We start from the raw sequence: 57,671 nt of genomic DNA on the forward strand, positions 1-57,671 counted from the left end.
GCTCATTTATATTATCAGAAGCGATTTGCTTTGTCAACATCTTTTTTTAAGATGATTGATAAAGTTTACTTCCCGTGCCGCTCGTTAGCGACTTGTATTATATTACACGCTTCACTCTTTTTTGTCAATATCTTTTATGAATTTTTTATTTTAAAGATGTACATATGTATTTGGAACATCTCCTACAATAACATATTCAGCAATAGGGACTTGTGTATTTACTACTGAGCTTTTACTAATCATTGGAACAACTATTTTTACTTCTGTTTCTGCCGCTAAACTTATCATATGTTTGGTTTGATTAATTCCTGCTTGCTCAAAATTGTTAATAGTTTTAATCTTAACTACCCCTACCGGAATAACAGCTACATTAATATTTGGTCCTATACTAGCTAAAATTTGACTGCCTGTAATTTGTCCTAATGGAATTTCTATATTTTCTCTAGATAAGTCCTGTAAAGTTTTTTGAACATCTATTGTAATTTCAGCGGACAACCTATTAAATTCCATAGTATTGGGTTGAATAAATACGATTTTACCTTGATTATCAAGTTTTACATCTAGCAAATCTTTTGACTCTACCTTATTTTTCACTTTATCTTCAATAACTTTATTTATTGATTGTGTCGCAATTCCTATTGCCCTAGCTTCTGCAATTGCCAAAATACTAGGTTTTAAATGCGTTTCCATGACCCAAAATAAATAAAATAAAATAAGAATACTTCCTATACATATCCAAATAAATTTTTTTGTTTTTTTCTTTCGTTCTTGCACTATAAATCTCATCATATCACCTCACTATTAGCAAAAAACTGTTTTAGTATTTTATACATAAAAAATCATTTAATATTTATTAATGCTATGTATTTATAAAAAATAATATACCTACCAAATACAAATTTATGTTACAATATCATATACATGGATTTTCCAAGGAGGTTACTAATGGATAAAGATACAAATAAGCAATCAAGAAAAACTAAACAGTCAAATAAAAGCTCCTATCGAAAAATTGCATTAATTATAGTGATTATATTAGCTGTAATGATAACAGGAGTCGGACTTGGATTTCTTACTGCTACATTAAATACTAAGCCTGGTTTGGCAGCTGATATAACGCCTCCAGCGTCTTCACAAATTTATGATATTAATGGTAATTTAATTACCAATATACATGCAGTAGAAAATAGAGTTCCTGTAAAATTGGATAAAATTCCAAAAAACTTAAAAGATGCTTTTATTGCTGTAGAAGATGCCCGTTTTTATCAGCACTCTGGTATTGACCCTCGTGGTATCTTACGCGCAGTTTGGTCAAATATAACAAATCGCGGAGTATCTGAAGGAGGTAGCACAATTACACAACAATTAGCTAAAAATGCTTACCTCTCTCAAGAGCAAACATTAAAAAGAAAAATCCAAGAAGCATTCTTGGCATTGCAATTAGAAAAACAATATACAAAACAAGAAATTTTAGAATTATATTTAAATCAAATTTATTTTGGACAAGGTGCCTATGGGGTTCAAGCTGCATCCCAATTATATTTTGGGAAAAATGTTGAAGATTTAAGCTTATCCGAATGCGCAATGCTCGCTGGTATTCCAAAAAGTCCAAACTATTATTCTCCACTGAATAATTTCAAAGCTTCTACTGAAAGACAATCAACTGTACTTGATCAAATGGTAAAATATGAATATATTGATGAAGCCACAGCTCGTAAAGCAAGAGCAGCTGAAATAAAGTTAGCTAAACACACTGCTGAAAAAAAATCTACTTCCGCTTCATATTTTGTTGATTACGTTACTCAAGCTTTAATAGAAAAATATGGCGCAGATGCCGTTTATAAGAATGGTTTGAAAATTTATACTACACTTGATTTAGATATGCAGCATATTGCTGAAAGAACAATTGCTGAACAATTGCCAAAATATCAAACTGATGAAAACGGAATTGTTCAACCACAAGGTGCATTAGTTGCTATTGAACCACACACTGGCTACATAAAAGCTATGGTTGGCGGCAGAGGTGACGATCAATTCAATCGTGCTACAATGGCAATACGCCAGCCTGGATCTGCATTTAAACCTTTCGTATTTTTAGCTGCTATTGAAAGTAATTTATCTCCCTCTACAGTTATCGATGATTCTCCAATTACATTCGGAACTTGGTCTCCAGTAAATTACAATGGTAAGTTCAACGGAAAGGTTACATTAAGAGCTACTGCCGAACGTTCATTAAATGTTCCTACCGTAAAAATAGCGCAACAAATTGGTACAGATAAACCGCTTTACTATGCGCAAGAAATGGGTATTTCTACTCTTGTTCTTGATGGTCCGCAAAACGATCGCAACTTATCTATGGCATTAGGTGGCCTAACACGCGGAGTGACTCCTCTAGAGCTTGCTGCTGCTTATGGAGTTTTCGCAAACAATGGCGTATATGCTACACCAACTGCAATCATTAAAGTTGTTGATAGAAACGGTAAAATTCTTGAACAAAATACAGTTCAAGAAAAAACTGTGATTAGTGAAAAAAGTGCCTATATTCTAACAGATATGTTACGTGGCGTAATCACTAGAGGCACCGGTACTGGGGCAAATATCGGCAGAGACGCTGCCGGTAAAACAGGAACAACAAGCGATTATGTCGACGCTTGGTTTGTTGGCTACACTCCTGACCTAGTAACCTCAGTATGGATGGGTAATGATAGTAATGGAACTTTAGATGGGATTACTGGTGCAGATACACCAGCTACAATTTGGCGAGTTTTTATGAAGCAAGCCTTAGCAGGTACACCAGCTAAATCATTTATAAAACCTGACGGTTTAGTTATTGACGATACACCTTCTGTTCTTGATACAGATAAAGAAAAACTGAAAAAAGAAGAAGAAGAAAAAGATAAGTTAGATAAAGATAAATTAAAAGATAAAGATAAAACTACCAAAAAAGATGATGACCAAAAATCCGATAAAAAAACAACTAATAAAGAAAATGAGCCTTCAAACCCAACAACACCTCAGGATATTCCCGCTATTCCCGCCCCAGCTAAACCCTCTGTTCCACCACCAGTTCCAAATCGTTCATAAAAAATAAAATCAAAAAACACGCATAATTTATGCGTGTTTTTTGATTTTATTGCATATACATTAATTAGCAGGAGCAAGAACTGCTACAGCATTCATCATTTCCACAACCACAGAAGCATAAAAGTAAAATAATGATAATGATGATCCAGATAAAACCGCCGCCTGCTCCACCACAACCAAATCCGCCATATCTTGCCATAATAACAACCTCCTTAAACATTTTAACTGAGGGCAACTTTCTCATTGCCAGCCCTTCTAATTTAATATATGGAAAGCACCCTAAAAAGGTTACTTTAAATCTTCATCAAATAATTGTCTAATTTTTTTTGGCGTCTCCGCTGCAATTTTTACCGATCCCATTGTTTTATTTAACATCTCTGTTATACTACGAATTTTGCCTACAGTAGTATTCATTCCATCAATACGCCTCTCCAGTCTTTCATCATCAGATGTTAAGGTAAGAATGATAACCATAATTTGAAATCCTAAATTCGGGTTTGCAATCATTTTTTTTACGAATCTAAATGCTCCATTACTTTTTTTTAATTCACTATTGCTATCGTTTTTTAATTCTTCTACTTCTATTACTTCTGGCCTTATAACTTCATTATTTTCTGTTTTTAAGTTATTCTTTTTTTGTCTTATCCGCATCCTTATACCTCCTTATCATTCTTTACTCAATTTAATATATGAAAAATTTTTAAAATTGCTATTCTAGGGACACACATTTAAAATTTATTTGCATAGAGTGTCTTAGTAAACAATAAATTTAGGAGGTGAATTTAATGCTAGATAATTTAGGTAATGTAATGGATCTAGTCAAAAAAGTCCAAGAAGCACAGCAAAATTTGCAGAACGAAGAAATTTCTTCATCTAGTGGAGATGTAATGACCGTAGTCGTTAATGGTCAACAAGATATCGTAAGTATTGAAATCAATCCGAATTATTTGTCCCCTGAAAATAAATTGTTATTACAAGACTTATTATGTGCCACATTAAATCAGGCAATCACAAAATCACGTGATTTAAATCAATCTGCTATCAACAAACTAACCAATGACTTAAATCTTCCTCATATCCCTGGTTTATTTTAAGGGAGGATATTATGACTACTACGACCGATAAAACAACATTGCAAAGTATCATTAGATTAGTTGAAAACCTGTCTTCCACTTCAAATTATGATACGATCATCAGTATATTGTCCTTATTATGTTTATTTTCTATTTTAAATCATACTACGCCACAGCAGTCGAATCTATCTATGCCATCAATGAATCAACAATCCACAGTAAATCCATTACAAAAACTTCTAGGTGACCTACTTGGGGGAAATAAAACCGATAGCAATGCAGGTCTGAGCGGTGCGCTAAGTGCTTTAGGAGGATTGGGAGGCAGCTTAGGCGGCTTAGGAAATTTAAGCGGATTACTTAGTTCCCCTGATTTGTTAATGTCATTATTACCGTTACTTAATAATTCACAATTAAAATCAAAAATCAATCCATCAAGCATCGCTTCTGTGATGAGTATGATTAACAATCTAAGCAATAACCAGACCGAAAAAACTGACCCTATAAAAAATAAGCAAGAAGCACCTGCCAAAACTGTAGAAGTCACAGAAACACCTCCCCTCAACGAAGAAGAACTACAAGCAACTTCACCACCAGAAGCAGAAACTTCCGCGAAAAATATAGTCCTCCAAGGAAATGAAAAAAAGCCTCCAAGCCGTTTTTTAAATTGGAAGACCAATTTTTAAAAAAAGCTGTATTTGATAGAATATGAACGTTGTTTCATACTCTCAAATACAGCTTTTATTGTATAGTTACATCAATTGTACAACAGTAGCACCATCTCCACCTTCATTGCTATCTGCAATACTGATATCACGCACATTCCTATGCGCTTTTAGATAAGCACGGACTCCTTTTCTTAATGCACCAGTTCCCTTACCATGAATAACAATCACTTGAGCTAAACCGGCTAAAATTGCATCATCCAAATATTTGCTAAGAACCGCTTCCCCCTCATCTACCATCATCCCACGAATATCAATTTGCCTTTCAACATCATTAACTTTTAAAAATCTAATAGAATTTTGCTCATTTTTCTTTTTGCTTTGCTTTTCTTGCTGCACTGCGCGACAAGAAGTAATGGGCACCATCGTCTTCATCATCCCTAATTGGATCCCGACATCACGGCTGCCTAGCGAAATAATCGTTCCCTTTTGCCCCAGGGTTGTTACATATACCATATCTCCAACCTTTAATTGTTCGATTTTTACCGGTATCGGATATTCATTTGATAGGTTCACTGAAGAATTTTGAGTATTATTCTTCAGCCGTTGCCTACTTTTATCAAATACTTCTTGACGTTTTTTCGCACCTTGATCGTTGAACTGCTCTTTTAGATCTCGAATAATTTCTTCAGCTTCACGTCTCGTTTTACGTATTAAATTCGCACTATCTTCCTGCGCTTTGGTAAGGATTCGTTCCTTTTTCGCTGATAAATCCGCCCGCATTTTTTCTAATTTAGTTTCTAATTGTACAACATGTGCTTCACGTTCGGCAATTTCGGCATTGCGTTGTTCATATAATAATTTTTCTGTTTCTAATGTATTTAATATCTTTTCAAATTGTGCATGATCTGCATCAATCAATTGTCTTGCTCTTAATACTAAACTATCTGCCAAGCCAAGTCGCTTACTAATTGCAAAAGCATTACTTGTTCCCGGAATCCCAATAAGCAAACGATACGTCGGACGTAATGTTGCAATATCAAATTCTACGCTGGCATTTTCAATGTTGTCTTTTGAATACGCAAATGTTTTTAATTCACTATAATGCGTGGTAGCAATGACTTTTGTTCCGATCTTCATTAAATGTTCCAATATTGCCATCGCTAAGGCCGCACCTTCTTCGGGGTCTGTACCAGCTCCAATTTCATCAATAAGCAACAAATCGTCGGCTTCAATTTGATTTAGAATTTTTACTAAATGTGTCATATGCGCGGAAAAAGTACTCAAACTTTGCTCGATACTTTGTTCATCGCCAATATCAGCAAACACATTATGAAATACCGGTAACGTCGATCCACTTAAAGCTGGAATAAATAACCCCGATTGCGCCATTAAAGAAAATAATCCCATCGTCTTTATACTTACTGTTTTGCCACCTGTATTTGGTCCGGTAATTAACAATGTCTTAAATTCTTTACCCAGTTGAATATCAATAGCTACTACTTTATCAGCTGCAATTAAAGGATGACGTGCTTTTAATAATTCTACATAGCCCTCTTGATTCAAGATCGGCATCACAGCATCTAAAGCTTGCGCTAATTTTGCTTTAGCGAAAATAAAATCTACCTGACCCAATATTTCACAATTTTTTTGCAAAGCTTCAGCATTCTTCGCAATTTTCATTGTAATTGCTCTAAGAATTCTTTCAAGTTCACGCGTTTCTGCAACTTCCAGTTGTTTAAGATCATTGTTTAAGTGAACGATCTCCATTGGTTCAATAAATAAAGTCGCTCCACTCGAAGACTGATCATGAATAATCCCAGGGAAAAACTGACGATATTCTTGTTTTACAGGTACCACATAGCGATCCCCCCGCATTGTAATAATACTATCTTGAAAGTACTTTTGATAATCAAGATTTCTAAGTACCGCATCTAAACGCTCTTTTATCCGACTTTGAAATTGTTTAATTTCACGACGGATCCGTAACAGTTCTACACTTGCATCATCACGAATCCTTCCATTTTCATCAATGGCAACATTAATATCATTTTCCAAGTGCCCTACTATCTCAATATTGCCTGCAAGATTTGATAATATAAACAGTTCAAGCTCTAACTCTTTAAAAAAACGTTTCATTTTTCGCATGGCATACAAAGTACTACTAACCGATAATAAATCACAAGCGTCGAGAATAACTCCCAGCTTAGCCTTTTTCAACAATGCTCTAATATCACGAATTCCACCTAAAGGTAATGCTACACCCGTTTGTAAAACTTGCATCCCCTCTTGAGTTTCAGCTATCCATTCTTTTACTTCACTAAATTCATTGCTCGGCAGCAAAGCGGCAGCTTTTTCCTTTCCTAAAGATGAACTTGCTCGTTCTGCAAGCATTGCAATAATTTTATTATATTCTAATGTCTTTAAAACATTTCTATCCATCATGTCACCTGCTATCATCCACATTTATTGTAAAAATAAACTCTTAATACCCACGCATCATTATAACAAAATACATATAAATAAGTAAAGGACTGGGATTATGTAGCCCCAGCCCTTTACTTTTATAGTACTCCTCTAAAATAATGACCACGTGTAATGTTTTTCTCAATAGCGTCCATTTTATCCTCTTTAAATAAAGGATGCTCTTCGCCCAATTCAATAAATTCACGATATAAACGCGTAATTTTAGCCAACTTAGCTGTAGTCATATATTTTCCTTCAATTCGAAGCCGATGAATTCCAATAGCGGAAAGACGCGGAACATGAGGGAACATACTCAACTCTTTACCATTTAATACATGCATTCTACAATATTGATCTGTAACTAACGGAAATTTTTCATCTTTTCGATCACTTAAAAAATAGCTTTCTTTTAAACAAGGTTTGGTGCAGGAACCTTTATCTAAGTTCCCTAAAAAGCTGCCCATAGCGCAGTACTCAGAAACCATTAATGATAAATTTCCATGGACTAAACATTCTAATTCACATTTTGCCAAATCAGCAATTTGCTCAATTTGAGAAAAATTTAGTTCCGGAGATAAAGTAACGGTTTCCACTCCCCTAGAAGCTAGAAGCTCTATAGCTAAATTATTATATACATTCATATGATAATCTGCCTGCAATGGAACATTGAAATGGTTCTTTATCATATGCAAAGTTCCAATATTATTTACGGCTATCGCATCGGGAAGATTTTCTTTAAAACTTTCAATTAACGAAATAAAACCTTTCATCTGCCATTGCTTTAACAATTGCGGTGTATTGAAAACAATTTTTTTATTATACTCCTTTGCCAAAAGATAAGCCTTGTGATAATCACTATCTTTTAAGGCAAAATGTTGAAAATTATCGCCACCAAATAAAATAATATCGGCTCCATTTTCAATTGCAACTCTTACTTTTTCAATGGTGTCTACATTGACAACCAATTGTGGTTTTATTGCATGATTTCGTTTTTTATTTCGTAATATATTTTTTATCAAGTTATTATTTTCAACAACTGATTCCGGGCGAACAAACTTTATCATACGGGCTTTTTCAAGCTCTTCTACAGCCTTGCGTCTTGCCTCATTAATTTCGCTCATCGGCACCATAACTTCACCAATAATATTACAGGTCAATTTCCTTAAAGCAAATACTGTAGTTCCCATTCGATCAATTTGCTTTTTTATCGTTTCTTCAGTCAACGGCCTTTTCAGGGCCTTTTCCGCAACAAAAGCAGTCTCACCATTGCCAAAAAATCCTTCTTCATCTACGATTTCAATTTTTAAGGGAGAGCCTATACTTACTGTTACCTTTACGTCAATTGCATAACGCCTTAATGGCGCACCTTGATTAAAAAAACTACGCGCACGTTCCATTAACTGTGCATCAAATACTTTAAATGCCCGATCATGATCACGAACTGGTGATGAAATCGCAAATGAAGCTTTTTGATTTGGTAAAGCTGATGTTACTTCTTTTCCTTCTACATACATCGTCGTTACAGTTGCGCTTACTCGCCCGCCGACTTTTACCCAAAACTCAACAATATCATTTTGATTTAAAGTCTCTGCTAATTTTATCGTAACCAGCTTGGTTTTTGCATCATATTTCTCTACTCTTCCAGCTAGAACGCCTCGATTATTCGGTCTGCGGTCACTCATCATGAACTTACCTGGACGTTTTTTCATATATGCCTCAGTAAAATCACGATTGAAAATTTGTGCTAATTCTTTTTTCTCAACCAAATCAACAACAAAATCATTTTTATTCGCAAGATAAGAATCAACCGCCCGACGATACGTATCAACAACAACTGCAACATATTCTGGGCGCTTCATCCGGCCTTCAATTTTTAACGAATCTACACCAGCCTCGATCAGCTCTGGTAAAAGGTCGATCGTATTTAAATCTTTTGGACTTAATAAATATTCGCCAGCTTCTCCTCCAGCCAATACATTATTTCCATCTCCATCAACTAAAGTATAGGGCAATCGACATGGCTGTGCACACCGACCACGATTGCCACTTCTTCCCCCAATCATTCCACTCATTAAGCACTGTCCTGAATAACAAATACACAGTGCACCATGAATAAATACTTCTATTTCAATATCTATATTTTGGCAAATGTATTGAATATCTTCGATAGATAATTCACGCGATAGCACAACACGGGTAAATCCCAATTCTTTCAAAAAGCGTACACCCTCGATATTATGTACAGTCATTTGCGTGCTCGCATGTAAAGGTAAGTCAGGAACAATTTCACGCGCCAGCTTAGCGACCCCTAAATCTTGTACAATAATTGCATCGGCTCCTGCATGATATAAAAATCTCAAGTACTCCGCCAATTCCTCAAATTCACTATTATCAACGACTGTATTTACTGCAACATCTACTAAAACATCACGTCTATGTGCGAATTGAATTGCTTCTACCAATTCATCTTGTGTAAAATTAGCAGCATATGCTCTAGCACCAAACATTTTTCCTGCTAAATATACTGCATTTGCACCACTTTCCACAGCAGCAATTAATGCATCTTTACTCCCAACAGGAGCCAACAATTCCACCATTTATTTATCCCTCTCGTTTATCCATTGTATTTAATTATTATATCATATCAAATAAAATTATTATCTATTAAATCAGAAAAATTAAAGCTGCCCGCAAATATGCAGCAGCTTTTTCTTACATTTATTCTTTACTCTTTTTTAGCAACTCTTTTATTTCATGTATTTCCTCTATCATTCTATGCAACCGTTTCCACGTTTGTCCCATGGGACTTAGTGGATTATCCTCCAAATCTTTCATGTAAAGGGATACATCTCTTTTCGATACTGGTTCTAAATCATGATTTTTTATTATTGTGAAAACTCCACAGCTTTCCAGACGTGCCAATTTAATATCTTTTACTTCAGTCATATCCATTCCTAATTTATGTAGTTCCTGCCGTAAATCATCATAATTAAAACGCGTCTTATTAAAGTTTTCTTGAATAATCTTACCATTCCTAATTAATAAAACAGGAGTCCCTTCGACCAAACGCCGAAAAAAAGTACTTCTTAATGATAAATAAGATAATGCTTGTTGCAAAGCTAACAATGCTAGCAATCCACCAATGCCCGCAAAAAAATCTTGGTTTTTATCCATCGCCGTCGTAACAATAATATCACCTATTCCTACCATTATAACAAAATCGAATGGCGACAATTGCCCTACAGTACGATTCCCCATTAATCGTATAACAATCAAGGCAATTGAGCATAAAAGCAGAATGAGCCAAAAGATATTGACCATTTCCATAAACGCGCTCACACAAATCTCCCCCTTTATTTCTAGTATGTAAAAATAAAGGGGTTTTATACTTTCATTTATTCATTTTTTAGTATTTCAAGCATATCTTTATAATCTTCTTGTAATTTCATGTATTCATCCGTAATGTTGAGTGCTGCCAAAACCGCTATCTTTGTTGGTGCCAATAGTGGATTGGCTTTCGCAATTAAACGCATCTGCGCATCCAAAAAATCAGCTAACTTTTGTACTCGCTTAGCCTCTAAATCACCCTTTAATGCATAGGATTCCCCAAAAATTTTAACCTTTACTTTATGTTCATTCATCTATTTCACCTAAAATTCGCTACTTATTACATTCAGGTAATAAATTCTCCTTGTATTAACTTAATTCCTGCCAGCAAAAAATAAGAGAATGCAATACGGAAATAAAAATTTCTCTCACATTCTCTTACTTATACCTTAACTTCTTAGTTTAGCATTAAAAGCTTCTTCTAATGCTTTGATAATAGACTCAAAGTATGGATCAATTTCTGCATCAGTTAGAGTTTTCTCGGCAGATTGGAATTGTAACGAAAAGGCTAAACTCTTTTGTCCTTTACCAACTTGCTCACCCGTATACACATCAAATAAACAAATATTATTTAATAAATTCCCAGCATTTTTAACAATCACTTTTTCAACTTCACTAGCCGTTATATCATCGGCAACAACTAAAGCTAAGTCACGCGACATCGCTGGATATTTGGGTAATGACTGATAACGACATGTTAAAGCAGAGTATTTCATTAATTTTTCGATATCCATTTCAAACAAATAAGTTTTCTTTGTAATGTTCATTTGTGCTTGTACTTGCGGATGAACTTCGCCAACATATGCAATAATTTCTTTCCCCTTCATAAACAGTGCTGTCTTCCCTGGATGCATTGCATAATGTTCACCAGCTTGAACGGTGTATTTTTGAATTCCTAACCGTTCGAATAAAGCTTCAATCACACCTTTTGCATCATAAAAATCTACAGTATCTTTGCCTTGATTCCAAGCAATATCAGTACGCTTGCCTGTTAATGCACCACAAAGCATTAATTTTTCTATCGGTAGTTCTGTTAAAGGCAAAGCTTTTGGCGTAAAAACTGAGCCAATTTCAAATATTTTTAAATCTTCATTTTTCCTTGAAAGATTGCGTGCAATGGTCTCCAAAACACTGCTTACCGCTGTAGTTCTAAGCAATGGAAATTCATCAGTAATTGGATTCATTATTTCTACGGCCTGACGAAGTTGACTATCCACTGGAATATTCAATTTATCAAAGGTCTGTGGGTGAGTAAAGCTAAAAGAAATAATTTCATTCATTCCAGCGGCAACTAAAATATCCTTTACTCTATCGACAAAGCTTTGTTCTTCACTTTGTCCACCTTGCATCATTGATCCATCTGGCAATGTAGAAGCAATACGATTAAATCCATAAATACGCGAAATCTCTTCTGCAATATCTGACATACATCTTACATCATTGCGCCAAGAAGGAACAGTAACCGTAATTTCTTCACCTTTTACACTACTGATTTCAAACTCTAACCGTTTTAATATATCAACCATCACTTGACTAGAGATAGTTGTTCCTAAATGTTTATTCACCTGCGTTGAGGTAAACTTTACTTGACTTGGTAATTCAAAACCTGGATATGCATCCACAATTTCCGGACAAACAGTACAAGCTCCCATTTCTTCTAATAATTGAGCAGCTCTATCTAATGCCTTTACTGTATTGCTTACATCAACACCGCGTTCAAATCTTCCGGAAGCTTCAGAATGAAGTCCGCAAGCACGTGCAGTTCTGCGAATATTTGCCCCATTAAATGCGGCTGCCTCTAAAACTACAGTTTTAGTTGACTCCGTTACTTCAGAAGCAAGTCCACCCATAACACCGCCTAGACCTGCTGGCTGTACACTATCAGCAATAACTAGCATAGATGGATTTAATTCACGTTTCACATTATCTAATGTTGTCAATTTTTCTCCTTGATTTGCCTGACGAGCGATTAGAACATGTCCAGCTAACATATCATAATCATATGCATGCATTGGTTGCCCAAATTCAAGCATTACAAAGTTTGTAACATCAACAACATTATTGATCGAACGTACTCCTGCAGCTTCAATTCTTTCTTTTATCCAAGCTGGAGATTTCCCAACCTTTACATTTTGTAATACCCTCGCTGAAAATCTTGAACAAAGATTATTTGCTTCAATTTTTACAGAAATTAATTCATTTGCTTTTTTATCTCCATCTTCTTGTAATCGCAACATTGGTTTTTTTACAGAATTTCCAGTTAACACTGCAATTTCTCTTACTATTCCAAGAACACTAAAGCAATCTGCACGATTGGCTGTAAGCTCAAACTCTAAAATAACATCATTTAATCCCAAAACATCCTTTACTTGAATGCCAACCGATGTATCTTCTGGTAAAATATAAATTCCAGATTTAGCGTCATCAGATAAAGAATCTAAATCCAAATTTAACTCTGCTGCCGAGCAAAGCATCCCAAAAGATGCAACCCCGCGTAGTTTACCCTTAGAAATTTTCAATCCATTTGGTAATTTAGCGCCTATCATTGCAACTGGTACAATTTGTCCTTCACGAACATTAGTCGCTCCTGTTACAATAATAATCGTTTCTGCCTGACCAACATCTAAAGTACAAATCGATAACTTATCCGCATTAGGATGTTTTTCAATTTGTACAATTTTACCTGTAATAACCTTTTCTAATCCAGCACCCATATCTTTAATATTCTCTACAGGTACACCAGCCATTGTCAATTTATCAGCAATTTGCTCTGGAGTTTCTTTAAAATCTATATAATCTTTTAACCACTTTATTGAAACTTGCATACGCGAACCCCTTTCTCTACCTCAAAAATTAAAACTGACGTAAAAATCTCAAATCATTATCATAGAATAATCTCAAATCATCAATACCATATAAAAGCATTGCAATTCGTTCAACACCCATTCCAAATGCAAAACCACTTACTTCATTAGGATCATATCCACTCATTTCTAAAACACGGGGATGCACCATTCCAGACCCTAATATTTCTAACCATCCTGTCCCCTTACATACACGACAGCCCTTCCCTTGACACATTACGCAAGAAATATCAACTTCTGCACTTGGTTCCGTAAACGGAAAAAAGCTTGGTCTAAATCTAACACCGACATTTTCATTGAAAATCTGATGAATAAAAGTTTCTAACATTCCTTTTAAATCAGAGAAACTAATATTTTTGTCAACAACTAAACCTTCCACCTGGGTAAACATGGGTGAATGTGTTGCATCATAATCGCGACGATATACTTTTCCTGGAGCAATAATACGAATAGGACTATTCGGTTCATTCGCTTGCATTGTTCGCGCTTGAACAGGTGAAGTATGGGTTCTAAGTAAAATTTCCTCTGTAATATAAAACGAATCTTGCATATCACGTGCAGGATGATCTTTCGGTAAATTCAACGCTTCAAAGTTAAAATGATCTTGTTCTACTTCTGGTCCTTCAGCAACACTAAATCCCATTTGCATAAAAATGCTTTTGATACGATTTAACGTTAACGTAAGTGGATGTAAATGACCCACTTGATTTATTCTCCCCGGTAAAGTGACATCAATTTTTTCTGCTTTTAAACGCGCTGCTAATTCTATCGCTTTTAATTCATTGTTTTTATTGTTTAACATACTTTCTAGCTCAGCACGAACTTCATTGACCATTTGCCCTACTTTGGGACGATCTTCAGGGCTTAATGCACCCAATCCACGTAAGATCGTCGTTAAACTTCCTTTTTTCCCAAGGTACTCTACTCTTAATTCATTTAAAGCATTAAGATTTTCCGCTGCAGAAAATGCTTGTATAGCTTCTGCTTTTAAACTTTTCAACTGCTGTTCCATAAAAACCTCCTGAATATTTTATCCGATGGCTAACGGGATCATCTATCGAAATAAGCGATTCACACAAAATCAAAGATTTTGGTTCTCTGCTTATAATACTCCCGCTTCTTTAAGCTGAAGTAAAGACCTCGTAACCCCCTGGATTACTTATCTGATTTCAGTGGGAGTTAAAACTCCTACTGAAACAGCCTTGTTTATGCTTATAAAATAAAAAACTCCCACCCCTGTAAAGGGGCGAAAGTTTACTTTCGCGGTACCACCCTAATTGATACTCAAAACCTTAACGCGGCAAACGTTCCAACTACTTAAACAACACATGTTTATTTCACCAGAAAAACTCCAGAGCGAACTTTCAACGAATTGATATGATTATGCTTCCAGTCACGGCAATAATCTCCCTGAAAAATCAAAATCAGCTTACTTTCTCCTTCATCGTCTAAAATCATATTATCTTTCGGATTATAACACATTCAACAAAAAATCTCAACAATTCCTAGAAATTCTTTGCCTTAAACTTTCATAAATAATAATTGCAGCCGAAGTTGCTACATTTAACGATTCAGCATCGCCTTGCATTGGGATAAATACTTTTTCACTTGCACCTATTAACAATGTATCACTTACGCCATTTCCTTCATTACCAAAAATCATTGCCGTTGGTTTAGCAAAATCACATGAAAAATAAGTTTTAGCAGTTTTATCAAGTGCAGCTGCATAAGTTCTAATAGAATTCTTTTTCACAAACTGCAATAGATCCTCTGTCTCTACATCTTCAATAATAGGTACATGAAACAGTGCTCCCATTGCCGACCGCACTGTTTTTCCATTAAAAATATCAGCAGACCCCTTCGTTAAAATTACTCCGCTACACCCTGCAGCATCCGCAGTACGAATAATAGTCCCAACATTTCCAGGGTCTTGCACGCTATCCATAACTACGACAACCGGGTTTTCAGCTTTTTTTAATATATCTGATAAATTATACTGGTACTTCTTTACCACCAATAAAATCCCCTGTGAGCCTTTTGTTTCACAAACTTTATCATAAATACTTTGATTCACCCGATATAGGGCACAATTTCTCGTTTTCAATTCATCTACCAAGTGCAAAATTCTCTCGTTTTTCACAGAGTCTAAGTAAATGGCAAATTTAATTTCCCAATCAGATTTTAGTACCTCTTCAACTAATCTAGTCCCTTCCGCAATAAAAACTTGATGCATGTCTCTATACTTTTTCTGTTTTAAACTAGTAGCTAATTTAATATGTGCATTTTGCAAACTGGTAATTACTTCGCTCACTCTAGTTCCTCCAAGCCGTTAATGCTTTCATTGCTACCAACAACAACAACTATATCATTATTGATAATCACTTCATTAGGCAAAGGTGAAATAATCAAATCATCGCCCCGTTTAATTGCTACAACATTTATTCCATACTTTGCACGAATATTAGACTCTGCTAATGTTTGATTCTGAAAAGCTTTCGGTGCTGTAATCTCCACAATACTAAACTTTGGTGAAAGCTCAATATAATCCATCACACTTGTTGATGCTAAGTTATACGCTACACGCCGTGCCATATCTCGTTCGGGAGCAACAACCCTATCCGCTCCAATTTTTTCAAGCAATTTCCCATGTAAGCTATTACGAGCAGTAGCTACAATATAGGATGCGCCAATTTCTTTGAGCTGCAAAGTTGTCATGATATTTGATTGAACATCTTCACCAATAGCCACTACAACTACATCAAAATTAAGTATTCCAATCGCTCTTAAAGCAGCTTCATCTGTAGAATCGGCTTGGATAACATGAGTTACTTCATCACTAAAATCCTGCACTTTTTGTGGGTTCTTATCAATAGCCAAAACCTCATATCCCATTTTATGTAATGCCTTTGCCATGTTACTTCCAAACCGTCCTAAACCAATAATAGCAAATTGTCGATTATTTCGATTATTCTTAATTTTCATTTATCATTCACTCCTATCCAATTGTAATTTTTCCTTCAGGATATTGTATTTTACTCTTCTTATATTTTAAAGCCAACGCAAATGCTACTGTCATTGGACCAATCCTTCCAATAAACATTGTAAAAATAATCCATAGTTTACCATGCCATGTTAATTCGGATGTAATCCCTGTAGATAATCCCGTTGTTGAAAATGCAGATACAACTTCAAATAAAATATTAATAAACGGAAAAGATTCACTAATACTAAGCATCAATGTAACAAATACAATTAAAATAGCAGCTATAATAAAAATCGTAAAAGATTTATAGACAGTTATTGTTGGTATACGCCGATAAAATAATTCAGCTTCCGTTTTTCCACGAATTTGCGCCCAAACAGCTGATACAATCACTGCAAACGTCGTTGTCTTTATTCCACTTCCTGTCGAGCCTGGTGATGCACCAATAAACATTAAAATAATAATGGAAAATAATGTTCCATCCATCAATAAACTCGTATCAATTGTAGCATATCCAGCCGTTCTTGCCGTTACAGCTTGGAAGTAACTAGCTAACAATTTACCATAAAAAGTAAGTCCACCTAAAGTGGCATCATTATCATATTCCAAAATCAAAACCCAAAATGTACCAAATGAAATTAAAAAAGCAGTAGTATATAAAACAACCTTTGTCTGCAATGAAAACAATCTAAATTTCTTATTCTGCCAGATATCAGCTAAAACTCCAAAACCTACCCCACCAGCAATAATTAAAGAACTCAGCGTCATCGTAACTACAGCATCATCAACATAACGAGTAATATTACTGCCACTGCCACCAAAAACATCAAATCCAGCATTACAAAATGCAGAAGCAGCATGCCAATATCCAAAATAAATTCCTTCAATTCCAAAATCCTGATAAAATCTAGCAGCTAAAATTGTTCCACCAATAAGCTCAATCAATAATGATGCTTGACAAATATAAATCGTCAGGCGAACAATTCCTGATAAAGTTAATTGATTTAATGCTTCCTGCATAATCAAACGGTCTTTTAGCTGTATTTTGCGTCGCATAATAACAGCCGCTAATGTTGCTGTCGTCATAATCCCGAATGCACCAATTTGAATTAATGCAACAATAACTAATTGTCCAAATAAAGAAAAGAATGTCCCCGTATCTACGACAACTAAACCAGTTACACAAACAGCAGAAGTAGCCGTAAATAATGCATTAATAAACGACATCCCCCCTCCTTGTGCGTGCGATATTGGTAACATCAATAAAAATGTTCCTATGAATATCAATAAAGTAAAACCAATAATAAGAATTTGATATGGCGTTAATTGCCAACTAGATATATCTAAAAAATTCGCAAACTTTTTAGCATTCAATTTTTTCACTCCGTCTACAATCAATATTACCAGTTTATTACTACCAAATAATATGTTCTATTTAATTTAAAAACTTACTCCTAGTTAAATAATGATAATACATTTTAGGTTTATAAAATATATTATCATTATTTAACTAAAAAATACAGATAAACAACGCTGTTAAAAAAGGTTCTGATAAAAATCAGAACCTTTAACTTATTTAGTTCAATTGTTCTTTTGCTACTTCTACTAATTTAGTAAATGCAGCACTGTCATTTACAGCCAAATCAGCAAGCATCTTACGGTTAACAGCTACACCAGCTTTCGTTAAACCATTGATTAATTTGCTGTAGGAAATTCCATTAATACGAGCTGCCGCATTAATACGAGCGATCCATAATTGACGGAATTCACCTTTTTTCGCACGACGGTCACGACGCGCATAGTAAAGCGCTTTCATTACAGTTTCATTTGCTTTTTTAAACTGTTTGCTTTTTGCGCCTCTATAACCTTTAGCTAGTTTTAAAATCTTTTTATGACGTCTATGTGCAGTCACGCCTTTTTTAACTCTTGGCATGTTTCGTTCCTCCTAAATATCTATATTTTAAGCGTAAGGAAGCATTTTAGTTACGCGTTCGTAATCAGCTTTGCTTACAAGTGTTGCTTTCCGTAAATTACGTTTACGAGCCGGGGATTTCTTTTCTAAGATATGACTTTTAAAAGCCTTTGCACGTTTAAATTCACCGGAACCAGTTACTTTGAAACGTTTTGCTGCAGCTCTGCGTGTTTTAATTTTTGGCATTGCTATTCCTCCTTTAGTTATGTGCCTTTGGTGCTAAAATCATAATCATATTTTTACCTTCAAGCTTTGGATCACGTTCAACGGTTACTAATTCTTTCATTTCAGCAGCCATCTTAAGTAATATCTCTCTGCCAAGTTCCGGATGCGATAGCTCTCTACCACGGAACATAATGGTAACTTTTACTTTATCACCATCTTCGATAAAACGAAGTGCATTTTTTAGCTTGACGCTAAAATCATGCTGTTCAATATTCGGACGAAGTTTTACTTCTTTTACAGTAACAACTTTTTGTTTCTTCTTCGCCTCTTTGTCACGTTTTTGTTGCTCGTATCTGTATTTACCAAAATCCATAATACGACAAACTGGTGGTTTTGCTGTAGGTGCAACTTCAACTAAATCTAATTGTTGTTCACCTGCAATCCTTAATGCATCTCTAAGAGACATAATACCAAGCTGTTCACCAGTCGGACTCGTTACGCGAACTTCTCTTGCCCGAATCTCTTCATTAATTTTTGGATTCTCTTTACTAATTGAGATTCACCTCCTAAAAAAATTGTGTATACATACAAAATAAAAACGGGCAGCACACGCCACCCGTAAATTACAATAATAAATATTAATAATTCATCTTACCTTATTGACTAAGCGCCATAAGGTGAGAAGCGGATGGCTTCTACTTCACACGTATTTAACTCACTTAGCTATATTATCAGTTAAATGATATAATGTCAATACCTTTTATGCTTTTTTCTGAATTTTTTCTATTACTTCATTAATAAATTCTGTTTTAGATTGAACTATGCTATTTTTCTCCCCATGTTTGCGAACCGCAACTTGTCCCTCTTCCATTTCTTTATCACCAACAACAATAATATAAGGTGCTTTAGACATTTGTGCTTCACGAATTTTATAGCCAATTTTCTCATTGCGGTCATCAACCTCAGCTCGAATTCCTTTTGCAAACATTTCTCTTTCTAAAGCAACTGCATACTCTGCATGTTTATCAGCAATCGTTAGAATTTTTACTTGCACAGGTGCAATCCATACTGGGAACACACCAGCATAATGCTCAATTAAAATTCCAATAAAGCGTTCAATGCTGCCGTATACAACACGGTGAATCATAACTGGACGATGCTTTTGTCCATCCTCACCTACGTAAGTTAAATCAAATTTTTCAGGCAATAGCATGTCTAGTTGAATCGTCCCACATTGCCATGTACGACCAATGGAATCTTTTAAATGAAAGTCAATTTTAGGTCCATAAAATGCACCATCACCTTCGTTAACAATATACTCCATACCACGTTCATTTAATGCATCACGTAAAGCATTTGTAGCAGTTTCCCATACTTCATCACTACCCATTGAATTTTCTGGACGGGTACTTAATTCCGCATGATAAGATAATCCAAACGTACTATATACTTTATCAAATAAATCAATTACTTTTTGAATTTCATCTTTAATTTGCGATGGCAACATAAATATATGTGCATCATCTTGCGTAAAATTACGCACTCTCATTAATCCATGTAATGCCCCAGACAATTCATGACGATGTACGAGCCCAAGCTCTGCCGTACGAAGTGGCAAATCACGATAACTATGATGTTGTGTACGATATACCAAAATTCCACCTGGGCAATTCATTGGTTTTACCGCATAATCTTCACCATCAATTTGCGTAAAATACATGTTTTCTTTATAATGATCCCAATGTCCTGACTGTTCCCATAATTTACGATTTAAAATAATTGGAGTTTTAATTTCTTTATAGCCATACTCACGATGTAATTGGCGCCAGAAATTTTCTAATTCATTGCGAATAATCATTCCATTTGGATGAAAAAACGGAAAGCCCGGTCCTTCTTCTTGTAAACTAAATAGATCTAATTCACGCCCTAATTTACGATGATCACGTTTAGCAGCTTCTTCAAGCATGGTCAAATATGCATCAAGCTCTGCTTTCTTTTCAAAAGCCGTTCCGTAAATACGTTGTAACATTTTACGTTTTTCATCGCCACGCCAGTAAGCACCTGCAATACTTTGCAATTTAAAAGCTTTCACTTTTCCTGTTGAAAGCACATGCGGGCCAGCGCATAAATCAACAAATTCACCTTGTTGATACGTAGAAATTACAGCATCTTCTGGCAAATCATTAATAAGCTCTACTTTATATGTTTCACCTTTATCTGCAAACATTTTAATTGCATCTTTACGACTTAATTCCTTGCGCTCGATTGATAAATTTTCTTGTATGATTTTTTCCATTTCCTTTTGAATCTTCTCTAAATCTTCTGGCGAAAATGGTTTTTCAACATCAAAATCGTAATAAAATCCATTTTCAATTGCTGGACCAATTGCAAGCTGCACATTTTTATATAAACGTTGTACAGCTTGAGCCAAAATATGTGAAGCACTATGTCTAAGCGCATGTTTTCCTTCACTATCAGCAAAAGTTAACAATTCGACCTTTGCATCTTTCGTTAACTCTGTATCTAAACCAACTACAACATCATCTACTTTTGCCACTAATACGCTTTTCGCTAAACTGCGGCTTAAAGTTTGCGCAAATTCTAATAAAGTTGTGCCTTCTTTCACTTCACGTACAGCGCCATCTTTTAACATTAATTTTATCAAAATAACTACCTCCTAAAAATAAAAAAACCTCATCCCCATAAAGGGACGAGGTTATTATACTTCGCGATTCCACCCTGATTGATAGATAATAAAGTACCTATCCACCTTCATTTAGATAACGGGGTATTCCCCGGCTTAGCTTACTACTATTTCAGCCTACAGTTCAAAGGTAGTAATATCAACAATTGAATAAAATGCTCACAGCTTTCACATCTCTCTCTGAAAACAATTACATTGATACCATGTCCTCATCATTACTTTTACAATATAATTTTATTTTAATATTATAGCTCAATCAGATAAATAATGTCAATCTTTAATTCAATCTCGCTTTTAATGCTGCATGGAAAATATTCTGGATAATCTCTCCGGTTTCAACTTTTGCAATATTTTCAAAAGTCAGTTTAAATGAAACGGCATTGACCTTAACTTTTGGAATTAAGGGATGTCCCGTTTGTAAATATATATTTTCTGTAAATTTATGCTCGACTGCCACCTCGGAAAAATCATTTTTCGCCTCTTGCTTTTTTATATAATCATTAAAAATTCCTTCTATAGAGTCAACGCATAGTCCGGATTCATTATATAAAAAGGATTCCTTGGGTTCACCATGATAAGAAATCATTTGATCCCCTAACCCATGTTTTTCTTTTTCCGCCTTTGCCCACTCTTTATCAAATTCAATCTTAACTTCGCCAATCAACGGCTGCCATGTTGGTTTATCATTCACTCCTGTCATCTCATAAAGAACAATCCCTACATCTCTAGCAACATCTTTTACAATTTTTTCATAAACAGGCTGCGTGAAAATGACTCCCATAACTTGACCAGAAATATCTTGCAAAATATTAGCAAAATGAAATAATCGATTTCTATCTACGGATTTATCCATCTGCCTAGTTTGTATAATCACTTTATATACAATCCCATTTCCACCCTCAAACTCCCAGTATAAATCAATGGGATATGATGCCGTTCTACCTTCAACCTCATAATCTTTTTCAATTTTTAACGTTTTAACTTTTTCTTCATTTCGAATTAATTCTATAACTTCATCCATCATTGTTTCGGCTTTCTTCATTTCAGCACCATCCCTATTTTAATCATATAATCATTATTTATTTGACACTTACCGAAAAAAACCTTTTTATTATTTATATTATACTTAGTATATGCAATTCATTACAAAATATATTTGATGTATATATGGACAAACATTGTATAAACTATAAAAAGTGTTTCATATGTTTTTTTATCAAAGGAGGCAAAAAAGTGGAAAATAATTCAACAAATGCTCAAAATCAAGGGACAACTTCTCCTCTTACTACATCATATAATAGTGCACAAAGCAACACAAATCAGGTGAACTCGACTGCAAATCAAAATCAAGCACAAAATACTACGCAGGCATCAAGCAATAATCAACAAGCAAATATTACAGACACGATGAATCAACAATCCGGAATCCCTCAAGCTGTTGTTGGGCTTTTCTCTAGCTTAAATGCCGCTAGAGAATCCGCTGCCCAATTACGTCAAAGCGGCTTTACCATTGAAGAAATCAACATCATTTCCAAGGAAAAAACCAATGATAATGTTGTAAACAATATGGGCAGTGATGACTCTATTGCTGATGGAACTATGGCAGGCGGTGCTATTGGAGGTATTGGCGGATTATTATTGAGCGCTGGTGCCTTAACAATTCCAGGCATTGGGCCAATCATAGCCGCGGGTCCAATCGCTGCAACAATCGCAGGTGCTGTTGGTGGCGGAATCACAGGCGGATTAATTGATTGGGGCATTCCTAGTGATAAGAGTGAAGAGTACAATAATGAAGTTGCTTATGGCAAAACATTAGCAGTTATTAAAACAGATGCAAACAAAGTTCAACAAGCCATTCAGATTATGAATCAAAATGGTGCTATGAATGTTGAAACTCATAATGCAAAATAACCAGTCATTCAGTATAAAACTTTAAGCTTTCTATAAGAAATAAGCACCATTTTATACATTGTTATTTGTATAAAGGGTGCTTATTTCTCATGCTCTGCCACTTTCAAACCTTGATTTTTATTATAAAATGACTACAATAAATATTAAATATAACCTAAGGAGGAATATAGTATGGCGGAATCATCTTTATTAAATGTATTTGAAAAACTAGCTTGTAAGGAAGAAGCAATCAAAGGATTAATTTCTGCCGCCAGCTCCGGTGAAAAAAAGCACCTGATTTTTACAGCTTCAGGAATAATCCTTTGCAAGCAAAAATTAACGCAAGATCAACAAGGTTTATCAAATATTTTAATTGCTCATGACGTAATATTTAAAACAAACACAAATGACATATTAACCCTTCCGGAACTCTTTATTATGGTCGATGAAATAACTGCTTTTCATCCAATAAATGACCAAGAATTCCAATCTATTATAACTACATTACGGAAATAAATCAAAGGCTGAGATTACATTATTTTATGTAACCTCAGCCTTTTTCTATAGACTCTATAATTTGACGAAAAAGTGGCGCTGCTATGTTTCCACCAGACATTCCATCTTCGACAAAAACAACGACTGTATACTCAGGTTCATCAAATGGTGCAAACCCAACAAACCAAGCATGATTGATACTTTGCCCTTTTTCATTTACCTTGCCAGTTTCAGCAGATCCTGTTTTTCCCGCCGATCCACCTTCTTTAACATATGCAGCTTGCCCAGTACCATAACTCGTAACACCAAGCATCATATCTTTTAATATTTTTGCAGTTTTAGACGAAAATATTTTTTTACTTTCTTTTGTTTTAATCATCTTTATAGAATCACCATGACGATTATTTATCTCGATCACCAATTTAGGCGAAGGCATACTTCCATCATTTGCTATTGCTGATGTAAAACACGCCATCTGTAACGGTGTGACTTCACACTTTCCTTGTCCTATTGAAAAATTAGCAAGTTCACCTCGATGATATTGATCATTTGTAGGTAAATTTCCTAAAGTCTCATTAGGGAAATTTAAATCCGTCCGATTTCCGAAACCAAACTTCTGTGCAAATAATTTTAAATTTTCAAATCCTAGCTTCAGCCCAACTTGAATAAGTACTGGATTACTCGAGTATGCAATAGCCTCTTCAAATGTAAGCTTTCTTTTTCCACTTTTTTCATCCCAACCACGAAAAATAATTCCATCTACGTCAATAAAGCCATCATCATTAAAAACTTCCTTAGGTTTTACAATATCTTTTTCCAATGCGGCTGCAGCTACAACTAATTTAAATACAGACCCCGGCTGATAACTACTAACTGCACGATTTAATAATGGGGAATCTTCCGCAGAGAAGTAATCTTCAATTTTTCCAGGCATAAAATTGGGTCTAGATACCATGGATAAAATTTCACCTGTTTTAGGATTCATAACTACAACTGCGGCTTTATGCACTTTATTTTCATCTAATATCTCTTCTACCTTTTTTTGTATCCCATAATCAATCGTCAATCTAACATCATTATTCCCATATGGCTCCGGCAAATGCAATTTTTTATAGCTTAATCCAGGGATAAGTTCACTTCTTGCATCTATTAAGGCCGCTACGTACTCTTCATCTGCAACTTTTAAAATGTCATCATATAAATATTCAATTCCACTTACGCCTTTATTATCACTTTTATTAATATATCCAACTATATGATTTGCAATGTTTTCTCCATATCGAACTTTAGCTTTACTAATTATAAATCCATCTAAACCTAATTGATTAATTTTTTTTATTATATCTTCAGATAAGTTTTCTGCAATTACCTTTGGTTTTACAATGGATTTAATTTCTCTTTTTAATTCTTCACTGTCTCTGCTTAATATTTTAGATAGTTCTTCAACTTGCCCTTCCTTTTGATAATATTTTCCAGGAAATATCGTAAGATTATATTGCTCTATAGAATTGGTTAGTTTCTCTCCATTACGAGCTAAAATATCACCTCGTAATGATACCATTTTTACTTCTTGCACCCGTCCCAATAACCCCAAAGCTGCTAAATCATCACTAATGAAAATTTGCAAGTAAAATAATCGAGCCAATAAAATAATTCCTATAGCTGAAAGCAAAAGGAATAAATGATAAATGCGCGCAAAAGGAAAAGGCATACCATTCACCTCCATAAATAGTATGCCTTGATTTTACTAAAGCTATAATAAAGTTCTTATAAAAATTATACAATAATTCACAATGTCTCTTCTTGCTTCTCAAGCAAAAGAAATGAATTCTTAGAGATTGGATTGCGGAATCTACATTGAAAAAGTTTTTCCCCCTTCATTATTCTTCTATTAAAGAATAATGAAATGGTAAATTCGCGATTACCTCTTCTACTTCCTTAAAAGTATCAGGTGTTGCTCTAACGATTACAATTCCCTCTTTATTATTAATCGTACTAACTGTTCCTAAATATTCATAGCCTTCCATTATTCTATTGAAAAAGTTAATATATTTAGGATCTATCTTTATTTTGACTAGCTCTTTCATAATTCTCCTTACGCCTTAACATTGCATATGGCTCTACCGGTTCATTCATTTTTATTTTTATTATCTGTTGTGCATGTGGCGCTACTTCGATTGCCACATCTTCATCATTTAACATTATATCAATATTTTGTTTAAAAGTCTCCCCCTTAGGTTGAATAACTTCAATCTCCTGACCGATTTTCATGTTGTTACGTTGCTCAACAATTGCAAACCCTGTAGGTTCATCATAGCTAAGAACAAGTCCAATAAAATCGCTTGTCTGTATATAAGAGGACGAACCATAAATCTGATCTTTTTCTGTCGGCCTATGAAAATAAAATCCAGTTGTATATTCACGATGAGAAACCTTTTGCAATTCATCTAACCATTCATCTTTAATCTCAAATGCATCTGGATCTGCAAAATAACTATCAATCGCCAGGCGATAAGCTTTCACAACACTAGATGCATAATGAACACTTTTCATCCGACCTTCAATTTTTAAACTATCAACACCACTTTTTATCACCTGATCAATATATGGTAGCAAGCACATATCTTTTGAATTAAAAATATACGTACCACGTTCATCCTCAAATACAGGGATAAATTCACCCGGGCGCTTTTCTTCCACTAAACTATACTTCCAGCGGCAAGATTGCGCACAACTCCCACGATTTGCATCTCTTCCTGTAAAATAATTACTCATTAGGCAACGCCCTGAATAAGAAATACACATTGCACCATGTACAAACATTTCTAATTCAACATCACATTTTTCTCGAATTTCAGCAATCTCATTTATCGATAACTCTCGTGCTAATACCACTCGAGAAGCGCCCATATCTTTCCAAGCTTGAACAGAAGCCCAATTCGTATTATTCGCTTGAGTGCTAATATGAATTTGCAGATTAGGCGCAACTTGCTTCGCGATTCGAAACACTCCCAAATCTGCAACTAAAATAGCATCTACCCGAATAGACTCAAGGTATTTTAAGTATTCTGGTAATTTCCCCAAATCACTATTATGCGCATATATATTTACTGTCACATATACTTTTTTGCCCATTTCATGAGCAAACTCCACGCCTTCCTTTAATTCCTCTTCTGTAAAGTTTCCACCAAATGCACGTAGTCCAAAAGCCTTTCCGCCTAAAAAAACCGCATCTGCGCCATAAATTAATGCCATTTTCAATTTTTCTAAATTTCCTGCCGGAGCTAATAACTCAGGTTTCTTCACTATTTTTCCCCCTATGATAAGAAACAGCTAACCCATCTCCATCATGATGAATTTTTGTCTCAAACTCAGGATGTTCTGTAGCCATTTTTATATATTCTCGTAATCGATTCACAATTGTTTTATAACGTCTTGGTGGCTTCTCACTGCTTTCGACATAGCCTCTAAATAAAACATTATCTGCTATAATAACGCCATCTTTAGCAAGTAATGATAAAGCTTGTTTAAAATAGTATGGATACTGACCTTTCGCTGCATCAATAAAAATAACATCATAAAAATCAGTTAATGTATTAAGTATTTGCGCTGCATCCCCTTGCCGAATTTCAATTTTATCCTCATATGACGACTCCGAAAGAAAGCTACTCGCAACTTCAGCACGTTGTTCATCTAATTCTAAAGAAAGAATCTTTATCTCTGGATCACTATGCTGCGCAATTAATAATGCAGAATACCCAATAGCAGTTCCTATTTCTAATACTTTTTTAGGTTTTTTTTCATCAATAACTGAGACTAATACTCTTTTACCATTTTCATTAATAATCGGAACTCTATATTTCTTCGCATACTCTTCCATTTTTTTTAATAACAAATCCATTTTTATCCTATCCTATCTATCGCTAGAAGATGTTCTTCATATGTTTTGCTAAAATGGTGCTTTCCATTCTTATCAGCAACAAAATATAAATAATCCGTTGGTGTTGAATATAAAACTGCCTTGATTGATTCTACTCCTGGGTTTGCAATCGGGCCCGGCGGCAACCCCATATTTTGATACGTGTTATATGGAGATTCTATTTTTGTATCTTGTAATGATAATTCCGGCTTAGGAAAACCTAGAATATACTGAATTGTCGCACATGATTGCAAAGGCATATGCTCTTTTAAACGATTCATGAACACTTGCGCAATAATTGGTCTATCTTCATCCACTTGCGCCTCTTTTTCGACTAAAGAAGCCAAAATAACAAGCTCTCGAATAGAAAGTCCCATTTGATTTGCGCGCTCTCTCATCTCTTCCGTCAATTTATCATTAAATTCCTTTGTCATAATGCCAAGAATTTCTTTTGATGACTGTTTACGTGAAAACTGATAGGTATCAGGGAACAAAAACCCTTCTACACGATACTGCGCTTGAGAATCTAAAGAAATATATTCATATGGAGCAAAATCTTTTGCGGCTTTTTCAAAATCTTTTTGTGTTGTTATCCCTTTTTCTTCTAATATCTTACCAATTTGATTGATATTATATCCTTCTGGAACCGTAACTCTAATTTCATTAGCAGAGATTTCTCCTTTGACAAGTATATCAACGATTGTACTGTATGACATATCTTTTGAAAAAGCATATTCACCAGCTTTTAATTCACTATCTAAAGCATTCATTTTTGCAATGATTTTAAATCCAATCACACTATCAATCACATTTCGTTCATAAAGTAAATTTGCTACATCATCTGCAGACATCCCAGATTTTACTGTAATATAAACATCTCCATGATGCTTTACATGCGTCTGATGCATAAAACCGTAGGTAAACATAAAAAAAGAAAATGCTAAAAAAACAGTTAAAATAATCCATGTGGATATTTGTTGTTCATTTTTCCTTATCTCTAGCATCCCTTCACCCCCAAATGAATTCCAATTAAATTAATTACATTTTATAAATCTTCTTTAGTAACACTAATATTCAATCCTATATGCTTAATAAAATAATTGATATTGACTCTATGTAAATCATCTCTACTTTCATTTTATGAATTCACTATCTTACAGAAAATCTTTAATTTATTCGATGATTACTATTCATCTAACAAAAGTAAGCGACTCATACAAAATCAAAGATTTCACTGCATCACTTCACAAATTCCTTTTTCTATAATTAGAGTTAAGTCTTACATTATAAAAATGATACAAAATCCAACATTATATCTTATTGATTATAACAAAAAAAAACATTATTTTAAAGATAATCACATAAAAAAATCGGGGAAAAATCCCCGATTTAAAATGTAATTAAACCTTATTTAATTTAAATTCAGTATCATAATCGTCTCAAACTACAATACTTAAAAAGAATCTAAACAGATTAGAACATCTCACTCTTATGTTATTGTTATTCTTCTTCCTCAGCCATTAATTCGTCATAGGCTTTTTGTACTTCTTCAAATTCTTCATCTGTAGGATCTACATAAACTTCTTCACCATTTTCGTCCAAATCAATTCTAGCGATGAAAACATCTTCATCGTCACAACCACAATCACATCCGCAGTCATGCTCTTCATCTTCATTAATACCAACTAAAAGTGCAAATTTTTTATCGCCAACAGGAATGATAAGTTCTTCACGATAGTAAAATTCATTTCCCTCTTCATCTGTCATGACAACAACTAATTCATCTTGTTCATCAATAACTTCTTTTTCTTTATCAGCCATTTAATTCACCTCATTAAATTATTTTCTTATATTCTTAACAAACTTTGCCCCTTCATAGTATACTAGAAAAGTTTAGCTGTCAAGAAAGATTCACCCTCTACTATCTAAATATCCCTGTAATATAAAGACAGCTGCCATTTTGTCTATCACCTTGCGTCTTTTTGCTCTGCTGACATCTGCAGCAATCAAAGACTTCGTTGCTGCTACTGTCGAAAGTCTTTCATCCCAAAAAATAATTTTTGTTCCTTCAATTTTGTCAACAATTAATTCAGCAAATGCCTTTACAATTTCAGCTCGTGGACCAATTGTTCCATTCATATTTTTTGGCATTCCAATAAGTAATTGATTTGTTTCATATTCTGCCATTAATTCTTGTAATCTTTTCAAATCTCGCTCTAAAGAAGTTCGACGTATAGTCTCCACTCCTTGTGCAGTAATCATCAAGGCATCACTTACGGCTATGCCGATCGTTTTATCCCCTACATCGAGTCCTAATATTCGCATTTTTTCTCCTTACAAATCCTATTTCTCAATATAAGATCGTATAAACTCTTCTAAAAGTTCATCACGTTCTATCTTTCTGATCTTACTTCTGGCATTATTATAACTCGTAATGTAGGTAGGATCTCCAGAGAGTAAATATCCAACTAATTGATTAATTGGATTATATCCCTTTTCCCGCATAGCTTGGCATGCTTCTTCAATCACAACAGACGCCTTCGGAGCATCTTCTGTTCCTACTCTAAACATCATTGTTTCTTCCATATTTGCCATCTAGCATCACCCTCTCCAATAGTATCGACTTATATTACATATATATTCGTGCTTGACCTACTATTTCCCTTCAAAATATAAAAATAGGACAGATATTTATCTGCCCTATTTATTTTCATTAAATACCAAGTTGCTCCTTAATAGTTGCAACTGCCATATCGAAAGCTTCGCCCGTTTTTTCTGGCATTTTACCACCGGCTTGCGCCATATCCGGACGACCACCACCGCCACCACCAGCAACTTTGGCTGTCGCTTTCACAATATTCCCTGCATGAATTCCTTTTTTAACTGCTTCTTTGCTAACTTTGACGACAAAGTTTACTTTTTCGTCGCCAACAGCTGCAAGAACAACTAAACCACCATTTAATTTATCGCAAGTAAGATCAGCTAAATTTCTTAATTCATCCATATCAGCAACTTGAGCTTTACCGATAATTGCTGGAACTCCGCTAAAGTCTTGTACCGCTAACAGTAGTTTTTGTGCTTCTGCTTTCGCTTTCATCGCACTCAATTCGTTTAAGCTATGCTCTAGCTCTTTTACATTAGCTAAAACTGCATCCAAGCGCGCAACAATTTCTTCTGGACGAGTTCTTAACATATCAGAAACTGTATTTAATGTAGCCAATTTTCCATTAAAGTATTCTAATGCTGCCTCACCAGTAATCGCTTCAATACGCCGCACTCCTGATGCTACTCCAGCTTCGCTAATAATTTTAAATGTACCAATCATTGCTACATTATCAACATGAGTTCCACCGCACAACTCTTTACTATAATCACCAACAGATACAACGCGAACTCTGTCTCCATATTTCTCCCCAAATAAAGCCATAGCCCCCATAGCTTTTGCTTCATCTTGTGAAGTTTCAAAGATTTCAACATCGGTAGCTGAAAAAATCACATTATTTACAATTTTCTCAACTTCTTGCATCTGCTCTGCTGTAACTGGCTCAAAATGTGAAAAGTCGAAACGTAAACGTTCTGGACTAACAGATGACCCCGCTTGATTTACATGCGCACCAAGCACACGCTTTAATGCAGCTTGCAATAAATGTGTTGCCGTATGATTGCGCGCCGTAGCTTTTTTCGCTGACAAATCAATAGCAATTGTTACTATATCACCAACCTTAATGGTCCCCTCTACAACATATCCAATATGATAAATCGTACCATTCGGTAATTTTTTCGCTGCTGCAACTTCAACCTTGCCTAATTCCGTCTCAAATACACCGCTGTCTCCAACCTGTCCGCCACCCTCTGCATAGAAAGGTGTAACATCAAGGATAATTCCAGCCTCTTCCCCATCATTTGCATTATCAACCATTTCTCCATCTTTCCAAATACAAATAACCTGTGCCGATTGAGCTCTCATATCAAAAGTAAGTTTTTCTGTATCAAGCCCACTTAAATCCGGAATAGAAATACGTTGATTTTCTTGGCGTGCTGCACGTGCACGTTCTCTTTGCTGCGTCATGGCTTTATCAAAAGCTTCTTTATCTAAAGAAAGACCATTCTCTTCAAGAATTTCAGCAGTTAGCTCCCAAGGAAAACCAAACGTATCATATAACTTAAATGCAGCTTCCCCACTAAGTACTACTTTATCTGCTTGTTTTAATTCATCGATATGATGATTTAACAATTCTATACCTTGTACTAAAGTTGTATGGAAACGTTCTTCTTCTAAACTAATTACCTTTTTAATATAATCTTGTTTTTCTAATAATTCTGGAAAAACTTCATCAAAAATTTCAACAACTGCATCTACAGCACCAGTTAAAAATGCACTTTCAATTCCCAATAAACGACCATGGCGAATCGCTCTGCGAATAATTCTTCTAAGTACATAGCCACGACCTTCATTAGAAGGCAAAATACCATCTAAAATCATAATTGTCATGCTTCTTGCATGGTCGGCAATAACTTTAAGTGAAATATCATTTTTTTCATTTGTCCCATATGCAACATTAGATATATTACTTGCATACTCAATAATTGGGAAAAGTAAGTCCGTTTCAAAATTAGATCGTTTATTTTGTAATACTGATGCAAGACGCTCTAATCCCGCACCTGTATCAATATTTTTCTTTTCAAGTGGAGAGTAATTTCCTTCTTCATCCCTATCAAATTGAGTAAAGACAAGATTCCAAATCTCTAAGAAACGGTCACAATCGCATCCTACTGCACAATCTGGACTTCCGCAACCACGTTCTTCACCTAAATCTATATAGATTTCTGAACATGGACCACATGGGCCTGGCCCGATCTCCCAAAAATTATCTTCTAGCTTTACAATATGTTCAGGGTTTACGCCAATTTCTTCGGCCCAAATTTTATACGCTTCTGCATCATCTGGATAAATCGTTACCCATAATTTATCTTTCGGCATTTCTAAATGCTCAGTTAAAAACTCCCACGCCCAATGAATTGCTTCACGTTTAAAATAGTCGCCAAAAGAAAAGTTTCCTAACATTTCGAAGAAAGTTTGATGTCTAGCTGTACGCCCAACGTTTTCTATATCACCCGTTCTTACGCATTTTTGACTTGTCGTAATTCGCGTATGAGGGGGCTTCATTTTTCCAGTAAAAAAAGGTTTAAATGGTGCCATTCCTGCACCTATCATTAATAAAGTGGGATCGTTTTCTGGTATTAACGATGCACTTGGTAATCTTAAATGTTCCTTACTAGCAAAAAACTGCAAATATTTCTCGCGCAGTTCCCTTCCACTCATAAATTTCAAAACAATCTACCTCCACTACTGTTTAGGGAATTATCCAAAATATTATACGAAATTTATTCAATAAAGTCAACGCTTAACCTACTTAGCATAACCTAGACATAATAAACCGTATTTTTATATAATACCATAAAAAAACATAAAAAAGGTAGCACAAAGCTAAAATATTTATAAAATAATAAGAAAAATATCAGCCAACATTTGTCAGCTGATATTTTTTCTTACAAATCTTTTAAAATTCGATGGCTACGTGCTTGAATATACTTGCGTGATTTATTTCTCGGCTTATGCTCATGATTATGTGAAGAACAATGACAATCTGATTGTTCATCTCCTACAAATTTTTTCAATTCATTCATCATTGGACATTTCTGCGCTAGTTTATCCCAATTTATTGCAACTACAGCCCCCATAATACCGCCCCAAAATACACCTTGCAAAAATTTCCCCTGCATAATATTTATTGCCTCCCTTATGAGTTTTGCAATTCTTCTTCCTGTAGTTTTTCTATAAAGCGCAATAAATATACAATAAAACATAAAGAATATATCTAAAAGATATATTCTTTATGTTTTATTGAGCAACCTCTACATTATCTTTTAGTGTGGAATCCTCTGGTATAGCAATTAACGTACCGTCATCTTGAACATTGTATATCTTTATTGTATCATTTTTACATTCAAACTCTATACAACAGTCCTTACAATAATATTGACCAATACCAACCTTACCTATGCCACGTTCGCCACAAACAGGACAAACAAGCACCATTCTCACCTCACGCCTTTACAAAAATATGTAAAGAATTTTCGCTTGTCAATACAACCGTACTAATATTATTACCAATATAAACGAATTTTATTGATAAGTAAATAAAATTTTTTATCTCGTTTAAACAAAGATAAAGCGTTAAACCATTGCTGTCCTATCTAAAAAGATCCTTACAAGAATCAATAACTAGCTTTTAGGCACTACGGATTTAATAATTGTCGCACCGCCAACCACATTTTCCCCATCATAAAAAACAACAGATTGGCCTGGAGTTATCGCACGCTGTTTTTCAGCAAACTTCACACGAATAATATCTTTATTTATCGGCGTAATCACAGCCTCGCCTTCCTTAGCTCCATATCTTACTTTTGCCGCAACGCTAAGAGGCTCTGTAATCTCATCTACCGTAATCAAATTTAAATCGGTTGCAATTAATTCATCAGCAAATACCTCTGTGTTACTACCAACAATCACCCGATTTTTTTGCATATCTAAGCCGATGACATACAATGGATTAGACGCCGCAATTCCCAATCCTTTTCTTTGCCCAATCGTATATAATGGAACACCTTTATGTCGTCCTAATACGTTGCCCTCAATATCAACAATATCGCCAGCCTTTAATACTTTCGGCGCTTTATCCTCCAAATAAGCTTTATAATCATCATTCGGTACAAAACAAATTTCTTGACTATCAGGTTTATTGGCTACCGGTAAATTAAACTCGGCCGCCATTTTCCGTGTCTCTATTTTTGTATACTTACCAAGCGGCATCATAAAATGATGCAATGTTTTTTGATTTAAGTGATAAAGTGCGTAAGATTGGTCTTTCGTCACATCAATCCCTTTACGTAACACATATCGTCCTGTATTTTCATCTCGTTCAATCCTCGCATAATGCCCAGTAGCTACAAATTCTGCCCCTAATTCAAGCGATCGCTTAAGCAGCCCTTCAAATTTAACATAGCGGTTACAAGCAATACATGGATTAGGTGTTTTTCCTTTTGCATATTCAGAAATAAAATAATCTACCACTTTTTCTTGAAACATATCACGAAAGTTCATTACATAATGAGGAATTCCAATTGTATCTGCAACTCTTCTTGCATCATCAACCGCTGATAAAGAACAACAGCCTCGATCAGCATCTATATCAAAATCACGACTATCATCACTGAGACGCATCGTAACACCGATTACCTCGTAGCCCTCATGTGCAAGAAGGGCAGCAGTTAAAGAACTATCTACCCCTCCGCTCATGGCTACAACCACTTTGGGTTTAGCACACATATTAATGAATCACCTTTCTTACTCCGCTTTCGCGTGTTTCTTCATATAATCCTGTATCGCTTTATGCATTGCATCTGCAGCTAAGTTTGAGCAATGCATTTTTACCGGAGGAAGTCCTCCCAAAGCTTCTGCTACTGCTTGATTTGTCACGGTTAAAGCATCTTCTAAAGTTTTCCCCATTACCATCTCAGTAACCATACTACTTGTTGCAATCGCTGCTCCACATCCAAAAGTTTTAAATTTAACATCCTTAATAATATTATCTTCTACCTTTAAATAAATACGCATAATATCGCCACATTTTGCATTGCCAACCTCGCCTACACCATCAGCATCTTTAATTTCCCCTACATTACGAGGATTTGCAAAATGATCCATCACTTTTTCTGTGTATACACCTTCTGCCATAACTAACACCTCTTCTAATCTTTTTTATTTTTTCATTAAGCCTTCAGAGTTTTCTTCACAAAGCATCGACATACTACGAAGTCTATTCACAATTTCAGGTAAAACCTCCAAAGTGTAGTCAATATCTTCTTCCGTATTCATTTTCCCTAAAGTTATACGAAGTGAGCCATGCGCTGTTTCATGAGTCAGCCCTAGTGCTAATAAAACATGGGATGGATCTAACGACCCCGATGTGCAAGCAGACCCACTTGAAGCTGCTATCCCCTTCATATCCAAATTCAATAGCAATGCCTCACCCTCGATAAAACGAAAACTTAAGTTCACGTTACCCGGCAAGCGTTTTGTTGGATGTCCATTTAATTTTACATTTGTAATTTTTTCTTGAATTCCCTGAATCAATTTATCACGCAAGCTTGCTAACCGCGCCGCTTTTTCTTCTAAATCGCGTTTTGCATTACGCGCCGCAATTCCTAAGCCAACAATCGCTGGCACATTTTCTGTTCCGGCACGTAAGTTTCGCTCTTGCGCTCCACCCATTTGAACCGCTTCGATTTTCACGCCACGTCTAATATAAAGTGCACCGATTCCTTTCGGCCCATAAAATTTATGTCCAGACAAAGATAATAAATCAATATTCATCTCCTGTACATGAATTGGTACATTTGCCACAGCTTGTACCGCATCCGTATGAAAATAAATCCCTTTTTCTTTTGCAATCGCACCAATTTCTTTGATTGGTTCAATCGTACCAACCTCATTATTGGCAAACATTATGCTAATTAAAATCGTCTTTTCGGTAATTGCTGCCTTTACATCTTCTAAACGAACCATGCCGTATTCATCCACTGGTAAATAGGTAACTTCAAATCCATGTTTTTCTAACCATTGGCAAGTATGCAAAACCGCATGATGTTCGATTTGCGAAGTAATAATATGATTCCCGCGTCTTTGGTTTGCAAATGCAATTCCTTTTAAAGCAAAGTTATCACTTTCACTTCCACCACTTGTAAAAAATATTTCATTACTATTTGCTGCACCAATTAAATCAGCAACTGCTTCACGCGCTTCAGTTACCTCTTTGCGTACTTCACGCCCAAAGGCATGAACACTAGAAGGGTTTCCAAACTTCGTTGTCATATATTCAATCATTGCCTTAGCAACACTTTCATCCGTTGGAGTCGTTGCTGCATGGTCAAAATAAATTTTTCTCATTAGAGCCATCTCCTTATTTCTTTTCTTCACGGCATAAATCCGCTAATGTGATGGAATTCAAAACTTCATTAATGCTATCGCAAACCTTTGCCCATACACCACGTGTAACACAAGCTCCAGCCTTTTTACAATAACGATTATCTTCTGCATCTGTAAGCAAACAATCAACAAGAGCAATCGGACCCTCCATTGCAATGATAATATCACCAACGGTAATACCTTTAGGATCTTTTGCTAAAATATATCCACCCTGAGCACCACGAATACTCGTTACATAACCAGAGTTGCGCAAAGTACAAATCAATTGTTCTAAATAATGCTCAGAAATTCCTTGCTTTTGCGCAATACTTTTCAATGAAATTGGACCTTCACCATAATGCAGAGCAAGCTCATACATTGCAGCTACACCATAGCGCCCTTTCGTTGATAACTTCACAAACCATCTCTCCTGTTATCACTTTTTATTTCCGACTAAAACAATCGGTTTTATGAGTATTAATATATCAAATATTTTTTATCTTGTAAAGAGATTTTATTCATCGAAATCTTTCATTTGAATATAAAAAAAGAATTCCTTACGGAATTCTTAAGATTTAGTCTGGCAGGGGCAGAAGGACTTGAACCCTCAACCAATGGTTTTGGAGACCACTACTCTACCAATTGAGCTATACCCCTATATGTACTTCTGGAGCGGAAAACGAGATTCGAACTCGCGACCCTCGCCTTGGCAAGGCGATGCTCTACCACTGAGCTATTTCCGCATAAATGGCGACCCGAAGGGGACTTGAACCCCTGACCTCCGCCGTGACAGGGCGGCATTCTAACCAACTAAACTACCGGGCCACACTATATAATCAGCCTGACAATTAAATATTTTAAACTAAATATATCTAATTGTCAATTACTTTTATATAAAACAAATTTACCTAAAGAAAAATACACAAACGAGAATTTACTCTACTTGCTCTATTATAAATACTAAAATTATATATTAAATAAATTTGTGCATAGAAACAATCATAATATTCCTATGCACAAAAATAAATTATTTATTTAAATTACGGCTACCACGTTTTGTCATTTGCTCTCCAGCCTGGCATAATGGACATGCTTCTGGTTTGTAAGTAGTTACTGTTAAGTTTAATAGCGCTTGGTATGGCACCCCACCAAAATCAACTTTACCACCACTGCGATTTACAAGCATACCGATTCCGACAGGAATACCACCTTGCGCTTTTACCGCATCAACAACCTCTTTTACCGAACCACCTGTTGTTACGATATCTTCAACAATTAAGACTCTTTCACCCTTTGCTAATTTAAATCCACGGCGAAACGTCATTTTCCCATCTTCGCGTTCAGTAAAAATCGCCCTCGTTCCTAAAGCTTTTCCCACCTCATGCGCAAGCAGAATCCCGCCTGTTACAGGCCCAACGACTACTTCGATATTTTGATCGGCAAATTTATCAGCTAGCGCCTTACATAAGCTTTCCGTGTGTTTAGGATGTTGTAAAACTTGAAACTTTTCCACGTACATCGGACTATGTAAGCCTGACGTTAAAAGAAAATGTCCTTCCATAATCGCCCCAGTTTGAATAAACAGCTCTTTTACCTCTGCTTCCGTCATCGTATCCTCTCCATTTCTGCAATTATTTTTTGCGCGGCTGCTTTCGGATCAGCAGCCGCTGTAATTGGGCGCCCCACAACGAGATGACTCGCACCATTTTCTAATGCACTTGCCGGCGTAGCAATACGACTTTGATCATTGACCGCTGCACCAACAGGGCGAACACCTGGAGTAACAATAAGAAAATCATCTCCACAAGCCTGACGAATCAATGCAGCTTCACGGGGCGATGCCACTACACCATCTAACCCAGCCTCTTTGGTAAGCTTAGCCAATCGCACCACTTGTTCCTGAATTTTCATTGTCTGACCTAAACCTTGCCAATCGGTTTCATTCATACTCGTTAAAATAGTTACAGCGATCAGCTTTGGTCTTGGTGTATTTAAGGTATACGCTTGTTTTTCTAAATTTTTTACAGCGGTTTTCATCATTGTATACCCGCCTGTTGCATGTACATTCAGCATAGTAATGCCAAGTTTCATCAATGAAGCCAAGCCTTGCGCCGTCGTATTGGGAATATCATGTAGCTTTAAATCAAGAAAAATTTCTTTTTTCTGCTCGCGTAAATACGCAATCACTTCCGTTCCCACACTATAAAACAGCTCCATACCAACCTTATAATAGATCACACTATCCCCTAGTTCCGTGACAAGCGCTTTAACTTTATCCATATTATGAAAGTCTAAGGCTACAATTAATCTATGATCTGCCATCGCAAACCTCCATATTTTATTTATTTACCTTTAACTGTCCAACAAGTTCCTTTACATTGGACAATTGATGATCTTTTAAGTATTCTTGAATACCATCTGCAACTTCTTTTGCAATCGCTGGATTCACAAAATTTGCAGTTCCTACCGCCACTGCACTTGCACCAGCTAACAAAAACTCAATTGCATCTTCACTACTTGCAATCCCGCCCATACCGATAATCGGTATTTTTACTGCTTGTGAAACTTGCCATACCATCCGCAAAGCTACAGGTTTAACAGCTGGTCCAGATAAACCACCAATTACATTGCCTAAAATAGGTCTTTGCGTTTTAATATCAATCGCCATTCCAATCAACGTATTAATCATGGAAATTGCATCTGCACCAGCCGCTTCAACGGCTAACGCCATATCAACAATATCAGTAACATTCGGCGATAATTTCACGATTACAGGCTTTTTGGTATTCGCTTTTACTTCACGAACGACCGCAGTCGCACTATCCCTATTTGTTCCAAAAGCGATTCCGCCTTCTCTTACATTAGGACAAGATATATTAAGCTCAACAGCAGCTACACCATCTACATCAAGACGTTTCGCAAGTACACCATATTCTTCAACGCTACTTCCAGACATATTCACAATAATTGGCGCACGATATTGTTTTATTCGAGGTAAAATATCACTTAAAAAATAGTCTACACCCGGGTTTTCTAAACCGATGCAATTTAGCATTCCACTAGGTGTTTCCGCAATGCGTACACCTGGATTTCCACTTCGTGGCAACAAAGTCGTTCCTTTTACTACAATTGCCCCGATTTCATTTAAGTCAAGAAAATCCGCATATTCTTCACCAAAACCAAAGGTTCCTGAACCTGTCATCACAGGCGTTTTCATCTTTATTCCTGCAATTTCAACTGTGAGCATATCTTTCTGCTTCATCACAATACCTCCTCAGCCCAAAATACAGGTCCATCTGTACATACCTTTTTACGCTTTCCACCATTTTTACTTTCACACGTACATGAAAGACATGCTCCAATTCCACATGCCATATATTTTTCTAAAGAAACCTGACAAGGAATATTACTCTGTTTTGCAATTTTTGCTACGCTTTCCATCATGATATGCGGACCACAAACATAAATACGATCATATTCATTTTCCCTAAGCAATTCCGGAAGTAAATCTACCGTAAACCCTTTAAAACCAATAGAGCCATCATCCGTCGTAACATAAATTTGCTGAGCTAACTTCTTAAAGCAATCTTTCCAAAACATTTCTACCGTATTTTTCCCACCAAGTAAAATAGATGTACTTTGAGGATTAAATTGTTTTGCCAAATAAATAAGAGGCGCGATTCCCATGCCACCGCCCACTAAAAGTGGGCGCTGACAATTCAAATCAAAGCCATTACCTAAAGGTCCAAGGCAATTAACAATATCACCTTTTCGCAAAGTTGACAGCATCTTTGTCCCTTTGCCAACAATTCGATAAATCAAATGCAAAGTACCAGCTTTATCATCTACATCTGAAATACTAATAGGTCGGCGCAGTAATTCCGTCTGGGCAATTTTAAGATGAACAAATTGTCCAGCTTTCGACTGCCGTGCAATCTCAGGGACAGAAATCACAACTTCTTTTACACCATCAGAAATAAATGCATTAGCTAAAATCTCACCATCAATTGCATATTTAGGCAAGAGAATCCCCTCCACCAACATAATCTTGTAATGCTAGTGTATATACAAGGCGACGTTCACGCATAAAGTCTAAAACTCTTAATACTTCCCAAGCTGTATCCATAGAGGTTAAGCATGGAATCGCATGTTCTACCGTTGCACGACGAATTTTAAATCCATCACGTTCAGAACCACGACCTTGCGTTAAGGTATTGATAACCATATTAATTTTACCAGTTTTAATCATTTTGATAATATCCGGTTTATTTTCATGTACTTTATTTACAACTTCTACATTAATGCCTAATTCATTAATTGTTTTCGCAGTACCTGCCGTTGCAACAAGTTGGAAACCTAAGTCAGCAAACGCTTTTGCTAATTGTTTTACTTCCTCTTTGTCCTTATTAGCAACCGTGAACAAAATCGTACCTTGTGTTGGGATGTTCATACCAGCACCAGTAATCGCTTTATATAAGGCTCTCGCATAATGGTAATCAATCCCCATAACTTCCCCAGTAGACTTCATTTCAGGTCCAAGTGAAATATCTACATCTTGCATTTTAGCAAAAGAGAACACAGGGGCTTTTACTGCAATATGTGGTTTTTCTGGCAATAAACCCGTTTTGTACCCCATAGATTTTAATGTTTGCCCCATAGCAACACGCGTTGCTACATTCACCATTTTTACATCAGTGACTTTACTTAGGAATGGGATCGTACGGCTAGAACGGGGATTTACTTCGATTACATACACTTTGTCATCCATTACTACATATTGAATGTTAAGTAATCCTTTTACATTCAACCCCGTAGCTAAGCGTTTTGTGTAGTCAATAATGGTGAAAATTATTTTTGCCGATAATGTTTGTGGTGGATATACCGCAATACTATCACCAGAATGTACACCAGCACGTTCAATATGTTCCATAATGCCTGGAATCATTACATCAGTTCCATCGGAAATCGCATCAACCTCAACTTCCGTACCTTGCATATAACGGTCAACTAATACAGGATGCTCTGGTGTTACTTTTACTGCACGTCCCATATAATCCCGCAATTCTTCTTCGTTATAAACAATCTCCATTGCTCTTCCGCCAAGTACATAAGATGGACGTACTACTACTGGATATCCAATCTCATTCGCTGCAACAATCGCATCATCCGGAGTAGTTACACTTACACCTTTCGGCCGTGGAATACCGCTGTTTTCTAATAGTTCATCAAAACGTTCACGATCTTCCGCCCTATCGATATCATCTACTGACGTGCCAAATACTTTTACACCAGCTTTTGCTAAAGCACCCGCTAAGTTAATCGCTGTCTGTCCACCAAACTGAACGATTACCCCTTCTGGTTTTTCTTTATCAATAATATTTAATACATCTTCCGCTGTTAATGGCTCGAAATAAAGTCTATCAGAAGTATCAAAATCTGTACTTACCGTTTCTGGATTGTTATTTACGATGATAGATTCTATTCCCATTTCACGCAACGCCCATACCGAGTGAACGGAACAATAATCGAATTCAACCCCTTGTCCAATCCGAATTGGCCCTGATCCAAGTACCATCACTTTTCGCTTATCTGATGTAATCACTTCATCTTCTTGTGCATACGTAGAATAATAATATGGCGTTGCTGCTTCAAATTCAGCCGCGCACGTATCTACCATTTTATAACAAGGATAAATGTCAAAAGATTTACGAATCTTTCTGATTTCCATCATATCTTTACCGCAGATTTCCGCAATAGAACGATCAGCTAAACCAATTTTCTTTGCCGCAAGCATCAATTCTTCCGTTAACTCTTCTTTGGCAATACGATTTTCTACCGTTACAATATTATAGATTTTCCATAAGAACCATATATCAATTTTTGTAATCGTATGAATTTCATCTACTGTCGCAATCTCACGACGAAGTGCTTCAGCAATAACAAAAATACGTTCATCATCTTTATTTTTCAAAGCATCCATGATTTTCGCATCAGACCAACTATCCATATCATCCATATGCAAACGATTCACACCGATTTCCAATGAGCGGACAGCTTTTAAAATCGCGCCTTCAAAGGAACGGTCAATCGACATAACTTCGCCTGTTGCTTTCATTTGCGTACCTAGTTCTCTGTCAGCAAATACAAACTTGTCAAATGGCCAACGTGGAAATTTCACTACACAATAATCAAGCGACGGTTCAAAGCACGCCATCGTTTTTTGTGTAACTGCATTTACGATTTCATCCAAATGATACCCAATCGCAATTTTACTTGCCACTTTCGCAATTGGGTAGCCGGTAGCTTTAGACGCCAGTGCACTAGAACGACTTACACGTGGATTTACTTCGATTACATAGTACCGATCACTATTTGGGTCTAAGGCATATTGTGCATTACAACCACCTTCAATTCCTAATTCACGAATAATTCTAAGTGAAGCGCTTCTAAGCATTTGGAATTCGTGATCACTTAATGTCTGGGTTGGCGCAACAACGATACTATCACCAGTATGCACACCAACAGGGTCAAAGTTTTCCATATTACATACAGTGATACAGTTGTCATTTGAATCACGCATTACCTCGTATTCAATTTCTTTCCAGCCCGCAACACTGCGTTCAATCAATACTTGCCCAATCATACTATATTTTAATCCACGAATAACAATGGCAATTAAATCTTCTTCATTATCGGCAATGCCACCGCCAGTACCGCCCATTGTATAAGCAGGACGCACGATAATCGGATAGCCAATTTTTTTCGCAAAGGCAACCGCTGAAGCTACATCCTCAACAATTGTACTTTCAGGGATTGGCTCACCCAATTTTTCCATCGTTTCTTTAAATAATTCGCGATCTTCTGCTTTCTTGATTGCCTCAAGTGAAGTACCCAATAATTCTACTTCATATTTTTCCAGCACACCTTGCTCTGCCAAAGTTACCGCAAGGTTTAATCCCGCTTGACCACCTAACGTAGCCAATAAGCCATCCGGTCTTTCTTTGCTGATTACTTCCTCTAAAAATTCCGGTGTAAGCGGTTCTATATAAACTCTATCTGCAATATTGGCATCTGTCATAATCGTTGCCGGATTACTGTTTACCAATACAACTTCTAAACCTTCTTCTTTTAACGCACGACAAGCTTGTGTTCCCGCATAGTCAAATTCTGCTGCCTGCCCAATAATAATCGGCCCTGAACCGATAACAAGTACTTTACGCAAATATTCTTTTTTTGGCACGGATTATTCCCCCTTTGTTAGCATCGTCCAAAATTCATCAAATAAGTAGGTATTATCATCTGGCCCAGGTGATGCTTCTGGGTGATATTGTACCGAGAAAATAGGTAAGTCATTATGACGAATCCCCTCAACCGTTCCATCATTTACAGCACGGTGCGTCACTTGCACAGGTAAATTCGCCAAAGATTTTTCATCAACCGCATACCCATGGTTTTGTGAGGAAATATGCACACGCCCTGTGAGAAGATTTTTTACCGGTTGATTTGATCCACGATGACCAAATTTCAATTTATAAGTATCTGCCCCAAGTGCTAATGCAAGCAATTGATGTCCTAAACAGATTCCAAACATAGGCTTTTTGCCAAGCAGTTTTTTCACTTCGCCAATAATTTCTTTCAAGTCCTTTGGATCTCCGGGACCATTAGAAAGGAAAATCCCATCTGGATTCATTGCTAAAATCTCTTCAGCGGTCGTATCGGCTGGTACAATCGTCAAATTGCAACCAATTTTATGAAGCCCTTTAAGGATATTTTGTTTTATCCCAAAGTCCATCACCACAACATCCGGCCCATTATTCTCCATTTTATATACATTGGGCGTCGTAACTTCAGCTACGACATCACGTTTAATTGGTACCTTAAACAAGGTATCGATTTCTGCCTGCGTTGCAGTTTCCTTCACGATAACACCTTTCATCGTACCAGCAGAACGAATTTTTCGTGTGATTGCTCTTGTATCTACACCGTAAATACAAGGAATTTTATTTTCTGTTAAAAAGTCGCTTAATTGACTTTGGATTTGCCAGTTGCTTGGATTTATACAAAGTTCGCCAATAACAAATCCATTGACAAACGGCTTACGCGCTTGATTAAAAACATCGGCAACTCCATAGTTTCCAATCATCGGATAAGTTAACGTAACAATCTGACTACAATAAGATGGATCCGTAAGAATCTCTTGATACCCACTCATTCCTGTATTAAAAACAACTTCACCAGTCGATTGCACATCATTTAATAATGTTCCTGGAAATACTGAACCATCTTCTAAGATTAATTTACCTTTCAAACTAACACCTCCGTGATATATTAACAAGTAATTTGTCCATTTTTCATCACAATTTTACCATTTACGATTGTTGCTACCGCTTTTCCTTTTAACGTCTTACCAACGAATGGACAGTGCGTTCCCCGTGTATAGAATTTTTTATCATCAACAGCCCATTCTAGTTCTGGATCAAAGATAACAACATCTGCCACTTTGCCAACTTCGAGACTGCCTCGGTTTAAGTTAAAGACTTTTGCTGGATTACTTGACATTTTTTCGATGATTTCTGGAAGAGAGAATTTTCCGCTATGATAGAGCGATGTGAGGATTACGCCTAAAGCCGTCTCTAGACCAGGGAACCCGCTTGGTGCAAAGCGATATTCACGGTCTTTTTCTTCAAAAGCATGTGGAGAATGATCTGTTACAATCGCATCAATTGTTCCATCCTTTAATCCTTCCACCATCGCTTGGACATGTTCAGCCGTCCGTAATGGAGGATTTACTTTTGTCGAAGTATCAAAGTTATTTACTACATCATCAGTTAATGTTAGATGATGTGGTGTAACCTCTGCCGTAACTTTCACCCCACGTTTTTTTGCTTGACGTACTAATTCAACTGCCCCTTTTGTGCTGATATGCGCAATATGAATCTTTGCATCTGCATACTCTGCCAATAAAATATCCCTTGCTACTGCGATATCTTCTGCCACGGTTGGACGACCTTTCATTCCCAACATTGCCGAGTGAAGGCTCTCATTCATGATTCCATCCTCTACCAAGGAATCCTCCTCCGCATGAGAAATGATAATTTTGTCAAAGGTTCGTAAGTAATCTAACCCATTTAACAACAGTTTTGCATTCGCAACATAATGTCCATCATCAGAAAATGCCACTGCACCACATTCAGCCATATCACCAATTTCAGCTAACTCTTTACCTTCTTGCCCTTTGCTTAATGCCCCAATCACTTCAACTTTTACAACACCTTCTTGTCTTACCCGCTCTTTTAATCCATTTACTAAAATTGCAGCATCAACAACTGGTCTCGTATTCGGCATGCAAGCAACCGTTGTAAAGCCGCCTGCTGCCGCTGCCCTTGTACCTGAACCTACGTCCTCTTTTGCCTCTTGCCCTGGTTCACGTAAATGAATATGCATATCTATTAACCCCGGTGCAATTACGAGCCCCGTAGCATCAAAAACCTCCGCATCTTTCGCTGCAATACGACTTCCTATTTTCGCAATTTTCCCGTCTTCAATCAACACATCAGTAATTTTATCTATTTGTTGTACAGGATCAATTACCCGTCCATTTCTAATCATTAATTTCAAGGCTTTTCCCTCCCATCAGTACTAAAGTTAATAAAGCCATACGGATTGCTACACCATTTTGCACTTGTTCTTGAATTGCCGAATGATTACAGTAAGCAACATCAGGTGAAATTTCAAGACCACGATTCATTGGCCCCGGATGTAAAACAAGTACATCGTCCTTAGCTCTTGATAATCTTTCTTTATTTAGTCCGAAAATCCGTGCATATTCGCGCGGTGATGGGAATAAACCTGTTTTCTGCCGTTCTAATTGAATTCTTAACACATTGATTACATCAGCATTTTCTACTGCATCTTCAATCCTGTCATGAACAAATATTCCTTTTTCATTCTCAATAAATCTAGGCAACAAAGTTTTCGGACCAGCAATATGAACTTCTGCACCCATTTTCCTTAATCCCCAAATATCAGAACGTGCTACTCGACTATGTAAAATATCTCCGAGTATAGCCACCTTTAATCCTTTTATTTTATTTTTATGTTCTTTAATTGTAAACATATTTAACAACCCTTGTGATGGATGTGCATGTGCGCCATCACCAGCATTAATAATTGCTGGGCTTACTACTTTATCAGCATATTCGGCTGCTCCTTCGGCTTTATGACGCATAACAATTGCATCTACCCCCATTGCCTCTACAGTAAGGAGTGTATCACGTAAACTTTCACCCTTTACGATACTACTTGTACTCGCTGTAATATTTACAACATCAGCACCAAGATATTTTCCTGCTAATTCAAAGGAGGTACGCGTTCTTGTGCTTGGTTCATAAAATAAATTTATAATAGATTTGCCTCGTAGAGCTGGCACCTTTTTTATATCTCGGTTAATAATATTTTTCATTTCTTTCGCAGTGTCTAAAACCAGATTCATTTCATCCTCAGATAAGTATTCTAGACCTAGAATACTTTTGCCTCGTAAAGAAATATTGTTTTTTCCCAAACTAATCACTCCTCCTAATAATAAACTCCCTGCCAACGGCAAGGAGTTACATAGGCTTTGCTGGCAGAATAAACCACCAAAATCACCTTCCTTGCCGACCTCTCTGGATCACATTTAAAGGATAGTATTTGCAAAATATAAAGCAATAACACCCGTGCTTCAATATTTGTATTAATATCTTGTTTATAATTATACATGATTTATTGACATATTACTAATCAAGTCAACAAGTATTTAGAATTTATAACAAAATTGCAACAAAAAAAGCTTTCCTATGCGCAGGCATAAGAAAGCTAACTATTCCAGACAAATAAACCAGCTTCCTTCCTAGCCTCACAGGACTAAAATTAAAGGTGCTATATCGTTTTTCATAGAATATCATTTTAAGTACACTTTGTCAATATTTAAGGATTATACTCAACAATACTAATAGTATGTTCCCTATTTAAATCAATCATTTCCTCATCAGATATCTTAATCAGCGGCAAACTATCATAAGCATCAGCAAATTGCACAATAAGCCCTTTTTTCCCATTTGACAGTAAAACTTCCGAACCAATAAAAGCTTGACGTACATTAAGTAAAAATGGAATGCAAACTTTAGGATCCATTGTTGTATACATATTTGCCCCTATGATTTTCAATGTAGAAAAAGGTGTTTGTTTTTTATAAGATTCCCGCTCGCTTGTATATAAATCATAAAAATCAGCAACAGCAATAATCTTTGCATATTCATGAATCTCATTGCCCTTTTTCTGCAACGGAAACCCCGTTCCATCATTGCATTCATGATGTTGCAAAACTGCGTATTTAACCCCTTCAGGAATATCTTCTTTTTCTGCAATAAGCTTATAACCTTCTGTTGTATGACGTTCATATATTTTACGTTCCTCACCACTTAGACGATCGCTGTTTTTCATTACAATGTTTTTGTCAATTTGCGTCTTGCCAATATCATGTAAAAAACCTGCCAAGATTACATCTTTTATTTGCTGTTTATTATATCTCATCCATTTTGCTAAAACTCCTGCTAAAATAGATACACGGAAAGAATGATTATATGTAAAATTATCCATAGATTTCACTTCGTAAAGATAATCAATAACTCCGCTTCTCATTGCCATATTGGTCACTGTATGATCAATAATTCCTTTCACCTTATCTACTGGAACTTCTTTGCTTTCAGCAATTTGTTCAAATACATCTTCAACTTCTGTGAGAACCTCTTGATATTCAGCAACAAAAGCATGACTACGACTTAGGAATTTTTGCACCGCTTGCTGTCTTTGTTCAAATTCATCTTGAACATAAATATTCTTAATTCCCAAAAAGTGCATTCTAGTAATATGTGCCTCTGTCAAAAGCTTTCCTTTAGATAAAACAACCATCATATTATCATTAATGATTGTTCTTGCTAAAATCATTCCTGGCTTCACGTCATCTATTTTTATATTCCGCATCCAATTCACCGCTTTCATTCTTTGATAATATTAGAATAAATTCTAGATATATAATAAAAAATCCTTTTCGATTTCCCTATTACAAAAGACCCATTTTATTAAAGAAAGCTTAATTATTCTATTCATAAAACTAAATTCGACATAAAAAAAGGAAAAACAAATTATGTTTTTCCCTTTAATTCATTTACCGTCTCACAAGTTGATTGTTTTGTATGGAATATTGCATTTTATCACTGCCTAAAAATTGGAACGTTATATTAGACCCTATGGTATTTTGCACATTTGACCAATTCTCAATTGTTATTGAAGAATATTGATCATATTTAATATATAAGCTATTATCCTTTTGCGACACCAACGTATGCGATGGTAAAATTTGATCTGACATTAAAAATACAATTGCACTATTCTTTAAATCTATTGCCGATGTATTAACCAAGACATTGGCGTTTTCTGCATTTTCACGATCAAATTTCAACGTTACCGTTCCTGATGATAGTTGATTATCCGTTGTTTTTCCAAGAATGTATTGGTTATTTCCACCTTGCCCGTAAAGCGAATCATTCCCACCAGTCCAGACTAAAGTATCATTTCCTTTTCCACCATACAATTCATCATTGCCACGGCCACCTTCGAGATAATCATCTCCATCACCACCATAGAGGATATTGTTCCCTGCGCCGCCAAAAATTTTATCATTACCTGCTCCACCAGAGATAAAATCATCACCTAATCCACCTACAAGCAAATCATTTCCTGATCCACCTACAATATAGGCACCATAATTACTTCCATAAATTTCATTGCCTAAATTGTTGCCCATAATTATTTCGTTTGTAGCTGATGTTGAACGAAAAACCTTCTCCGCAGCGCCTAGCATGACTCTATTCTCTGGATAGGAAAAGCTGGTTCCATCAAATAAATCAATTTGTTGCCCCATCTCATGTCGGTCTAATCGAATATTTTCAATTCCTGTCGCTTTTTGAAATGCTTCTAAAAAAATACGATAATTTGGCAATTCACCAGGTCTATCACCCCTAGCCAAATCATATGGCATTGGCACCGTGAATCCTAAATGCCCCTCTGATGCAAACTCACCTACAGGGTCTCCTTCCGTACAGAAATTTATGATATGGGAAAAATCTTTTGTATTTAAAGAATAACCTTGAATTTGTTCTAGCAATGTTAATACACCAGTACCATCAATTGCCATTGTCGGTATTGCTGTATTTGTATCCAAATAATATTTAGCTGAAACCAATTGTGCCATTGAACCACCTAAGGAATGCCCTGTAATAACAATATGATAAGAGGATAAATCAGCAGATTTTTTTATCACATCCATTGTATCATTGAACCATTTGTATGCTGTATAAAATTGGTCGGGAACTTTATTCGCCATCATTTGCAAATCCGCAACTCCATCATTACCTAAAACTAAGAACCATTTTTTATAAAGCATATCATATTCATTCGGCGTGAGAAACCTTGTAAACCCATCTGAGTAAGTATACAAGTCCTTTAGTAATCGAGCATCCAAAGCATTTTCAGCCAACAATTTCGTAAAACCATGTGAACCTTCAAAAGAAATATTAATCTCATGAGTTTTATCATTGACAAACATTCTAGCATTTAACCCTGTTTTCAGCTCATCAATACGTTTTTCTACATGCCAATCGCTTAAAGCACTCTCACCATTACCAGCCACTTTATAAAATGCATAGATTTCTTTATAACTCATTTTCATTAGATCAGATAATGAGGATGAAGATGTTGTGTAGGTTGATGACGATTTTTGACTTGAACTTATTGGTGTGTTCTTTTCTTCAGCTTTAGAAGTTATACCTGGGATTAAGTTTCCTAATTTAGATAAAATACCATTACTCTGCTTTGACTTAGATAAAAAACTTCTTCCTTCTACGATATCGGAAATCAAATTTTTCTCTATTTCTATAATTCCCATTTCCGTCCTCCTATATTTTGTTGTAAAGAAGGCAGGAAAATTTTAAAAAATCTTCCTGCCTTCTTGTACGAAACTAAATCAAATTATTTTTTCACAAAAGATGTTCCTTCAATTTTGTAGGAAGCATTATTAAACTCAAATGTATTCACGCGATCCCCTGTTGCATACCAGTCGGAAACAACTACCGTATTTGTAGTATTTAGACCACTCTGTTGATAAGAAATAACTAAATCTTTTCCTTCCTGGCTAATCGTATATTCTTGCGCATTGAAAACATTATTAAATTTAATAACGTCTTCCTTATTGCTGCCAACAATACGATCATTTCCAAATGAATTATCAAATACAAAGGTATTTTTGCCAGCGCCACCGAACATTAAATCATTGCCTTTTCCTGAGTATAATGTATCGTTTCCAGCAGAACCAACTAAAAGTGTTCCTGAATACTGTGAATCTGTACTTGCTTTAATTTCGCCCTTACCGGCACTAACAGCATAGCGTACATCGTCTACATATAACTTACCATTTGTAAACTGGAAATCAACCTTTCCGCTATTTTGACCAAAAGAGTCAAATGCATCTTTAAACGTTACTGTCGCAGATTCATTTCCTAGATTGTCAGTCATAATAATGTCACTACCATTTACAGACCATTTCATATCTTGGAAACGAATTTCATCAGCAAAATTTAATAAAATGCTGCTGTCTTTTGCCATAGCACCTTCAAATACCACTGTATCGTGGCCAAAGTTAGTAAAATTACGTTCCCATTTTATTTGCCCTTGACCAACGACACCATTTTTCACAATCAAAGTATCGTTGCCTTCATTACCACATAAAATGTCATTGCCAGCTGACCAAACCAAAGTATCATCACCAGCACCGCCGAATAATAAATCATCACCCTCGCCGCCATCTAGATAATCATTGCCTTCGCCGCCGTAAAGAATATCGTTACCTTTACCACCAAATAAATAGTCATCGCCAGCATCGCCAGCTAAATAGTCATCACCATCTCCGCCATAAATGAAGTCATTCCCATTACCACCAGATAACATGTTACCGCCATTACCTCCGCGAATAACATCATCACCATCACCTGCAAGTACAAGCGTAGCTTTATTTGTCGTTGTAATAATGTCATTGCCATCCGAACCAAACATGGTTACTTCCGATAACCCTAATCGAGAACCTGACCATACTTCACGTGGATCAAGATAGTCACGATATACAGCACTACCTACACCAACACGGCTTGGATCTTTAAATCCAACTGCAGTACCTGACCATAATGCAATAGATTGATCCGGTTCATGACGATCAAATCTAGTTGCGGCAATATTACCAAGTCCTAACTTATCTGTTAATTCAGGAGTAACTAGATTTAGATGATTGACTGGATCCATAACGACGGACTCAAGGTTTTGCATATCTTCACGAGTTGTTAATAAATATGGAACGATTAAGTTAACACCAACATGACCATCTTTATTTGGATCAATGTCATAGTTAACTGCTCCAACCGGGTCTAATACAGTAATCAGATTTGTAACAAAACTAAAATCTTGTGCTTTAAAAGTATTTACAATAGCTTTAGCTTCGTTTGCACGTTCTAATGCCGTACCCGATTTCAATCTTACTACATTTCCATTTGGAAGATGAATATCATTTCCAGCTAACAATTGTTGTTCAGCATAAACTTTAAGCTGCTTCAACATACCAGGACCAGCTTCTGCCAATGTAGGTAATGCTACTCCAGTATCGATAAAATACATACCTGCCATCATTTGTGCCAAACCACCACCTAAAGAGTGACCAGCAACATTAATTCCATAGTCAGCGCCATATTTATTAACGACATCGGCAACTATGCTTTTAAATTGTTCATAGCCTTCTCTCATTTGTGGCGGAATAACTCCAAGCCCAATTTCAAGATCGGCTAAGCCGTCTTTACTAAGCCATAATGGGCTTAAATCACTATTTGCCTGTGTTCCCTCGAGGGTAATTGCTACTTGTTTATTTGCTTCGTCAACGTATACTCTGCTGTTGAAACCATGCGATGTTTCAACTTCTTTATAAAGTCTCCATTTATCTGTGATTTCTGAATTTGAAACCATTCTGCCTTTATAGATAAGCCAAGATAAATCACCTAAGGATGCACCTGTTGTAAATTTACTTTCTACAACTACACCAGCTCCGGCACTAACAGCACCTTCCTTACGTTCATAAGTTGGAGCTTGCGTAGTTGATGGCAATGCGTTGAAGATATTTGTTGCAACATCTGCACTTATCGTTGCAACCCCTTTAACAAAACTAACTGCATCACGAAGTACATGTGGACCATCATGCCCAAAGATAGCAACCTTAGTGTCTTCTACGACATCTTCTATAGCGGCTTTCGGATCAGTAATAACTCTATTAGCAACTGCACTAACTGTGTTTAATACCTGCTCCGTGGCAACTGCAATATTGCTTGCTGCCAAACTTTTTTTGCTTGCTGTTGTACTAGTATCCTCTTTAATCTCACTAATCAACGTTTTTGTAATTTTTCCAATTAGAGACATTTTAAAAATTTTCCCCCTTCATATTTTTTTTACTTTGACAAAGCTTTGACATTTCCCTTACCCCCATTTTTATTTTTCAGAATTGTATTTAAACAATCCCAAAAGGTGATAATCAAAACTTTATATATGTAAACATACCATGATACTAAATAGTATTATGATATAGCTTTACCTTGTTGCTGCATTAATAAAGAATGATAAATCCCCCTGCCTGCAAACAATTGTTCGTGCGTTCCTACTTCAGCAATTCTTCCATGGTCTAAAACGATAATTTGATCACAATGTCGAACTGTAGAAAGCCTATGCGCGATCATAATCATCGTTCTTCCTTCTGAAATTTTTGAAAGATTTCTCATAATAATATTTTCAGACTCAAAATCTAAAGCACTGGTTGCTTCATCAAAAATCAATATACGAGGATCGGTAATTAACGCCCGAGCAATTGCAACTCTCTGTCGCTGCCCCCCTGATAATGCCCCACCTCTTTCCCCAACCATAGTCTGATATTGCTTTGGAAAATCTTTAATAAACTCATTCGCGCCACTTATTTCAGAGACTCTTAGAATATCCTCCATACTGGCATTTGGATCTGCTATAGCGATGTTTTCAGCAATCGTACCATTAAACAAAAAATTATCTTGTAATACAACACCAATTTGTCGCCTTAGCCATGCTGGTTCTATTTGTGCCATATCAATGCCATCAATTAGAACTCTTCCAGATTCAGGAACATAAAGTCTTTGAATTAATTTAGTTACCGTACTTTTTCCTGAACCTGACCTTCCAACGATCCCAACACTAGTACCTGCCTTTATCTTAAAAGATAATTGATACAAAACTTCTGCCATATCCACGCGATACCGAAAACTCACACGATCAAATAAAATATCTCCTTTTATTTGCGGTAAAGTTGTACGTGTTGGATTAAAAGCAGGCTCTATCTCCGCATTCAAAATATCACCCAATTTATCAACTGAAACTTTTGTCTGTTGAAAACTTTGCCACATATTAACAATTCTCAAAACTGGCGCAATTACTTGCCCAGACATCATTTGGAATGCAATTAATTCTCCAATTGAAATGTGATCATCCATAACCAAATATGCACCATACCAAAGGATTATTATCGTGAAAATTTGTTGAATAAACGCACCAATATTCCCGGCAAAGTTCGCTAAATTCGTTGTAGCAAAAGAAGTTTTAATAAACTTTGACAACATTTGTTCCCACTTTTGACTTAATTGCTGTTCTACCGCAAGAGATTTTACCGCTTGTATTCCTGTTACCGATTCAATAAGAAAAGCCTGATTTTCCGCATTCGCTTCAAAATTTGCATTTATCCTTTTACGATAAACTGGTGTAATAGCCAAATTTAAAATAATATATATTGGCAATATCAAAAGTACGATGATACTTAAAACTTTACTATACATAAACATTGCTACCACATAGACAATCGTAAAAATAGAATCTAAAACGATCGTCAGCGCTGACCCAGTAATAAACTGTCGAACAGTTTCAAGCTCACGGACCCTAGTAACAACATCCCCGACTTGCCAAGAGGAAAAATATTTTATCGGCAGTGATGTTATATGTTTAAATAACTTTGTACTCAATATAACATCCACTTTATTTGTCGTATGGGTAAATAGGTACCCTCTTAAACTCGTAATCCATGTTTGAAATAAAGATACAAGAATCATCCCAATAATTAATATATCCAAAGTAGATAAACTTCGATGAACAAGCACTTTATCAATAATCACTTGTGTAAACATCGGACTTATAAGTCCAAAAAGCTGTAATAAAAATGACATCCCCAAAACTTGCCAAAGAAATTTTTTATATTTTAAAATAACCGGAATAAACCAAGACAAATTAAAGCTTTTGTCCTTCTCTTTTTTCTCATACCTTTTAGTAAATAAAACGGCCTCACCATTCCAGATCTCTAAAAACTTTTCTAAAGCTATTACAACTGGATGAGTTTGATATGGATCAATTAATGCGACTTTCCCTTGTTCATGCCGAACAACAATTACTCGATTATTATTGATTAATGTAGCGATTAAAGGTAGCGGCATTAATTCCAGTCTAGATTTGTCAACATTTATTTTTCTTGCTTTAAGCCCAATCTCTTTGCTAGCTCTAAGCAAAGTTAAAGTGTCCATCCCTGATCTATCCACTACATATGCACGCTGCAATTGCTCTTCTTGAGCTGAAATGCCGTACATTTTAGCTATAATCACTAGACATCGAAGTGCTGTATCGATTTTATGTATATATAGATCTGAATTCTGTTCTCGTCTAGCTTCCACGCGCTATCTCTCCCTTAACGCTTCACTTTTATATTGTCTAAACGGATCAAGGAAAAATTCTATGATACGTTTTTGTCTAATTTTAATTTCCGCAGTAGAAGTCATCCCCGAACCTAAAGGAACTTCCTGTCCATTAACAACAAAACTATTTTTGTCAAGCTCAAGCATAACTCTATATACCCTACCTTTTTCTTTATCTTCTACCGCATTTGGACTAATCTCTGTAATTTTCGCATCAATTGTACCAAATTTTTGGAAGCTAAACGTTTCTACTTTTACCTCCGCGGGCTGACCTACTTGAACAAAGCCAATATCTTTGTTTTGCACCCAAGCTTCAACTTGTAAAACCGCATCCTCTGGAACAATCTCCATTAGTCCTTGCGCCGCTGTAACAACACCACCAATCGTATGTACAGATAATTGACTGACCCTTCCATCTATTGGAGCTACAATACGAGATAATCGATTTTTTTCTTCTGCTTTTTTTAATTCTTCCTGATAAGATGCTAACTGCTTTTTATCTTCAACCAACGCTGAAGTTATATCACGATTACGTTCTGCATTGATACTGTCCAGCTGTTGTTGAGCCTGAACAAGTCCCCATTCTAATTTTGCAATTTCTGATTGTTGTGCATTGATATCTTCACCTAATTCAACACGCTTCGATTGATGATCAAGTAAAATAAATGTAGATATTGCATTTTCCGTTGCTAATTTTTCCACACGTTCTTCTTTTTCCTTTGCAATATTATACATGTCAATTAGCTTTACATATCCTGACCGAGCGGAAGCCAGACTTGCTTCTGCTTGCCTCATATTACTTTGTGCCACTGCCATCTTGGCGTTATACTCCGCTAAACGGCTATTATATAAATTTTGTTGGAATAAAATATCCCTCGGCTCTAGCCCTAGATGTTCTTTCACTATAAAAGAAGCATTTGCTTGTTCTGCTAACAACCTTTCAATATCCAAACTATAGTAAGCAACTTGATGCCGCAAATTATTTACATCTGCTTCTGTAATTGTCGTATCGAGTTCAATAAGCAAATCACCTTTTTTCACAATTTGCCCTTCAACAACATGAATTTCTTTTACGACCCCTTTATCTTCAGCCTGAATCGTTTTCACCTGCCCATTAGGAATAATTTTTCCATTCGCAACAGCTACCTCATCTACTGATCCAACCATAACCCAAACAAACGTTACAATAATTAATGCAAACAAAGTCCACAAAACTGTTCTTCCCACTGGTGATGGCGGCATTTCTATTACTTCTAATGCGGCAGGTAAAAATTCAATTTCTTCTTCTTTTAGCTTTTTTTCATCTTTACTATAAAATTCTTTTATAAATTCTTTTATTTTCTTCAACATATTAAACCTCTTGCTGCATGTACAAGTTATAGTACAAACTCATTTTTGTCATCAATTCATCATGTGTTCCATATTCAACAATACTCCCCTTATCTACTACAAGAATCATATCGCAATTACGCACGGTGGAGAGTCGGTGAGCAATCATCAGCATCGTTCTTCCAGACGCAATATGATCAATATTTCTCATGATAATATTTTCTGATTCATAATCTAATGCACTCGTGGCTTCATCGAAAATTAAAATTTTAGGATCCATGATAAGCGCTCTAGCAATTGCAATCCTTTGCTGTTGCCCTCCGGATAAGGCCGCCCCTCTTTCTCCAACTTTCGTATCATATCCTTCTGAAAGTTCAAGAATAAATTCATGGGCACCAGCTAGCTTTGCCGCAAAAATAACCTCATCTATTGAAGCCCCAGGATTTGCAAAAGCAATATTATCTCTAACACTGCCATTAAATAAGAAATTTTCCTGCAAAACAACTCCAATTTGCCTTCTCAGCCAAACAGGATCTATCTCCATTACATCAACTCCATCTATATATACCTTTCCATTCCCCGGTATATATAGTTTCTGTACAAGTTTAGTAATCGTACTTTTTCCCGAACCTGATCTTCCTACAATCCCAACACGCATCCCTGGCATAATTTCAAAATTCATCTCTTTTAGAACCGCTTCACTCTCAGCATCATAAGTAAATGAAACATTTTCAAATCGAATAGCTCCTGTTACGTTTATCGGCTC

General features: G+C 36.0%; 51 protein-coding genes, 3 tRNA genes and 3 other annotated features (1 of these 57 running past the window's edge). Of the genes, 5 read left to right on the plus strand and 49 right to left on the minus strand.

Going from position 1 to position 57,671, the window contains the following annotated elements; genetic code table 11:
* Positions 1–150 precede the first annotated feature (150 nt).
* A complete protein-coding gene (yunB, locus tag ACWZFG_RS10475) occupies positions 151–786 on the minus strand; it encodes a sporulation protein YunB (RefSeq protein ID WP_177505907.1) in 636 nt (211 codons plus the stop codon).
* 159 nt (positions 787–945) lie between these two features.
* Between yunB and ACWZFG_RS10480 the strand changes: the two genes are divergently transcribed.
* Positions 946–3,084 carry a transglycosylase domain-containing protein gene (locus tag ACWZFG_RS10480; protein ID WP_455577614.1) on the plus strand — a complete coding sequence of 713 codons (2,139 nt, stop codon included), beginning with the start codon at positions 946–948 and terminating at the stop codon, positions 3,082–3,084.
* Positions 3,085–3,148: 64 nt separating this feature from the next.
* Here the strand turns inward: ACWZFG_RS10480 and ACWZFG_RS10485 are convergent, their stop codons facing one another.
* Both ACWZFG_RS10485 and ACWZFG_RS10490 read right to left on the minus strand, forming a co-directional pair.
* Positions 3,149–3,283 (minus strand): hypothetical protein, encoded by a 135-nt coding sequence (locus tag ACWZFG_RS10485; RefSeq protein WP_309320740.1) that lies wholly within the window; start codon positions 3,281–3,283, stop codon positions 3,149–3,151.
* Between the two features lie 89 nt (positions 3,284–3,372).
* Entirely contained in the window at positions 3,373–3,735 is a 363-nt protein-coding gene (locus tag ACWZFG_RS10490) for a hypothetical protein (RefSeq protein WP_177505905.1), read from the minus strand.
* Between the two features lie 134 nt (positions 3,736–3,869).
* Between ACWZFG_RS10490 and ACWZFG_RS10495 the strand changes: the two genes are divergently transcribed.
* On the plus strand, positions 3,870–4,178 hold the full coding sequence (locus tag ACWZFG_RS10495; protein WP_147670593.1) for a YbaB/EbfC family nucleoid-associated protein: 309 nt from the start codon (positions 3,870–3,872) through the stop codon (positions 4,176–4,178).
* Positions 4,179–4,189: 11 nt separating this feature from the next.
* The gene (locus tag ACWZFG_RS10500; RefSeq protein ID WP_177505904.1) at positions 4,190–4,840 is read left to right on the plus strand and encodes a hypothetical protein; all 651 of its coding nucleotides are present in this window, start codon (positions 4,190–4,192) and stop codon (positions 4,838–4,840) included.
* A gap of 66 nt (positions 4,841–4,906) precedes the next feature.
* On the opposite strand, the gene ACWZFG_RS10505 is transcribed toward ACWZFG_RS10500, so the two are convergent.
* From ACWZFG_RS10505 to ACWZFG_RS10570, 14 genes are all read right to left on the minus strand, one after another.
* Positions 4,907–7,261, minus strand: a complete 2,355-nt coding sequence (locus tag ACWZFG_RS10505; RefSeq protein WP_177505903.1) for an endonuclease MutS2 — start codon at positions 7,259–7,261, stop codon at positions 4,907–4,909.
* Positions 7,262–7,383: 122 nt separating this feature from the next.
* A complete protein-coding gene (locus ACWZFG_RS10510; protein WP_455577615.1) occupies positions 7,384–9,882 on the minus strand; it encodes a DUF3656 domain-containing U32 family peptidase in 2,499 nt (832 codons plus the stop codon).
* A 121-nt stretch (positions 9,883–10,003) separates the two neighbouring features.
* The gene (locus ACWZFG_RS10515; protein ID WP_418626540.1) at positions 10,004–10,624 is read right to left on the minus strand and encodes a DUF421 domain-containing protein; all 621 of its coding nucleotides are present in this window, start codon (positions 10,622–10,624) and stop codon (positions 10,004–10,006) included.
* Between the two features lie 56 nt (positions 10,625–10,680).
* Entirely contained in the window at positions 10,681–10,926 is a 246-nt protein-coding gene (locus tag ACWZFG_RS10520; RefSeq protein ID WP_147670601.1) for a cell division protein ZapA, read from the minus strand.
* A gap of 135 nt (positions 10,927–11,061) precedes the next feature.
* Entirely contained in the window at positions 11,062–13,497 is a 2,436-nt protein-coding gene (gene pheT / locus ACWZFG_RS10525) for a phenylalanine--tRNA ligase subunit beta (protein ID WP_177505901.1), read from the minus strand.
* 28 nt (positions 13,498–13,525) lie between these two features.
* Positions 13,526–14,548, minus strand: a complete 1,023-nt coding sequence (pheS, locus tag ACWZFG_RS10530) for a phenylalanine--tRNA ligase subunit alpha (protein ID WP_147670604.1) — start codon at positions 14,546–14,548, stop codon at positions 13,526–13,528.
* A gap of 227 nt (positions 14,549–14,775) precedes the next feature.
* Positions 14,776–14,990: a binding site (T-box leader), on the minus strand.
* Between the two features lie 41 nt (positions 14,991–15,031).
* Positions 15,032–15,847: a TrmH family RNA methyltransferase gene (locus tag ACWZFG_RS10535; RefSeq protein WP_177505900.1), complete on the minus strand. Its 816-nt coding sequence runs from the start codon at positions 15,845–15,847 to the stop codon at positions 15,032–15,034.
* Positions 15,844–16,518, minus strand: coding sequence for a potassium channel family protein (locus tag ACWZFG_RS10540; protein ID WP_147670608.1), 675 nt, complete (start codon positions 16,516–16,518; stop codon positions 15,844–15,846). The genes ACWZFG_RS10535 and ACWZFG_RS10540 overlap by 4 nt, the downstream gene beginning before the upstream one ends.
* 13 nt (positions 16,519–16,531) lie before the next feature.
* Complete coding sequence (locus tag ACWZFG_RS10545; protein ID WP_418627195.1) at positions 16,532–17,902, minus strand: TrkH family potassium uptake protein; 1,371 nt, start codon at positions 17,900–17,902, stop codon at positions 16,532–16,534.
* A gap of 193 nt (positions 17,903–18,095) precedes the next feature.
* Positions 18,096–18,452, minus strand: coding sequence for a 50S ribosomal protein L20 (gene rplT, locus ACWZFG_RS10550; RefSeq protein WP_177505899.1), 357 nt, complete (start codon positions 18,450–18,452; stop codon positions 18,096–18,098).
* A gap of 27 nt (positions 18,453–18,479) precedes the next feature.
* The gene (rpmI, locus tag ACWZFG_RS10555; protein WP_147670612.1) at positions 18,480–18,677 is read right to left on the minus strand and encodes a 50S ribosomal protein L35; all 198 of its coding nucleotides are present in this window, start codon (positions 18,675–18,677) and stop codon (positions 18,480–18,482) included.
* 13 nt (positions 18,678–18,690) lie between these two features.
* Positions 18,691–19,215, minus strand: coding sequence for a translation initiation factor IF-3 (infC, locus tag ACWZFG_RS10560; protein WP_147670614.1), 525 nt, complete (start codon positions 19,213–19,215; stop codon positions 18,691–18,693).
* 25 nt (positions 19,216–19,240) lie between these two features.
* Positions 19,241–19,363 (minus strand) — a sequence feature (ribosomal protein L20 leader region).
* 53 nt (positions 19,364–19,416) lie between these two features.
* Complete coding sequence (thrS, locus tag ACWZFG_RS10565; protein ID WP_147670616.1) at positions 19,417–21,321, minus strand: threonine--tRNA ligase; 1,905 nt, start codon at positions 21,319–21,321, stop codon at positions 19,417–19,419.
* Positions 21,322–21,359: 38 nt separating this feature from the next.
* Positions 21,360–21,585: a binding site (T-box leader), on the minus strand.
* A gap of 52 nt (positions 21,586–21,637) precedes the next feature.
* Positions 21,638–22,402, minus strand: coding sequence for a hypothetical protein (locus tag ACWZFG_RS10570; RefSeq protein ID WP_147670618.1), 765 nt, complete (start codon positions 22,400–22,402; stop codon positions 21,638–21,640).
* Positions 22,403–22,593: 191 nt separating this feature from the next.
* Here ACWZFG_RS10570 and ACWZFG_RS10575 point away from each other — a divergent pair, with 191 nt between their 5' ends.
* The gene (locus ACWZFG_RS10575) at positions 22,594–23,271 is read left to right on the plus strand and encodes a hypothetical protein (protein ID WP_418627403.1); all 678 of its coding nucleotides are present in this window, start codon (positions 22,594–22,596) and stop codon (positions 23,269–23,271) included.
* 171 nt (positions 23,272–23,442) lie between these two features.
* On the plus strand, positions 23,443–23,766 hold the full coding sequence (locus ACWZFG_RS10580) for a hypothetical protein (RefSeq protein ID WP_177505898.1): 324 nt from the start codon (positions 23,443–23,445) through the stop codon (positions 23,764–23,766).
* 34 nt (positions 23,767–23,800) lie between these two features.
* Here ACWZFG_RS10580 and ACWZFG_RS10585 read toward each other — a convergent pair whose 3' ends face one another.
* The 32 genes from ACWZFG_RS10585 to ACWZFG_RS10740 all read right to left on the minus strand — a co-directional run.
* Positions 23,801–25,456 carry a peptidoglycan D,D-transpeptidase FtsI family protein gene (locus ACWZFG_RS10585; RefSeq protein ID WP_177505897.1) on the minus strand — a complete coding sequence of 552 codons (1,656 nt, stop codon included), beginning with the start codon at positions 25,454–25,456 and terminating at the stop codon, positions 23,801–23,803.
* A 169-nt stretch (positions 25,457–25,625) separates the two neighbouring features.
* On the minus strand, positions 25,626–25,772 hold the full coding sequence (locus ACWZFG_RS10590) for a DUF4911 domain-containing protein (protein ID WP_455577616.1): 147 nt from the start codon (positions 25,770–25,772) through the stop codon (positions 25,626–25,628).
* A gap of 25 nt (positions 25,773–25,797) precedes the next feature.
* Positions 25,798–27,051, minus strand: a complete 1,254-nt coding sequence (locus ACWZFG_RS10595; protein ID WP_455577617.1) for a peptidase U32 family protein — start codon at positions 27,049–27,051, stop codon at positions 25,798–25,800.
* Positions 27,038–27,646 carry an O-methyltransferase gene (locus ACWZFG_RS10600; RefSeq protein WP_177505895.1) on the minus strand — a complete coding sequence of 203 codons (609 nt, stop codon included), beginning with the start codon at positions 27,644–27,646 and terminating at the stop codon, positions 27,038–27,040. Before ACWZFG_RS10600 ends, ACWZFG_RS10595 begins: the two co-directional genes overlap by 14 nt.
* A 2-nt stretch (positions 27,647–27,648) precedes the next feature.
* The gene (gene mltG / locus ACWZFG_RS10605) at positions 27,649–28,668 is read right to left on the minus strand and encodes an endolytic transglycosylase MltG (protein WP_177505894.1); all 1,020 of its coding nucleotides are present in this window, start codon (positions 28,666–28,668) and stop codon (positions 27,649–27,651) included.
* 496 nt (positions 28,669–29,164) lie between these two features.
* Complete coding sequence (locus ACWZFG_RS10610) at positions 29,165–29,485, minus strand: DUF1292 domain-containing protein (protein WP_177505893.1); 321 nt, start codon at positions 29,483–29,485, stop codon at positions 29,165–29,167.
* Positions 29,486–29,575: 90 nt separating this feature from the next.
* On the minus strand, positions 29,576–29,989 hold the full coding sequence (gene ruvX / locus ACWZFG_RS10615; RefSeq protein WP_177505892.1) for a Holliday junction resolvase RuvX: 414 nt from the start codon (positions 29,987–29,989) through the stop codon (positions 29,576–29,578).
* 18 nt (positions 29,990–30,007) lie between these two features.
* Complete coding sequence (locus ACWZFG_RS10620; protein ID WP_147670637.1) at positions 30,008–30,259, minus strand: IreB family regulatory phosphoprotein; 252 nt, start codon at positions 30,257–30,259, stop codon at positions 30,008–30,010.
* Between the two features lie 118 nt (positions 30,260–30,377).
* A complete protein-coding gene (gene alaS / locus ACWZFG_RS10625) occupies positions 30,378–32,996 on the minus strand; it encodes an alanine--tRNA ligase (protein ID WP_455577618.1) in 2,619 nt (872 codons plus the stop codon).
* A 218-nt stretch (positions 32,997–33,214) separates the two neighbouring features.
* Positions 33,215–33,448 carry a hypothetical protein gene (locus tag ACWZFG_RS10630; RefSeq protein ID WP_177505890.1) on the minus strand — a complete coding sequence of 78 codons (234 nt, stop codon included), beginning with the start codon at positions 33,446–33,448 and terminating at the stop codon, positions 33,215–33,217.
* Between the two features lie 118 nt (positions 33,449–33,566).
* On the minus strand, positions 33,567–33,764 hold the full coding sequence (locus ACWZFG_RS10635) for a hypothetical protein (protein WP_147670643.1): 198 nt from the start codon (positions 33,762–33,764) through the stop codon (positions 33,567–33,569).
* 186 nt (positions 33,765–33,950) lie between these two features.
* Entirely contained in the window at positions 33,951–35,054 is a 1,104-nt protein-coding gene (mnmA, locus tag ACWZFG_RS10640; RefSeq protein WP_177505889.1) for a tRNA 2-thiouridine(34) synthase MnmA, read from the minus strand.
* Positions 35,055–35,072: 18 nt separating this feature from the next.
* On the minus strand, positions 35,073–35,462 hold the full coding sequence (gene nifU / locus ACWZFG_RS10645) for a Fe-S cluster assembly scaffold protein NifU (RefSeq protein ID WP_147670647.1): 390 nt from the start codon (positions 35,460–35,462) through the stop codon (positions 35,073–35,075).
* Between the two features lie 24 nt (positions 35,463–35,486).
* On the minus strand, positions 35,487–36,674 hold the full coding sequence (nifS, locus tag ACWZFG_RS10650; RefSeq protein WP_147670649.1) for a cysteine desulfurase NifS: 1,188 nt from the start codon (positions 36,672–36,674) through the stop codon (positions 35,487–35,489).
* Between the two features lie 13 nt (positions 36,675–36,687).
* Positions 36,688–37,110 (minus strand): RrF2 family transcriptional regulator, encoded by a 423-nt coding sequence (locus ACWZFG_RS10655; RefSeq protein WP_177505888.1) that lies wholly within the window; start codon positions 37,108–37,110, stop codon positions 36,688–36,690.
* Positions 37,111–37,273: 163 nt separating this feature from the next.
* A tRNA-Trp gene (locus ACWZFG_RS10660) sits at positions 37,274–37,349 on the minus strand.
* Positions 37,350–37,360: 11 nt separating this feature from the next.
* A tRNA-Gly gene (locus ACWZFG_RS10665) sits at positions 37,361–37,435 on the minus strand.
* A 5-nt stretch (positions 37,436–37,440) separates the two neighbouring features.
* Positions 37,441–37,517: transfer RNA gene (locus ACWZFG_RS10670), tRNA-Asp, on the minus strand.
* 202 nt (positions 37,518–37,719) lie between these two features.
* Positions 37,720–38,301 (minus strand): orotate phosphoribosyltransferase, encoded by a 582-nt coding sequence (gene pyrE, locus ACWZFG_RS10675; protein WP_177505887.1) that lies wholly within the window; start codon positions 38,299–38,301, stop codon positions 37,720–37,722.
* Positions 38,298–39,014, minus strand: a complete 717-nt coding sequence (pyrF, locus tag ACWZFG_RS10680) for an orotidine-5'-phosphate decarboxylase (RefSeq protein ID WP_177505886.1) — start codon at positions 39,012–39,014, stop codon at positions 38,298–38,300. Before pyrF ends, pyrE begins: the two co-directional genes overlap by 4 nt.
* A 16-nt stretch (positions 39,015–39,030) precedes the next feature.
* A complete protein-coding gene (locus tag ACWZFG_RS10685) occupies positions 39,031–39,954 on the minus strand; it encodes a dihydroorotate dehydrogenase (protein ID WP_177505885.1) in 924 nt (307 codons plus the stop codon).
* Positions 39,954–40,715 carry a dihydroorotate dehydrogenase electron transfer subunit gene (locus ACWZFG_RS10690; protein ID WP_418626545.1) on the minus strand — a complete coding sequence of 254 codons (762 nt, stop codon included), beginning with the start codon at positions 40,713–40,715 and terminating at the stop codon, positions 39,954–39,956. Before ACWZFG_RS10690 ends, ACWZFG_RS10685 begins: the two co-directional genes overlap by 1 nt.
* Positions 40,708–43,932: a carbamoyl-phosphate synthase large subunit gene (gene carB / locus ACWZFG_RS10695; RefSeq protein ID WP_177505883.1), complete on the minus strand. Its 3,225-nt coding sequence runs from the start codon at positions 43,930–43,932 to the stop codon at positions 40,708–40,710. Before carB ends, ACWZFG_RS10690 begins: the two co-directional genes overlap by 8 nt.
* Before the next feature lie 3 nt (positions 43,933–43,935).
* Positions 43,936–45,000 carry a glutamine-hydrolyzing carbamoyl-phosphate synthase small subunit gene (gene carA, locus ACWZFG_RS10700; protein ID WP_177505882.1) on the minus strand — a complete coding sequence of 355 codons (1,065 nt, stop codon included), beginning with the start codon at positions 44,998–45,000 and terminating at the stop codon, positions 43,936–43,938.
* Positions 45,001–45,020: 20 nt separating this feature from the next.
* Positions 45,021–46,310 carry a dihydroorotase gene (locus ACWZFG_RS10705; protein WP_147670665.1) on the minus strand — a complete coding sequence of 430 codons (1,290 nt, stop codon included), beginning with the start codon at positions 46,308–46,310 and terminating at the stop codon, positions 45,021–45,023.
* Entirely contained in the window at positions 46,294–47,253 is a 960-nt protein-coding gene (locus ACWZFG_RS10710) for an aspartate carbamoyltransferase catalytic subunit (RefSeq protein ID WP_147670668.1), read from the minus strand. Before ACWZFG_RS10710 ends, ACWZFG_RS10705 begins: the two co-directional genes overlap by 17 nt.
* A 404-nt stretch (positions 47,254–47,657) precedes the next feature.
* Complete coding sequence (locus tag ACWZFG_RS10715) at positions 47,658–48,713, minus strand: HD-GYP domain-containing protein (protein WP_147670670.1); 1,056 nt, start codon at positions 48,711–48,713, stop codon at positions 47,658–47,660.
* Between the two features lie 184 nt (positions 48,714–48,897).
* Positions 48,898–50,676, minus strand: a complete 1,779-nt coding sequence (locus tag ACWZFG_RS10720; RefSeq protein WP_455577619.1) for a lipase family protein — start codon at positions 50,674–50,676, stop codon at positions 48,898–48,900.
* An 83-nt stretch (positions 50,677–50,759) separates the two neighbouring features.
* The gene (locus tag ACWZFG_RS10725) at positions 50,760–53,240 is read right to left on the minus strand and encodes a lipase family protein (protein WP_177505881.1); all 2,481 of its coding nucleotides are present in this window, start codon (positions 53,238–53,240) and stop codon (positions 50,760–50,762) included.
* 155 nt (positions 53,241–53,395) lie between these two features.
* Complete coding sequence (locus tag ACWZFG_RS10730) at positions 53,396–55,555, minus strand: peptidase domain-containing ABC transporter (RefSeq protein WP_418627222.1); 2,160 nt, start codon at positions 55,553–55,555, stop codon at positions 53,396–53,398.
* 3 nt (positions 55,556–55,558) lie between these two features.
* Positions 55,559–56,926: an HlyD family type I secretion periplasmic adaptor subunit gene (locus ACWZFG_RS10735; RefSeq protein WP_455577620.1), complete on the minus strand. Its 1,368-nt coding sequence runs from the start codon at positions 56,924–56,926 to the stop codon at positions 55,559–55,561.
* Position 56,927: 1 nt separating this feature from the next.
* Positions 56,928–57,671: the end of a peptidase domain-containing ABC transporter gene (locus ACWZFG_RS10740; RefSeq protein WP_455577621.1), read on the minus strand. The gene runs 1,401 nt beyond the window's last position; 744 of the gene's 2,145 nt are visible here — the last part of the coding sequence; its start codon lies off the right edge, out of view — the gene reads right to left on this strand; the stop codon is at positions 56,928–56,930.

Source organism: Anaerosinus sp. (assembly GCF_965318445.1).

What these genes read in the sequence shown, in the direction of transcription:
- yunB (WP_177505907.1), bottom strand. Translation starts at nt 786, where the DNA reads ATGAGATTTATAGTGCAAGAACGAAAGAAAAAAACAAAAAAATTTATT.
- ACWZFG_RS10480 (WP_455577614.1), top strand. Translation starts at nt 946, where the DNA reads ATGGATAAAGATACAAATAAGCAATCAAGAAAAACTAAACAGTCAAAT.
- ACWZFG_RS10485 (WP_309320740.1), bottom strand. Translation starts at nt 3,283, where the DNA reads ATGGCAAGATATGGCGGATTTGGTTGTGGTGGAGCAGGCGGCGGTTTT.
- ACWZFG_RS10490 (WP_177505905.1), bottom strand. Translation starts at nt 3,735, where the DNA reads ATGCGGATAAGACAAAAAAAGAATAACTTAAAAACAGAAAATAATGAA.
- ACWZFG_RS10495 (WP_147670593.1), top strand. Translation starts at nt 3,870, where the DNA reads ATGCTAGATAATTTAGGTAATGTAATGGATCTAGTCAAAAAAGTCCAA.
- ACWZFG_RS10500 (WP_177505904.1), top strand. Translation starts at nt 4,190, where the DNA reads ATGACTACTACGACCGATAAAACAACATTGCAAAGTATCATTAGATTA.
- ACWZFG_RS10505 (WP_177505903.1), bottom strand. Translation starts at nt 7,261, where the DNA reads ATGGATAGAAATGTTTTAAAGACATTAGAATATAATAAAATTATTGCA.
- ACWZFG_RS10510 (WP_455577615.1), bottom strand. Translation starts at nt 9,882, where the DNA reads ATGGTGGAATTGTTGGCTCCTGTTGGGAGTAAAGATGCATTAATTGCT.
- ACWZFG_RS10520 (WP_147670601.1), bottom strand. Translation starts at nt 10,926, where the DNA reads ATGAATGAACATAAAGTAAAGGTTAAAATTTTTGGGGAATCCTATGCA.
- pheT (WP_177505901.1), bottom strand. Translation starts at nt 13,497, where the DNA reads ATGCAAGTTTCAATAAAGTGGTTAAAAGATTATATAGATTTTAAAGAA.
- pheS (WP_147670604.1), bottom strand. Translation starts at nt 14,548, where the DNA reads ATGGAACAGCAGTTGAAAAGTTTAAAAGCAGAAGCTATACAAGCATTT.
- ACWZFG_RS10540 (WP_147670608.1), bottom strand. Translation starts at nt 16,518, where the DNA reads ATGAAAATTAAGAATAATCGAAATAATCGACAATTTGCTATTATTGGT.
- rplT (WP_177505899.1), bottom strand. Translation starts at nt 18,452, where the DNA reads ATGCCAAGAGTTAAAAAAGGCGTGACTGCACATAGACGTCATAAAAAG.
- rpmI (WP_147670612.1), bottom strand. Translation starts at nt 18,677, where the DNA reads ATGCCAAAAATTAAAACACGCAGAGCTGCAGCAAAACGTTTCAAAGTA.
- ACWZFG_RS10570 (WP_147670618.1), bottom strand. Translation starts at nt 22,402, where the DNA reads ATGAAGAAAGCCGAAACAATGATGGATGAAGTTATAGAATTAATTCGA.
- ACWZFG_RS10580 (WP_177505898.1), top strand. Translation starts at nt 23,443, where the DNA reads ATGGCGGAATCATCTTTATTAAATGTATTTGAAAAACTAGCTTGTAAG.
- ACWZFG_RS10585 (WP_177505897.1), bottom strand. Translation starts at nt 25,456, where the DNA reads ATGCCTTTTCCTTTTGCGCGCATTTATCATTTATTCCTTTTGCTTTCA.
- ACWZFG_RS10590 (WP_455577616.1), bottom strand. Translation starts at nt 25,772, where the DNA reads ATGGAAGGCTATGAATATTTAGGAACAGTTAGTACGATTAATAATAAA.
- ACWZFG_RS10600 (WP_177505895.1), bottom strand. Translation starts at nt 27,646, where the DNA reads ATGGATTTGTTATTAAAAAAAATGGAAGAGTATGCGAAGAAATATAGA.
- mltG (WP_177505894.1), bottom strand. Translation starts at nt 28,668, where the DNA reads ATGCTAGAGATAAGGAAAAATGAACAACAAATATCCACATGGATTATT.
- ACWZFG_RS10610 (WP_177505893.1), bottom strand. Translation starts at nt 29,485, where the DNA reads ATGGCTGATAAAGAAAAAGAAGTTATTGATGAACAAGATGAATTAGTT.
- ruvX (WP_177505892.1), bottom strand. Translation starts at nt 29,989, where the DNA reads ATGCGAATATTAGGACTCGATGTAGGGGATAAAACGATCGGCATAGCC.
- ACWZFG_RS10620 (WP_147670637.1), bottom strand. Translation starts at nt 30,259, where the DNA reads ATGGCAAATATGGAAGAAACAATGATGTTTAGAGTAGGAACAGAAGAT.
- ACWZFG_RS10630 (WP_177505890.1), bottom strand. Translation starts at nt 33,448, where the DNA reads ATGCAGGGGAAATTTTTGCAAGGTGTATTTTGGGGCGGTATTATGGGG.
- ACWZFG_RS10635 (WP_147670643.1), bottom strand. Translation starts at nt 33,764, where the DNA reads ATGGTGCTTGTTTGTCCTGTTTGTGGCGAACGTGGCATAGGTAAGGTT.
- mnmA (WP_177505889.1), bottom strand. Translation starts at nt 35,054, where the DNA reads ATGTGTGCTAAACCCAAAGTGGTTGTAGCCATGAGCGGAGGGGTAGAT.
- nifU (WP_147670647.1), bottom strand. Translation starts at nt 35,462, where the DNA reads ATGGCAGAAGGTGTATACACAGAAAAAGTGATGGATCATTTTGCAAAT.
- nifS (WP_147670649.1), bottom strand. Translation starts at nt 36,674, where the DNA reads ATGAGAAAAATTTATTTTGACCATGCAGCAACGACTCCAACGGATGAA.
- pyrE (WP_177505887.1), bottom strand. Translation starts at nt 38,301, where the DNA reads ATGACGGAAGCAGAGGTAAAAGAGCTGTTTATTCAAACTGGGGCGATT.
- pyrF (WP_177505886.1), bottom strand. Translation starts at nt 39,014, where the DNA reads ATGGCAGATCATAGATTAATTGTAGCCTTAGACTTTCATAATATGGAT.
- ACWZFG_RS10685 (WP_177505885.1), bottom strand. Translation starts at nt 39,954, where the DNA reads ATGAAGCAGAAAGATATGCTCACAGTTGAAATTGCAGGAATAAAGATG.
- ACWZFG_RS10715 (WP_147670670.1), bottom strand. Translation starts at nt 48,713, where the DNA reads ATGCGGAATATAAAAATAGATGACGTGAAGCCAGGAATGATTTTAGCA.
- ACWZFG_RS10720 (WP_455577619.1), bottom strand. Translation starts at nt 50,676, where the DNA reads ATGGGAATTATAGAAATAGAGAAAAATTTGATTTCCGATATCGTAGAA.
- ACWZFG_RS10725 (WP_177505881.1), bottom strand. Translation starts at nt 53,240, where the DNA reads ATGTCTCTAATTGGAAAAATTACAAAAACGTTGATTAGTGAGATTAAA.
- ACWZFG_RS10735 (WP_455577620.1), bottom strand. Translation starts at nt 56,926, where the DNA reads ATGTTGAAGAAAATAAAAGAATTTATAAAAGAATTTTATAGTAAAGAT.